52 protein-coding genes and 1 riboswitch (2 of these 53 only partly in view) are annotated in these 57,671 nt (G+C 38.0%); of the genes, 28 read left to right on the top strand and 24 right to left on the bottom strand.

The window, feature by feature from the left end; translation table 11 throughout:
- The 3 genes from FTV32_RS02195 to FTV32_RS02205 form a co-directional block, all read left to right on the top strand.
- On the top strand, positions 1-1,780 hold the 3' portion of the coding sequence (locus tag FTV32_RS02195) for a hypothetical protein (protein WP_180027770.1). The gene continues 263 nt to the left of window position 1, outside the view; 1,780 of the gene's 2,043 nt are visible here — the last part of the coding sequence; its start codon lies off the left edge, out of view; the stop codon is at positions 1,778-1,780.
- Between the two features lie 113 nt (positions 1,781-1,893).
- A complete protein-coding gene (locus FTV32_RS02200; protein ID WP_180027771.1) occupies positions 1,894-3,609 on the top strand; it encodes an AAA family ATPase in 1,716 nt (571 codons plus the stop codon).
- A gap of 52 nt (positions 3,610-3,661) precedes the next feature.
- Complete coding sequence (locus FTV32_RS02205; RefSeq protein WP_180027772.1) at positions 3,662-4,030, top strand: 5-carboxymethyl-2-hydroxymuconate Delta-isomerase; 369 nt, start codon at positions 3,662-3,664, stop codon at positions 4,028-4,030.
- Positions 4,031-4,064: 34 nt separating this feature from the next.
- On the opposite strand, the gene thiM is transcribed toward FTV32_RS02205, so the two are convergent.
- The 3 genes from thiM to FTV32_RS02220 form a co-directional block, all read right to left on the bottom strand.
- Positions 4,065-4,937 (bottom strand): hydroxyethylthiazole kinase, encoded by an 873-nt coding sequence (gene thiM, locus FTV32_RS02210; protein WP_180027773.1) that lies wholly within the window; start codon positions 4,935-4,937, stop codon positions 4,065-4,067.
- Positions 4,938-4,946: 9 nt separating this feature from the next.
- Positions 4,947-6,107, bottom strand: a complete 1,161-nt coding sequence (locus FTV32_RS02215) for a hypothetical protein (RefSeq protein WP_180027774.1) — start codon at positions 6,105-6,107, stop codon at positions 4,947-4,949.
- A 199-nt stretch (positions 6,108-6,306) separates the two neighbouring features.
- On the bottom strand, positions 6,307-6,570 hold the full coding sequence (locus tag FTV32_RS02220; RefSeq protein WP_035263756.1) for a hypothetical protein: 264 nt from the start codon (positions 6,568-6,570) through the stop codon (positions 6,307-6,309).
- 303 nt (positions 6,571-6,873) lie between these two features.
- Here FTV32_RS02220 and pepN point away from each other — a divergent pair, with 303 nt between their 5' ends.
- Positions 6,874-9,483, top strand: coding sequence for an aminopeptidase N (gene pepN, locus FTV32_RS02225; protein ID WP_180027775.1), 2,610 nt, complete (start codon positions 6,874-6,876; stop codon positions 9,481-9,483).
- A gap of 51 nt (positions 9,484-9,534) precedes the next feature.
- On the opposite strand, the gene putA is transcribed toward pepN, so the two are convergent.
- Positions 9,535-13,284 carry a trifunctional transcriptional regulator/proline dehydrogenase/L-glutamate gamma-semialdehyde dehydrogenase gene (gene putA, locus FTV32_RS02230; RefSeq protein WP_180027776.1) on the bottom strand — a complete coding sequence of 1,250 codons (3,750 nt, stop codon included), beginning with the start codon at positions 13,282-13,284 and terminating at the stop codon, positions 9,535-9,537.
- Between the two features lie 125 nt (positions 13,285-13,409).
- Here putA and FTV32_RS02235 point away from each other — a divergent pair, with 125 nt between their 5' ends.
- A complete protein-coding gene (locus FTV32_RS02235; RefSeq protein ID WP_035263751.1) occupies positions 13,410-13,901 on the top strand; it encodes an Lrp/AsnC ligand binding domain-containing protein in 492 nt (163 codons plus the stop codon).
- Positions 13,902-13,946: 45 nt separating this feature from the next.
- On the opposite strand, the gene putP is transcribed toward FTV32_RS02235, so the two are convergent.
- Positions 13,947-15,461, bottom strand: coding sequence for a sodium/proline symporter PutP (gene putP, locus FTV32_RS02240; protein ID WP_180027777.1), 1,515 nt, complete (start codon positions 15,459-15,461; stop codon positions 13,947-13,949).
- Between the two features lie 369 nt (positions 15,462-15,830).
- Here putP and FTV32_RS02245 point away from each other — a divergent pair, with 369 nt between their 5' ends.
- The 3 genes from FTV32_RS02245 (at position 15,831) to FTV32_RS02255 (ending at position 18,337) form a co-directional block, all read left to right on the top strand.
- Positions 15,831-17,288 carry an aspartate ammonia-lyase gene (locus tag FTV32_RS02245; RefSeq protein WP_180027778.1) on the top strand — a complete coding sequence of 486 codons (1,458 nt, stop codon included), beginning with the start codon at positions 15,831-15,833 and terminating at the stop codon, positions 17,286-17,288.
- A 128-nt stretch (positions 17,289-17,416) separates the two neighbouring features.
- Positions 17,417-17,620 (top strand): hypothetical protein, encoded by a 204-nt coding sequence (locus FTV32_RS02250; RefSeq protein ID WP_171076723.1) that lies wholly within the window; start codon positions 17,417-17,419, stop codon positions 17,618-17,620.
- A 54-nt stretch (positions 17,621-17,674) separates the two neighbouring features.
- Positions 17,675-18,337: a hypothetical protein gene (locus tag FTV32_RS02255; RefSeq protein WP_180027779.1), complete on the top strand. Its 663-nt coding sequence runs from the start codon at positions 17,675-17,677 to the stop codon at positions 18,335-18,337.
- A 9-nt stretch (positions 18,338-18,346) separates the two neighbouring features.
- Here FTV32_RS02255 and FTV32_RS02260 read toward each other — a convergent pair whose 3' ends face one another.
- From FTV32_RS02260 to FTV32_RS02270, 3 genes are all read right to left on the bottom strand, one after another.
- A complete protein-coding gene (locus FTV32_RS02260; RefSeq protein ID WP_180027780.1) occupies positions 18,347-19,069 on the bottom strand; it encodes a Sir2 family NAD-dependent protein deacetylase in 723 nt (240 codons plus the stop codon).
- Between the two features lie 75 nt (positions 19,070-19,144).
- A complete protein-coding gene (locus FTV32_RS02265) occupies positions 19,145-20,053 on the bottom strand; it encodes an alpha/beta fold hydrolase (protein WP_180027781.1) in 909 nt (302 codons plus the stop codon).
- Positions 20,054-20,064: 11 nt separating this feature from the next.
- Positions 20,065-20,607, bottom strand: coding sequence for a PadR family transcriptional regulator (locus FTV32_RS02270; RefSeq protein ID WP_035263741.1), 543 nt, complete (start codon positions 20,605-20,607; stop codon positions 20,065-20,067).
- Between the two features lie 138 nt (positions 20,608-20,745).
- Between FTV32_RS02270 and FTV32_RS02275 the strand changes: the two genes are divergently transcribed.
- The 3 genes from FTV32_RS02275 (at position 20,746) to FTV32_RS02285 (ending at position 24,476) form a co-directional block, all read left to right on the top strand.
- Positions 20,746-22,770 (top strand): NADPH-dependent 2,4-dienoyl-CoA reductase, encoded by a 2,025-nt coding sequence (locus FTV32_RS02275; protein ID WP_180027782.1) that lies wholly within the window; start codon positions 20,746-20,748, stop codon positions 22,768-22,770.
- A 146-nt stretch (positions 22,771-22,916) separates the two neighbouring features.
- Positions 22,917-23,324: a nuclear transport factor 2 family protein gene (locus tag FTV32_RS02280; RefSeq protein ID WP_180027783.1), complete on the top strand. Its 408-nt coding sequence runs from the start codon at positions 22,917-22,919 to the stop codon at positions 23,322-23,324.
- A gap of 51 nt (positions 23,325-23,375) precedes the next feature.
- Positions 23,376-24,476, top strand: coding sequence for a YheT family hydrolase (locus FTV32_RS02285; RefSeq protein ID WP_180027784.1), 1,101 nt, complete (start codon positions 23,376-23,378; stop codon positions 24,474-24,476).
- Positions 24,477-24,571: 95 nt separating this feature from the next.
- On the opposite strand, the gene FTV32_RS02290 is transcribed toward FTV32_RS02285, so the two are convergent.
- Positions 24,572-24,970, bottom strand: coding sequence for an internalin (locus tag FTV32_RS02290; protein ID WP_180027785.1), 399 nt, complete (start codon positions 24,968-24,970; stop codon positions 24,572-24,574).
- A gap of 227 nt (positions 24,971-25,197) precedes the next feature.
- Between FTV32_RS02290 and FTV32_RS02295 the strand changes: the two genes are divergently transcribed.
- From FTV32_RS02295 to eno, 3 genes are read left to right on the top strand one after another with little or no spacing between them, the layout of a single operon-like run.
- On the top strand, positions 25,198-26,838 hold the full coding sequence (locus tag FTV32_RS02295) for a CTP synthase (RefSeq protein WP_180027786.1): 1,641 nt from the start codon (positions 25,198-25,200) through the stop codon (positions 26,836-26,838).
- Between the two features lie 32 nt (positions 26,839-26,870).
- Positions 26,871-27,728 carry a 3-deoxy-8-phosphooctulonate synthase gene (gene kdsA, locus FTV32_RS02300; RefSeq protein ID WP_035263729.1) on the top strand — a complete coding sequence of 286 codons (858 nt, stop codon included), beginning with the start codon at positions 26,871-26,873 and terminating at the stop codon, positions 27,726-27,728.
- A gap of 46 nt (positions 27,729-27,774) precedes the next feature.
- On the top strand, positions 27,775-29,064 hold the full coding sequence (gene eno / locus FTV32_RS02305; RefSeq protein WP_180027787.1) for a phosphopyruvate hydratase: 1,290 nt from the start codon (positions 27,775-27,777) through the stop codon (positions 29,062-29,064).
- 62 nt (positions 29,065-29,126) lie between these two features.
- Here eno and FTV32_RS02310 read toward each other — a convergent pair whose 3' ends face one another.
- Positions 29,127-29,684, bottom strand: coding sequence for a hypothetical protein (locus tag FTV32_RS02310; RefSeq protein WP_180027788.1), 558 nt, complete (start codon positions 29,682-29,684; stop codon positions 29,127-29,129).
- A 254-nt stretch (positions 29,685-29,938) separates the two neighbouring features.
- On the opposite strand from FTV32_RS02310, the gene ftsB reads away from it, so the two are divergent.
- From ftsB to FTV32_RS02330, 4 genes are all read left to right on the top strand, one after another.
- Entirely contained in the window at positions 29,939-30,328 is a 390-nt protein-coding gene (gene ftsB / locus FTV32_RS02315) for a cell division protein FtsB (RefSeq protein WP_035263725.1), read from the top strand.
- Complete coding sequence (gene ispD, locus FTV32_RS02320) at positions 30,294-31,019, top strand: 2-C-methyl-D-erythritol 4-phosphate cytidylyltransferase (protein WP_180027789.1); 726 nt, start codon at positions 30,294-30,296, stop codon at positions 31,017-31,019. Before ftsB ends, ispD begins: the two co-directional genes overlap by 35 nt.
- An 82-nt stretch (positions 31,020-31,101) precedes the next feature.
- The gene (gene rodA / locus FTV32_RS02325) at positions 31,102-32,238 is read left to right on the top strand and encodes a rod shape-determining protein RodA (protein WP_092766373.1); all 1,137 of its coding nucleotides are present in this window, start codon (positions 31,102-31,104) and stop codon (positions 32,236-32,238) included.
- A gap of 391 nt (positions 32,239-32,629) precedes the next feature.
- Positions 32,630-32,718: riboswitch (glycine riboswitch) on the top strand.
- A 139-nt stretch (positions 32,719-32,857) separates the two neighbouring features.
- Positions 32,858-34,102, top strand: a complete 1,245-nt coding sequence (locus tag FTV32_RS02330) for a D-amino acid dehydrogenase (protein ID WP_180027790.1) — start codon at positions 32,858-32,860, stop codon at positions 34,100-34,102.
- Between the two features lie 42 nt (positions 34,103-34,144).
- Here FTV32_RS02330 and nfsB read toward each other — a convergent pair whose 3' ends face one another.
- From nfsB to FTV32_RS02350, 4 genes are all read right to left on the bottom strand, one after another.
- The gene (nfsB, locus tag FTV32_RS02335) at positions 34,145-34,798 is read right to left on the bottom strand and encodes an oxygen-insensitive NAD(P)H nitroreductase (RefSeq protein ID WP_035263717.1); all 654 of its coding nucleotides are present in this window, start codon (positions 34,796-34,798) and stop codon (positions 34,145-34,147) included.
- A gap of 113 nt (positions 34,799-34,911) precedes the next feature.
- Positions 34,912-35,331, bottom strand: a complete 420-nt coding sequence (locus FTV32_RS02340; protein ID WP_035263715.1) for a hypothetical protein — start codon at positions 35,329-35,331, stop codon at positions 34,912-34,914.
- Positions 35,332-35,466: 135 nt separating this feature from the next.
- The gene (locus tag FTV32_RS02345) at positions 35,467-36,198 is read right to left on the bottom strand and encodes a UDP-2,3-diacylglucosamine diphosphatase (protein ID WP_180027791.1); all 732 of its coding nucleotides are present in this window, start codon (positions 36,196-36,198) and stop codon (positions 35,467-35,469) included.
- A gap of 117 nt (positions 36,199-36,315) precedes the next feature.
- Positions 36,316-36,825, bottom strand: a complete 510-nt coding sequence (locus tag FTV32_RS02350; RefSeq protein WP_035263711.1) for a peptidylprolyl isomerase — start codon at positions 36,823-36,825, stop codon at positions 36,316-36,318.
- 165 nt (positions 36,826-36,990) lie between these two features.
- On the opposite strand from FTV32_RS02350, the gene FTV32_RS02355 reads away from it, so the two are divergent.
- A complete protein-coding gene (locus tag FTV32_RS02355) occupies positions 36,991-38,712 on the top strand; it encodes a glutamine--tRNA ligase/YqeY domain fusion protein (protein WP_035263709.1) in 1,722 nt (573 codons plus the stop codon).
- Positions 38,713-38,930: 218 nt separating this feature from the next.
- Here the strand turns inward: FTV32_RS02355 and FTV32_RS02360 are convergent, their stop codons facing one another.
- The 5 genes from FTV32_RS02360 to FTV32_RS02380 form a co-directional block, all read right to left on the bottom strand.
- Positions 38,931-39,518 carry a lecithin retinol acyltransferase family protein gene (locus tag FTV32_RS02360; RefSeq protein WP_051586486.1) on the bottom strand — a complete coding sequence of 196 codons (588 nt, stop codon included), beginning with the start codon at positions 39,516-39,518 and terminating at the stop codon, positions 38,931-38,933.
- 147 nt (positions 39,519-39,665) lie between these two features.
- Positions 39,666-39,902: a hypothetical protein gene (locus FTV32_RS02365; protein ID WP_035263707.1), complete on the bottom strand. Its 237-nt coding sequence runs from the start codon at positions 39,900-39,902 to the stop codon at positions 39,666-39,668.
- A gap of 114 nt (positions 39,903-40,016) precedes the next feature.
- On the bottom strand, positions 40,017-40,250 hold the full coding sequence (locus FTV32_RS02370) for a hypothetical protein (protein ID WP_035263705.1): 234 nt from the start codon (positions 40,248-40,250) through the stop codon (positions 40,017-40,019).
- A gap of 242 nt (positions 40,251-40,492) precedes the next feature.
- Positions 40,493-41,578 carry a tRNA (uridine(54)-C5)-methyltransferase TrmA gene (gene trmA, locus FTV32_RS02375; protein WP_180027792.1) on the bottom strand — a complete coding sequence of 362 codons (1,086 nt, stop codon included), beginning with the start codon at positions 41,576-41,578 and terminating at the stop codon, positions 40,493-40,495.
- 85 nt (positions 41,579-41,663) lie between these two features.
- On the bottom strand, positions 41,664-42,563 hold the full coding sequence (locus FTV32_RS02380; protein ID WP_180027793.1) for a LysR substrate-binding domain-containing protein: 900 nt from the start codon (positions 42,561-42,563) through the stop codon (positions 41,664-41,666).
- A gap of 186 nt (positions 42,564-42,749) precedes the next feature.
- On the opposite strand from FTV32_RS02380, the gene FTV32_RS02385 reads away from it, so the two are divergent.
- Positions 42,750-43,073 (top strand): hypothetical protein, encoded by a 324-nt coding sequence (locus tag FTV32_RS02385; protein ID WP_180027794.1) that lies wholly within the window; start codon positions 42,750-42,752, stop codon positions 43,071-43,073.
- A gap of 241 nt (positions 43,074-43,314) precedes the next feature.
- On the opposite strand, the gene FTV32_RS02390 is transcribed toward FTV32_RS02385, so the two are convergent.
- From FTV32_RS02390 to ilvA, 3 genes are all read right to left on the bottom strand, one after another.
- The gene (locus FTV32_RS02390) at positions 43,315-44,664 is read right to left on the bottom strand and encodes a TrkH family potassium uptake protein (protein ID WP_180027881.1); all 1,350 of its coding nucleotides are present in this window, start codon (positions 44,662-44,664) and stop codon (positions 43,315-43,317) included.
- Entirely contained in the window at positions 44,664-45,320 is a 657-nt protein-coding gene (locus FTV32_RS02395) for a TrkA family potassium uptake protein (protein WP_035263698.1), read from the bottom strand. The genes FTV32_RS02390 and FTV32_RS02395 overlap by 1 nt, the downstream gene beginning before the upstream one ends.
- A gap of 570 nt (positions 45,321-45,890) precedes the next feature.
- Positions 45,891-47,429 (bottom strand): threonine ammonia-lyase, biosynthetic, encoded by a 1,539-nt coding sequence (gene ilvA, locus FTV32_RS02400; RefSeq protein ID WP_180027795.1) that lies wholly within the window; start codon positions 47,427-47,429, stop codon positions 45,891-45,893.
- 104 nt (positions 47,430-47,533) lie between these two features.
- Between ilvA and rpiA the strand changes: the two genes are divergently transcribed.
- The 8 genes from rpiA (at position 47,534) to FTV32_RS02440 (ending at position 56,163) form a co-directional block, all read left to right on the top strand.
- A complete protein-coding gene (gene rpiA / locus FTV32_RS02405) occupies positions 47,534-48,205 on the top strand; it encodes a ribose-5-phosphate isomerase RpiA (protein WP_035263693.1) in 672 nt (223 codons plus the stop codon).
- Positions 48,206-48,318: 113 nt separating this feature from the next.
- Positions 48,319-49,002, top strand: a complete 684-nt coding sequence (locus FTV32_RS02410) for a M48 family metallopeptidase (RefSeq protein ID WP_180027796.1) — start codon at positions 48,319-48,321, stop codon at positions 49,000-49,002.
- Positions 49,003-49,648: 646 nt separating this feature from the next.
- The gene (gene argC / locus FTV32_RS02415) at positions 49,649-50,698 is read left to right on the top strand and encodes an N-acetyl-gamma-glutamyl-phosphate reductase (RefSeq protein WP_180027797.1); all 1,050 of its coding nucleotides are present in this window, start codon (positions 49,649-49,651) and stop codon (positions 50,696-50,698) included.
- Positions 50,699-50,774: 76 nt separating this feature from the next.
- Complete coding sequence (locus tag FTV32_RS02420; RefSeq protein WP_035263690.1) at positions 50,775-51,524, top strand: DUF6776 family protein; 750 nt, start codon at positions 50,775-50,777, stop codon at positions 51,522-51,524.
- Between the two features lie 16 nt (positions 51,525-51,540).
- Positions 51,541-51,954 (top strand): ATP-dependent Clp protease adapter ClpS, encoded by a 414-nt coding sequence (gene clpS / locus FTV32_RS02425; RefSeq protein ID WP_035263688.1) that lies wholly within the window; start codon positions 51,541-51,543, stop codon positions 51,952-51,954.
- 9 nt (positions 51,955-51,963) lie between these two features.
- The gene (gene clpA / locus FTV32_RS02430; RefSeq protein ID WP_180027798.1) at positions 51,964-54,240 is read left to right on the top strand and encodes an ATP-dependent Clp protease ATP-binding subunit ClpA; all 2,277 of its coding nucleotides are present in this window, start codon (positions 51,964-51,966) and stop codon (positions 54,238-54,240) included.
- A 61-nt stretch (positions 54,241-54,301) separates the two neighbouring features.
- On the top strand, positions 54,302-54,655 hold the full coding sequence (locus FTV32_RS02435; protein ID WP_092766358.1) for a YnfA family protein: 354 nt from the start codon (positions 54,302-54,304) through the stop codon (positions 54,653-54,655).
- Between the two features lie 215 nt (positions 54,656-54,870).
- Positions 54,871-56,163 carry an MFS transporter gene (locus FTV32_RS02440; RefSeq protein WP_092766357.1) on the top strand — a complete coding sequence of 431 codons (1,293 nt, stop codon included), beginning with the start codon at positions 54,871-54,873 and terminating at the stop codon, positions 56,161-56,163.
- A gap of 49 nt (positions 56,164-56,212) precedes the next feature.
- Here the strand turns inward: FTV32_RS02440 and argF are convergent, their stop codons facing one another.
- Positions 56,213-57,133 carry an ornithine carbamoyltransferase gene (argF, locus tag FTV32_RS02445; protein ID WP_179998101.1) on the bottom strand — a complete coding sequence of 307 codons (921 nt, stop codon included), beginning with the start codon at positions 57,131-57,133 and terminating at the stop codon, positions 56,213-56,215.
- Positions 57,134-57,250: 117 nt separating this feature from the next.
- On the bottom strand, positions 57,251-57,671 hold the 3' portion of the coding sequence (locus FTV32_RS02450; RefSeq protein ID WP_180027799.1) for a TetR/AcrR family transcriptional regulator. It continues 233 nt past the right edge of the window; only the last 421 of its 654 coding nucleotides appear in the window; its start codon lies off the right edge, out of view; the stop codon is at positions 57,251-57,253.

The following is a 57,671-nucleotide window of genomic DNA, read 5'->3' on the forward strand; positions in this document are numbered from 1 at the left end:
GGATTTCATGTTCAATGATTTTAGTTTCATCTTTAATCATAAGGCTTCACATCATTCTTTATATTTAAAAACGAAAGTGCAGTTGTTTCGTCAAATGCTGGTTGAAGAAGTCTTTAAATGGGTCGATGGAGAAAATCGTGTTGAACAGTGCCTCTATAATTTGACTGATCAGCAAGCGATGCAGTTAGATCGAATCATGATGCAAAGTGAGTATTATGATGAACCTCATTTGCTGAATTTCAGCCGATTTGGTGCTGAAATACCTTTGGAAGTTGAACTGAATTTTAAACATCTGTGTTTGGTCAATTCAGTCATGGGAGATAATTTTCTTGCAGTGCAAAAATTGATCCCAGTTTACGATCGGTTAAGCACTTCAGCAGAATTAATGTTGTCAAAACGGTTATATCGTATGGCACAAATTTCTTTCGAAGAACAATTTAGCTTATCTCAATTGGTAGACTTAGAGCCTGATTTCAATTTACTCAAACAGCATAACGAGCAAACACCGCATTTATTAGGTTTTACACGTTGGATCAAACGAGGGTATTGGCAGTATCAAGATATTTTCAATAAACAAAATTTTGTAAATAAAGATGTGCAGTATTGGGTAGAAGATATAGCGCAACAGTCACAACTGTTTATACACAAAAGAGCAGTAAATTGGTTATTTAAACAAGATTATCTTGTCATCGACTGGGTAAGTGAAAATTTAAAAGATCCCAATATTCGATTGGCCGTCACCGCTTTAAGTTTTGTGGATTGCTCTAAAGTACATCCGCATGTAATACAACTCTCGATTCAATATTTTGAACAGGTTATCGGTCGTTTATTTATTTCTGAGTGTTTACGTATTTCACAGCAACAAGCATGGTTTGAACTATCTGCTGAGCATCATTCATATGCATTGAATGAGGCACAAAATGCTCAAGATTTTAAAAAATCACAGCCACTCACGGCTTCTATTTTATATCTTAAGGAATGGTTGGACTTGTTATGGTCATTGGATCAGCAAGGATTGAGTTCAGTGAAATATGTCTTTAAACGTATTTCTCAAGTGATGCAGTCTTATATGTTGTTTTTAAATGACTTAGTTAAAGATCTGCCTGATGAAATCATCAAATTTATTGAGCCTTCAACACAACATCAAACACATTTTCATTTTTTAATGCAGCAGTATCATATCAATCTAGATGAGTTTAGGCAGCGCTTTAAGCATCCAAATTCTCAATATAACCGCAGCAATAGTATTTTTGACTCTTATATCGCAGATTATCTCATTGATTTTTTTCAACAAGATCGAACCATTGCGAAAAACATGATTTGGCCCGCATGGTATCAGCAAGCAATACGTTGGCATCAACATTTACATTATGTGGATACATTGACGACTTTGAAATTGCGACATGCTGAGAGTCATTGGAAACGAGTATCACCGCAAGCAGTTATGTATACAGAGAATTGGAAATTTGTGGAGTTGAATGAGTTAGAGCAAATTATTCAAGAATCTGTAAATTATAAACATTGTTTGGCTTTATCTTATACCCAAAGAATTATTGATGGTGAATATGTGGCGTTCCATATGTCAAATTTGCATGATCCCTCACAGCATTTGACACTCGGTTGTTTTTTTAAATTCGATCAGCTTCATTTTGACCAACTGCGTTTGCCCAATAATGAAGTTGCTGATCTAAAGGTTGTGAGGGAAGCCAAAGAGTTTGTACATCAAGTCAATGAAATGTTGATTTGGAATTTTGGAGATCCTGAACAAATCAACAACTGATGCGCCTTAAATTGACGTATTCACGCGTTACCATGATCATAAGACTGATTTTTGGCTTAACTTTTTGATGAAATGTCGTTAGGCTATGAGCGTTTAAATTAGGTTAAGCACATATGAAACAAGAAACTGCACTGAAGTTAATGAAAGCAGGAGAAAATGTCTTTTTGACAGGTTCTGCGGGTGCAGGAAAAACGTATACGCTTAATCAATATATTAATTATCTTAAGGCACGAAAAGTTTCAGTCGCCATTACCGCATCTACAGGCATTGCAGCCACACACATGAATGGGATGACCATTCATACGTGGGCGGGGATCGGGATCAAAGATTTTTTATCAGATGATGATCTAAAACGCATGAAAGAGCGTAAATATCTCAAAGAGCATTTAGAAAATGCGCAGGTATTGATCATTGATGAAATTTCGATGCTACATGCGAAGCAGCTTAATTTAGTTAATCAAGTGCTCAAGTTTTTTAAAGAGTCTGATGAAGCATTTGGTGGCATACAGGTGATTGCCGCTGGAGATTTCTTCCAGTTACCACCAGTCGGACGCAATGACGAAAAAAATCGAGATAAATTCTGTTTTATGTCCCAGGCTTGGGTAGAAGCGAAATTTCGTGTTTGTTATTTAACTGAACAACATCGACAAGATGACTCAGCCTTGAATGATATTTTGAATGCAATTCGTGCACAAAATATTCAAGCCGAGCATATTCAAGCTTTACAACAAACGCGTGAGCAAGATATTGGTGAAACATTTACACGTTTGTATACCCATAATATGGATGTTGATGCCATTAATTACCGTCATTTAAATGAGATTGATGGGGATGGTCATCAATTTTGTGCACAAATGGATGGTAATGAAAAATTAATCGAGACATTAAAATCTTCCGTACGTGCACCAGAAGAATTGACCTTAAAGAAACATGCCAAAGTCATGTTTGTAAAAAACAATTTTGATGTGGGTTATATCAATGGCAGCCTTGGTGAAATCATTGGCTTTGAAGAAGTAGATGATCACGGGGTATTACCTAAAGTTAAATTAACAGACGGCACTGTTCTGGTGGTCGAACCTGAAACCTGGTCTGTTGATAATGATGCAGGAAAGACAATCGCGAGTTTTTCTCAAGTTCCTTTGCGGTTAGCTTGGGCGATTACTATTCATAAGTCTCAAGGGATGACTTTATCGGCGGCAGAAATCAATTTGGCGAATACCTTTGAAAAGGGTCAGGGCTATGTCGCCTTATCTCGTTTGAAATCTATTGATGGTCTGAGGTTGCTAGGCTTCAATGAGCAAGCATTAGAATTAGACAGTTTAGCAATTAAAGCCGACCGAAGATTTCAAGAACTCTCTGATGAAGCAGAAGCGCATTTTGGTGATGCTGATTTAGAAGCGCAACATAAGGCATTTATTCGGCACTGTGGTGGCACACTCAATGAGCTTGAGATTAGTCGTAATGAGAAAAAAATTGCCAAAAATGCAGGCAAAGCCAATTATGCCACCGCGACTCTCGATGAAACTCGCGAGCTCTTTGAAAATGGTTATGAAATTCAGGATATTGCGGTTGAGCGTGGTTTAACGCCAGCAACCATTATTAACCACTTAGGCAAACTTCATCGTGAGCAGGGCTTAGATATCTCGGTTGCTCATCCTGGGGATGAAGTCGTTGAACAAGTACGTAAAATCTATAAAAAATTACTTAAAAGACAGAGTCCTGAACATTTCGGTGAAGATGGTGCAATCAAGTTGCGTCCGATCGTGGAAAATACCAATCCGCGTATGGGCTATGACCAAGTGAGATTAGCCTTATTATTCATTGAATAATGAGTTACGCGTTTGAAATTGATTTTTTAACACACAAGCAAAGGGAATTAAGATGCCACAGATGATCGTTGAGTATTCGGATAATATTCAAAATTTAGATGCGAAAGCGTTGCTTTTAGGCTTAAACCACGCTTTATTTGATACAGGTCTAGTGGGGCATCCTTCTGATATCAAATCACGTATTCGTGCTAATAGTGATTTCCTGATTGGTTTTGGCGAAGAGCCTCAAGCCTATATTCATGTTCGTTTAGGGATCATGACGGGGCGTAATGAAGAGCAAAAGAATCTTATTTCAGATCGCTTAAATGAGTATCTTCATAGCTTTAATGGTTATCATGCTCAAGGCTTAACGGTTCAATTGATCATTGAGTTGGCGGAAATGCCAAAAGAGCATTATCGTAAAGGTAGAGTTCAGAAGTAAGACAAAAAAGGCTGAAGTGATCTTCAGCCTTTTGTTATGCAGCAAAAGTAAGTATTTCGATATCTGCACTATTTTGAATTTTTTCAGCCGAATAGCTATAGAGTTCATCGATGAAAGCGACATTAAAACTTCCGACAGTTTGAGCCTGCGTATAAGCAAGTTTACCTGCGATGGCAAAGTGTACATGAGCAGCAATACAGGCAATGGTTGGGTTTGTCACACCAGCATAAGCTGCAATTAATGCACCTAAGGCGCATCCTGTAGCGGTAACTTTTGGCTGTAAATACGAACCTCCATTAATTTTAACCATACATCTATATGACTTAGAAAGAATAAAATCAGATTCGCCCGAAATTGCGATACATTCAGAGAAATCTAATAAAGTTTTTGCCTGTTCTACTACGGCAGCGCTATCGAGGGTACTGTCTACACCCTTAGATTGATTTTGTTGTCCAGCTAAGCTCCCAATTTCTGAAGCATTACCTCGGATAATGGTGGGTTTAAACCGCAATAAATCATTTGTAATTTCAGTACGCCATGGCAAAACAGCACTATAGCCAACAGGATCTAATACCCAAGGTATATTTTTTTTGTGAGCAGTTTCTGTGGCAATTTTCATTGCGGCAACTTGTTCTGTATGAGGTGTCCCTAAATTGATACTTAAAGCTTGACTAATACCCACGAAACTTTCAGCTTCAAAAGGATTATCAATCATGGCAGGTGAAGCACCAGCAGCTAACAGTACATTTGCGACATAGTTGGCAGCAACCTGATTGGTCATACAATGCACTAAAGGTTGAGTGGTTTTTAACAGATGCCATGCTTCAATGACCTGTTTAAGAATCTCTTGGGTTTGAACCTCAATATCTTTTGGAGCATTTGCTATCAAGTTTTCTGGATGATTCATAGTCGTTCGCTAGCGTGTAAAATAGTGGTCTTGGTGATTACAATTACGACAAATTAAACTGACATAGTCATCTGCGTCATAATCCACAGTAAGTTCATTCGAGCCACAATTCATACAACGTTTTTGTGAGTAGAAATTTAAACGTGGCTCGATTTTACTCCACGATCGCCAAACAGGTTGAAAAAAGATTGATTCATCATAGCCTAGAAAATGAAAAAATAAGATTTCGCTCATTTTACTTAAAGGTAAGTTAGGTAGCCTTGGCAGTGTTGAGGTTTCCCATTTTTCAGCTAAAGAACGTTCACGATATTGCTGTAAGGTCTTTTTTAAAAGGTTGGTATTGATAAAATTTTCATTACGGGCTTGGAGTGCTTTCTGATGGTGCAAATACTCAAGCGCAGTTTGAACTAAATAATAGATTTGACCCACAGCAAGAGAGTCTAATAATCTAAAACAAAAGGTTTGAAAACTCTGATTTCCAGCAATTTGAACGCCCCAAGTACGACAGTAGTATTGCGCAAATTGAATAATTTCTTGGTACAACAGAGTATAGAGTGCACTTTTGACTTCATCACTATTTTTAAATGGTACACCTTGGCTCAGATTTTCATAAAAGAGCTGACGTAACGCTTGGGTAATACTAAACAAGCTCGGCTCAGAATAGCCGTCAAGACGGACATTAATATAGTATTGACTGAGTTCACTCGAAAAGTCACGTGGGACAAGAATATTGTCTTTCAAAAGTTGTTTCATCAAATGATTTTGAAATAAATAACTTGGGGTAATGGTGTGATATTTAATATTTTCCCAATCGATGAATTCTTGATGTTGGGTATGCTCATGAACTTGTTGATCTAATATTGAGAGTAAAAACAACTTGTGCATAAAGCTCAGTTGATGCAAATCGAGTTCTTGTATGTCTTTATTCTTCGATGCAATTTTACGTTGTTCTTGAATGCGAGTTTCCTGCATCATTTTCTTTCGTTTTGCTGTGCAACGCTCACAATGACAGTTGCGGTTTTCATCTTGAAAGACTTGATGATGGCAGTGAGAGCATTGATGGAATAGGATTTCTTTATCAAATTCTTCTGCTTCAATAAAGTACATACTGGCCTGACAAAGTGGACAGAAACTACTTTCATCAGCATTTTTTTGGAGAATTTGCAACATGGCAGCACTTTAATTTCAAGATGAAAGAATTATACACACGATTGTTCAACATCGCTTGATTGAGTCAGTATTGAAAACAAATCTGACTGGTGTTGCGATCAATAAAATAAGCAGGTGAATGCCTGCTTATGTGAAATATATGAATAGATCGAACCGGAAAATTATTTCCTCAAGTGTTAGATCGACCTAGATGTAGGATTTAATAGGTTAAAGGGCAAGGGAGCTCTGAATCGGAAAAATGTTGCATTTTAGCTTGGATAAGTACCTGAGATTTCTTTTGAGATAATCTCTTGATTCCGAGTGCATCATAGTTTTTCAATACAGCTGTGACTTCTGATGTTTCAATAGGCATTCCCTCGCTGGTTAAAAATGCTGCAATCACGCGATGATCAATTTTAGCAGCATCCATCATCTGCATGGTTTTGATGTTTTCTACTCTGACTATATGGTCCCTGATGAGCATGATTCACCTCATTTATGATTTATAAGTTTTTTGATGATTACCGCTCTTAAACTGAAGCAATAATTATGCTTGAAAATTAAGAAGTGAATTTTTGTTACATTTCTATCGTACTTAGACAAGATATTTGAAACGGGTAATAAAGAAGCAAACTGTTGTTACTACAAATAAATTAAATTGAAAAAAAATGAATAGACCCATATTAAATAGAGCGTCAAACACAGACAATTCGTCAATTTTGACCTATGATCAATTGACTTCACATAAAAGCATAATCGCTGTAAAGAACAGCTTATAGGACGAGTTATGAATATCGCGGCAAATCCAGTGATCGAAGCAGATCAAACGATTTTTTTGAAAGATTATCAGAAGCCAGCATTTGTCGTGGATTCGATTGAATTAAATATCCAAGTCTATGACGATCATACGATGGTGACAGGCACACTAAAAATGCAACGTCAGACTGAAGGTGATTTGGTTTTGCTTGGTCGTGATCTTGAGTTGAAGTCAATTACACTGAATGGTCAAGAGTTAAATTCTTCGCAATATTATCTAGATGATGAACAATTGGTGATTAAAGCTGTACCTGATGATGCATGCATCGTTACAGTCGTTAAAATTCATCCTGAATCAAACACACAACTTGAAGGTTTATACCAAGCAGCATCTGATCTGTTTGTTACACAGAACGAACCAGAAGGCTTTCGTAAAATTACGTTCTATCCAGACCGTCCAGATGTGCTGTCTGTTTTCACAACACGTGTCGAAGCGGATAAGAAATTTCCAGTCCTACTGGCGAATGGTAATTTAATTGAAGCGGGTGAAGTGGGCGAAGGACGTCATTATACCATTTGGCAAGATCCAACCAAGAAACCAGCCTATCTCTTTGCATGTGTCATTGGAGACTTAGCGGTATTAAAAGATCGTTACGTCACGTCTGAAGGTCGTGACGTAGCTCTAGAAATTTATGCTGAAGAAAAAGATATTCCGAAGTGCCATATTGCCATGGAAGCACTTAAACATTCTATGCGTTGGGATGAAGAACACTATGGATTACCTTATGATTTAGACAATTATATGATTGTCGCGACCAGTGCATTCAATATGGGTGCAATGGAAAACAAAGGGCTTAATATTTTTAACACATCATGTGTTTTAGCTGATGAAGAATACACGACTGATGCTGCGATTATGCGTGTTCAATCTGTTATCGCTCATGAATATTTCCATAACTGGACGGGTAATCGTATTACTTGCCGAGACTGGTTCCAACTTTGTCTGAAAGAAGGTTTAACCGTTTTCCGTGATCAATCTTTTTCTGAGGATTTGCAGTCTGCTGCTGTTCAACGAATTGATGATGTAGCAGTGCTTAAAGCGCACCAATTCCCTGAGGATTCAGGACCATTGTCTCATCCTCCACGTCCAGATCATTTCGTAGAAATTAATAACTTCTATACAGCGACTGTGTATGAAAAAGGTGCAGAAATTAACCGCATGATGGCGACTTTATTAGGTAAAGAAAAATTCCGTAAAGGAACGGATGAGTATTTCCGTCGCCATGATGGTCAAGCTGTGACTGTGGAAGATTGGGTTGCTGCATTATCAGCAGGTTCTGGTGTGGATTTATCAGGATTTTTAACTTGGTATAACCAACCGGGTACACCTAAGCTTGAAGCCAAAGGTGAGTATGATGCTGAGCAGAAAACTTATCGTTTAAACTTTAAGCAAAGTTTAAAACCACATCCAAAATATCCAAACTTAAAAGCGGTTCCAATTCCTGTCGCTTTGGCTTTGTTTGATGAACACACTGGTGAGCAACTTCAACTTGAATGCTCAGCTTTAGTTGAAGATCAAGTCAAAGATGGTGTTTACTTATTCACGACTGATGAAGCAACGATCGAGTTTAAAAACGTGGCGAAGGTGCCTGTAATTTCACTATTACGAAATTTCTCTGCACCCGTGAATTTAGAGTTTAATTATACTGATGAACAGCTTGCGTTCTTATTACAGTACGAAACCAATGGCTTTAATCAGTGGCAAGCGACGCAAACATTGCTTGAGCGCATCTTATTAAATGACCAACCTGCTGACATATATATTGAAGCGATGTTAAAAACGCTACCTAGAGTAATTCAGCAAGATCCGCTGTTAGCTTCACGTTTATTTGATGTTCCGAGTGAAGGTTATTTGGGTAGTCGTATTGACCACGATTATCAACCGACAGCGATCTATGAAAAGCGTAATGCTCTATTAGATACTTTGTCTCGCCGTTTAGGTGATTTTGCTAAAGAGACTTATTTATCATTAGATCCAGCAATACAGTCAGATTTTTCCCAAGCTATGGGTACACGTGCTTTAAAGAACATCATGCTTTCATTTATTGCGCGTCAAGGAGATGAGGCTGCATTTGATTTAGCTGAGCAACAGTATCGTCAAACACGTAATATGTCTGAACGTTTAGGTGCTTTAAAAGTGTTGGTGTGGAATGATGCACCGCAAGCTGTTGAGATTTTAGAAGATTTCTATACGCGTTTTAAAGATGAGGCTCTATCAATGGATCAGTGGTTTATGATCCAAGCAGCTCATCCGAAAGCGACAGCAGAAACGATTCAAAAACTGACATCACATGCTGATTACGATCTTAAAGTACCTAATCGAATCCGTGCTGTAACTGGTGGTTTAAATTCAAACCCTGTCAATACTTGGAGTTTTGGGGTAGATCATATTATTCAGTTGGCTCAATATTTGGATGAAAAGAATCCGATTGTAGGCTCACGTTTGTTACAACTTTTATCACGTTGGTACACGTTAGCCCATCCTCAACAAGCCGAAGTCAAAGCGAAACTCGAAGCATTGAAACCTATCGTGAAATCTAAAAATGTATCTGAAACTTTAAATAGTATGCTTGCTGTTTAAATCACAAATAAAAAACCAGTGCAATGCACTGGTTTTTTTGACTCAACAGAATCAAGCTTGCATGGTCATAAGACTCGCATTACCACCTGCAGCTGCGGTATTAATACTAATTGCACGTTCAATAAAGAAGCGTTCTAAAGGAATGTCATAATTACCAGGCTCTAGATGTGTTATTCCGATGATCGGACCTTGTCGCTGAGCCACTTTATCTTGCAATTTTAACAGTTGATTTTTGGTGCCATGATGTAGAATTGCATCAAAACTACCTGTCTCAATATCAGCAATAATGGCGATACGTTGAGCGACCTCTTTAGGCATAGACTGTAAGTATTTTAAAACAAACGTATTCTCACCTAGAACAGTTGGCTGAGAGCCAACCGCGAGAATGGCATGAAGTTGATGAATCTGATCTATTTCTTGATCTGCCAAGCTTAAAACACGATGTCTCGGTAACACAACATATTGATTACTTTCACCTGTTGGTCCTTGTAATTCATAGCTATGTCCGACACAACTTGGTTGCAACGCCTTCATTTGATAATGCGGAAATGACTTATTGACCCAATCTTTATATTGATTCAATAAATTTTGATGTTCAGTCAATTCAACGCCTTGGCTCGTTGCATAAGGTTGTGCAATTTTTTTATGTGTACATTCATGCATTAATCGATAAATGTACATCGGTCCACCAGCTTTTGGACCTGTACCAGATAAACCTTCTCCACCGAAGGGTTGTACACCCACAACAGCACCTACAATGTTGCGGTTAATATAGAGATTTCCAACTTCTGCTTTTGAAATTACGGTTTGTATGGTTTCATCGATCCGTGTGTGTAAGCCCATAGTCAAACCATAGCCTTTGGCATTGATTTGATCAATAAGTAGATCAAGTTCGCCATATTTATAAGTAATGACATGCAGTACTGGACCAAAAACTTCACGTTCAAGATCATCTAAATGTGGTAACTCAATCAAAGTCGGCTTAACAAATGTGCCTTGCTTGAGATGAGAGTCATCTTCATCCCACATGAGTTGTTGAACGGGATAACCCAAAGATTTCATTTTATTGATATGTTGATCAATGGTTTGTTTTGCTTCGCGATCAATAACAGGACCGATATCAGTTTTTAATAAACTTGGAATACCGACACGCAATTGCTTCATCGCACCTTTAAGCATTTTGATCACGGTATGCGCATTATCTTCTTGAACACATAAAATTCGCAGTGCTGAACAACGTTGACCTGCACTATCAAATGCTGAGCTGACAACATCTAATACCACCTGTTCAGTCAGGGCAGAAGAATCTACGATCATGGCATTTTGACCGCCAGTCTCTGCAATGAGAGGTATTGATTGACCAAATTGATTCAGTCGTTTTGAAACGGTTTTCTGCAAAATTTTCGCAACCTCAGTTGACCCTGTAAACATAATACCTTGAATACGATGATCACTACTGAGTTGTGCACCCACTGTTTCACCACGTCCGGGCAAGAGCTGTAAGACAGATTGTGGTACGCCAGATTCCCAAAGGATCTGAACTGCAATTGAGGCAATTAAAGGGGTCTGCTCCGCTGGTTTGGCGATTACAGTATTCCCAGTCACAAGTGCCGCCGCGATTTGACCTGTAAAAATTGCCAATGGGAAGTTCCAAGGACTAATACACAATACTGTACCTAAGGGTTGAATAACGGCTTTGTTATCTAGATCTTTCACTTGTGCTGCGTAGTAGCGTAAGAAATCTACTGCTTCGCGTACTTCAGCAATCGCATTGGCAAATGTTTTACCGCTTTCACGACTGAGCAGAACCATTAGCTCTTCAAGTCGAGACTCCATCACATTGGATGCTGTAATTAAATATTCTGCACGTTGATCTTTTTCTAAATTTTGCCAACCCTGCTGTGCTTCAGTCGCATTAACTAACGCCATTTCCACTTGCATGGCATGAGTTTCCGTCACTTCACCGACAATATCTTGATGGTTTGCAGGATTGAGAATTGCCATTGACTCTGTATCGTGTACGTATTCATCTAATCTCAGACCCATTGGGGTGGCTTTAATTTGAACTTTAGACCATTGTTGATAAGTATGATTCAAATGTTCAAGGTCTTGGTCATTTGCAAGATCAATTCCAAGAGAGTTAGGGCGATGATCAGCATATAAATGTTTCGGATATGGAATAGCAGGGTGCTTTAATCCAACTTTGCCTTCGATTCGACTTGTGACATCAATGGTTTGATGTGGATTTTCAATCAAGTCATCAATTTTGAGTGTTTTATCAGCAATACGATTTACAAAAGACGTGTTTGCACCATTTTCAAGCAATCGTCTAACCAAATAAGCCAAAAGGGTTTCGTGATTTCCGACAGGTGCATAAATTCGGCAAGGTATGCCAAGTTTATCATCTGCTTTAGAACCGACGACTTGTTCATAAAGTGGTTCGCCCATGCCATGTAAACATTGGAATTCGTATTGTCCCTTATAATATTGTTCAGGATTTGCTAAATGATAAATAGTGGCTAAGGTTTGTGCATTATGTGTCGCGAATTGCGGATAAATAAAGTCTGGTTTGGCTAAAAGTTTGCGAGCACATGCAATATAAGATAAATCTGTGTGCACTTTTCGAGTAAAGACAGGATAATCGGTCATGCCTTCAACTTGTGCTTTCTTAATTTCACTGTCCCAATAGGCGCCTTTGACTAAACGAATCATTAAACGTTTTTGACTACGCTTAGCTAAATCAATGATGTAATCGACCACGTAAAAACATCTTTTTTGATAAGCTTGAATCACAAATCCAATGCCTTTCCAGCCATTCAATTTTGGTTCGAAACATAAGCGTTCAAGAAGTTCCAATGAAATTTCCAGCCGATCAGTTTCTTCAGCATCGATATTTAGACCAATATCATATTGTTTCGCTAGAACCGCTAGATTAAAGACTTTGTGATAAAGCTCATCGTGTACACGGTCAATTTGCGAGCGTTGATAACGTGAATGAAGTGCTGAAAGTTTGATTGAGATACCGGGGCCTTCGTAAACATCTTTGTCAGACGATGCCTTACCAATCGCATGAATCGCATTTGTATAATCTTGATAATAGCGCTCCGCATCATGATCTGTAAGTGCTGCTTCACCTAACATATCATATGAGTAACGGAAGCCTTGTTCTTCTAATCGTTCGGCATTATTTAACGCCTCATCAATGGTTTCACCTGTAACAAACTGTTCACCCATCATACGCATAGCAACATCAACGGCTTTGCGAATAATGCCACGGCCACTTCGTGCCAAGATGCCTGTGAGTAGACCAGATAAACTATTTGCTTTAGGTGTTTCCATTAATTTACCGGTCAACATTAAGCCCCATGCTGCCGCGTTTACAAACATTAGGCTGCTTTGACCTAAATGATCTTTCCAATTGCCTTGGTTGATTTTGTCTTTGATCAATAAGTCACGTGTTGCTTTATCAGGGATACGTAACAGCGCTTCAGCTAAACACATGAGCGCAATACCTTCTTGTGAAGATAATGAAAATTCTTGTAATAAACCCTGTACAATGCCTGCTTTGCCCGCTGACCCTTTACGTTCACGTAATGAATGCGCTAAATTGAAGGCTAATTGATAAATTTTGTCTGAAATTTCTTGATCAATCTTGGTCTGTTCGAGAAGTGTTTCGACACATTCAGATTCATCACGGCGCCATGCACGATTTATTTCTAATTCTAGATCTGATTTATCTTTAAATTCAGTAATGTCTTGAATGTCTATTGGGCGAGAAAGGGGTGAGCTAAGTTGTTCCATGAGATATACGCCAGCGTCCTGTGACAATGAAATAGATTTATCTTTAAGGTTTATTTAATTTATAATTACAGAAAATATGGTGCATAACTCACTATAATTAGAGTTAAATTTAGAGAATAATTCGCATGCAGACTCAAATGATGACGTTGGATCGTACAGATTTAAAAATTTTAGATATCTTGCAAAAAGATGGGCGTCTATCAAATATAAAACTTGCTGAAATGGTCAATCTTTCTCCCACAGCAGCGCTTGCTCGAGTACAAAAACTAACCAAAGATGGATATATTACAGGTTATGAAGCCAAGTTAAATCCAGATCTGCTGAATCGAAGTTTTGTGGTATTTGTCGAAATTTTATTAGATAAAACAACTCCAAATGTATTAGAAGAATTTTCTGATGCAGTGAGAAGTTACCCTGAAATTGTTGAATGTCACATGATCAGCGGTGGGTTTGATTTTGTAGTTAAAATTCGTTGCGCCAACATGGAAGAGTTTCGTAAGATCTCTGGACAGGTTTTATGGCAACTGCCTGGCATCAAAGAAACCCGTAGCTATCCAGTGATGGAAGTTATTAAGGAATCTTCGCAAGTGCAACTTAAGCAAACATTTAAAAAGTAAATGTATAAGAAAGGGGCTATAAGCCCCTTAATTTTTTATTTCTCATTACCTTCCATTTTTGATTTCTTGCATTTCAATTTCATATTTCTGTTGAGCTTCATCAAAACGGTCAGTCACATCTTGCGCTGGCGGGCGGCCTAATAAACTCACCACCATAATACTCACCCAAGATAAAATAAAGCCAGGAATGATTTCATAGACGCCAGTATCAGCCATGGTGTTTTTCCATACAATGACGGTAACAGCACCAACAATCATACCTGCCAATGCACCATTGATGGTCATTCGCTTCCAGAAGAGAGAAAGGATAATCAGTGGTCCAAATGCTGCACCAAAGCCAGCCCACGCATAAGCAACTAAACCGAGTACCTTGCTGTTCGGATTCATTGCAAGGAAGATTGCCATAATCGCAACGATTAATACCATCAAACGACCTACCCAAACCAGCTCGGTTTGTGAGGCAGATTTACGAATAAATGCTTTGTATAAGTCTTCTGTAAGCGTGGTAGAGCATACCAATAGTTGGCAGCTTAGGGTACTCATCACTGCAGCAAGAATCGCGGCAAGAATCACTCCTGCAACCCATGGATTAAATAAGATTTTAGTTAATTCCATGAAGACTGTTTCAGGATTTGCATTGACTGCAGCACCGAGTTGAGGAAACGTATCAAAGTAAGCGATTCCGAAATAACCGACAGCGACTGCACCACCAAGACATAGAATCATCCATGTCATTCCAATTCGACGTGCTGCTGGAATAGACTTCACGGAATCTGCTGCCATAAAGCGCACAAGAATATGTGGTTGACCAAAGTAGCCAAGTCCCCATGCCATTGAAGATAAAATTGCTACAGTGCTGAGATCTGAAAGTAAATTATTCGCTAATGGGCGTGCGGATTCCACAATGACACTAACTTGCTGAGCATTTTCACCAATGGCTAAATAGGTCATTACTGGAGCAAGTAAAAGCGCAAAGATCATCAAGCCTGCTTGGAATGTATCTGTCCAACTGATGGCTAAGAAACCGCCAATACAGACATAACTAATCGTTGCCACTGCTCCAATCCATAGGGCTGTGTTGTAATCCCAACCAAATAGGCTTTCAAATAAACGTGCACCTGCGACCATGCCAGAGGCACAATAAATTGCAAAGAAAATCAAAATTACAAAAGCTGAGATGATACGAAGAACTTTTTTCCGATCACCAAAGCGGCTGGTGAAATAGTCGGGGAGAGTCAATGCGTTATGTTGTATTTCGGTATGAACACGTAGACGACCCGCGACCAACAGCCAGTTCAACCAAGCACCGATAATTAAACCAATGGCAATCCAAGCTTCGGATAAACCTGAGAGATAAATTGCACCAGGTAGGCCCATGAGTAACCAGCCACTCATATCTGATGCACCTGCGGATAATGCAGTGACGACACTGCCTAAACTCCGACCACCTAAAATATAATCATCAAAATTATTCGTGGCTTTGTAGGCATAAAGCCCAATGCCAAGCATCGCCACAATATAAAAAATAAATGTGATTAGCGTAGGATTTAATTGGCTCATTGCTATGCCATCCTTTGTCTGTCCTAAATGACCATCTTTCCGAGATGAATTTTTAATCGAATTATTCGAGGAGCTGATTCAAGCACGTTTTGAAAATTACGCTCTGTTACATTTGAGTGAGATTTATAGTTGTTTAGTGAAACTGAATGTAATTTTGGTTACAAAGACTATTTTTTCAAAAAAAGTTTACTTTGAGGTTTAAAACAATTCTATAAATGATTATTTTTAACATAAAGTTACATTTGTCACTTAAACAGCGAAGTTGTAATTTTTTATTGCATAAAGAAGTATTAAATCAATAGTGAAAATAAGCATGAAGCCTATTATCGATATTGCACGATAATGGTGCATTATTGTTGAGTAATAAAAGTGTCTACGGTTCAATTTGATAAAACAAGAATAGAGCATGATCTGCTCGGTGAAAAAGCGGTTCCTTTCGATCGTTACTATGGGATTCATACCCTGCGTGCGATGGAGAATTTTCAGATTTCGCATCAACAAATAGGTGAAAACATACATTTTATTCGTGCATTGGCACAGGTAAAAAAAGCATCAGCACAGACAAATTTAAAATTTTCCAAATTGAGTCAAGATGTCAGCCAAGCGATTCAATGGGCTTGTGATCAACTGATTGAGCAGCCTGAAAGTTGGAAATCATCATTTCCAATTGATATTTATCAGGGTGGGGCTGGAACTTCTATTAATATGAATAGTAATGAAGTGGTGGCTAACCTTGCACTCGAGCATCTCGGCTTGCCTAAAGGTCAATATGATGTAATTCATCCAAACGACCATGTGAATAAATCGCAATCGACCAATGATGTTTATCCAACTGCATTGAGACTAGCAACATATTACAGTTTAGAAGATTTATTGTCTCAAGTTCGCTCATTAATCGCTGCTATTGAGATCAAAGCATCTGAATTTCAACACGTAATTAAAATGGGGCGAACTCAACTCCAAGATGCTGTACCCATGACACTCGGACAAGAGTTTCGTGCATTTGCGACGCTATTAAAAGAAGACTATCGCCTCATCCAAAAGATGCGTCATTTACTGCTAGAAATAAATTTGGGTGCGACTGCGATTGGAACGGGTGTGAACACACCTCATGGATATGCACTAGAAGTGGTTCAAACGCTTTCTCAAATTACTGGATTGAAATTACAAGGTGCTGAAGACTATGTTGAAGCCACCAGTGATTGTGGCGTATTTATTATTCTATCAAGTACTTTAAAGCGTTTAGCCGTCAAGCTCTCAAAAATTTGTAATGACCTGCGCTTATTAAGTTCAGGGCCTCGTACGGGATTAGCTGAAATTAGATTACCTGAATTACAAGCTGGCTCATCCATTATGCCTGCGAAAATCAATCCAGTTATTCCTGAAGTAGTGAATCAAATTGCTTTTAAAGTCATTGGTAATGATTTGACAGTGACCATGGCAGCTGAAGCGGGGCAATTACAATTAAATGTCATGGAACCTGTAATTGCACTGACCATGAATGAATCAACCAATTTATTAATTCAAGCAATGCAAACACTGGAAAACAAGTGTATTCAAGGTATTACTGCAAATGAACAGTCTTGTTACGATGCAGTGATGCGAAGTGTTGGTATCGTCACATTATTAGATCCGATCTTAGGTCATGCCAAATGTGATGAAATTGGGAAGGTTTGTCTTGCAGAAAATAAAACCATTCAGCAAGTTGTCATTGAGCAGAATCTTTTGACGCAAGAGCAGTTAAATCAAATTTTCTCTTTTGAAAATTTAGTGTCTGAGATCGCTGGTCATGTTGTCGATGATATGAACATGGACAAAGTAAGCTAATAGAGTAGGTAGAATCTGAAAGTCAATTGAATATGAATTGATGGCATATTTCATTCAATGAGGTATGCCATTTTCATTGAAACTTTTAAGTATAATTTCTTAATTGAATGTTTATAATAATTAAAATTTTGAGCCATCAATACAAACATTATAATTTAGAGAAAATGAATGAAAAGAATAGTAATAAGCACGCTGCTGTGTTCGATGATGCTGGCATCCTGTTCAAAAAAATAGAGGAACACTCTGCTGAAGCAGTTCAAGAAAACACTGCTGATACGCAAGTTGATATGCAAGAAGCGGCTGAACCAAATACTTTGCCCGTCCAGGAGTAAAAACCTGAGGTCATATTAAATCAAGAGGTTAATTCGGTTGATCTTACTCGTCGTATGGTTCGAGAGGCGCAAGTTAACTTTACCGTTAAAGATGTGGTGAAAAGCAGTTTAGAGATTGAAAAAATAACCCTTCAAGCAGGCGGATTTATTGAAAGAAAAGATATTGATTTCAATGTGGTTGATCTTAAACGTCAGAATATTTCAGAAGGTAAAGTAAAAGTATTTGAAAAAGTTGAACCTATATCTTTTATGGTGCTACGTGTACCGAGTGAGCGTGCCCCACATGTTGTTAATCAACTTTTACCTTTAATGTTTTTTCTGAATCAGCAACGCTATAGTGCACAACGTTTTGAATTGAAGCTTCTTCAAGAAAAAATGAATCAAGCACAGACTATTTCAAGTCAAGCACGACCAGCTCATTTGAATGAAATCACACGGCTCACTCAACTCGAAGTTCAAGACCGTGTTAAATTCAGTACGATCAGTTTACAACTGAATCAACCAACACTGGTCCGAGAAAGGGTTGATATTGATGCAGTGGCGCGATTAAATGGTGATCACTTTATTCAGCGTGCTTGGAATAGCATCAAATATGGCTGGCAATTTGTGCTCGATCTTTTGGTGTTTTTATTAATGATTTGGCCTTTTTATTTGATTGTCTTAATTGGCTTCTTGTTATATCGATGGTTAAAACCTTATTTTGATAAACTCAAATAAGCCCATGCCTCAATTTGGCTGAACTGAAGAAAGAAGTTTAGCCAAATCTTGCATTCCTTCGGTTGCTGATTTTGAGATACATGTATAGTGTTGTGGCACACGGCCGAGATCGGCTTTAGGGTCGATATAATACGCATCACAGCTTGGTGAAATACTGTGTACTAAGCTTGCAACAGGATAAACAGCTAAGCTTGTTCCAATCACAACAAAGATTTCAGCTTGCTGGCAAATCACTTCTGCTTCTTCAAAAGCGGGAACGGATTCACCAAACCATACGACATGTGGACGAAGCGGATATCCAGCGTCACAGAAGTCAAGAGAAATATCCAGTTCAGTACCTTCAATTGTGTAAAATTTGTCTGTGAATTGAGCATCTGGCCCTGAGGTTTTGGCCAGTCTTATATTTCCATGAAGATGTAGTACTTTTTTGCTTCCAGCGCGTTCATGTAAGTCATCAATATTCTGCGTGATCACATGTACATCATAATGTTGTTTAAGTGCTGCAATCGCAAGATGTGCTGCATTAGGTTCAGATGCTAAAATTTTTTTTCGCCGTTCATTGTAAAAGCGCTGTACTAAAACAGGATTGTTACGCCAAGCTTCGGGCGTTGCGACATCCTCTATGCGATGGTTTTCCCAAAGTCCATCGCTATCTCGAAATGTATTGATACCACTTTCAGCACTCATACCAGCACCCGAAAAAATCACAAGCTTTGTTTTAGACTGATTCATCCAATCTCCATCCTATTGATTTTATGCCCACGTATGACGTCTGGATCAACTTAATATTCAAATATTCATTAGAGCTTATATAGTTTGATTCAGAAATTTAGAAATTTCTTGTGCGAATTTAATGGGTTCATTGATCAAAGGCGTATGCCCTGAGCGCTCAAACAGTACGATACGATGATTTTTAACCGATTCAGCAATGAGCTTTTGCCCTTGCGCTGGATAGAGTGCGGATTTAGCGCCGATAAAAAAAGTTGCTGGACATTCTAACTTTGAGATCGCAGCTCTGTAATCTTCTTTATGGTTTAGATAGTTGTCAATGTACCAACGCATATAGTCGAGACGTTGCATAGGGAGGATTAACTTTTGAATTTTCGGTTGATTGAGTGTTGTTTTAAAAATTTTAGCGCTCAATTGATGATTATCTTGTAAAGATAAAAATTTAACCCAAAGCTCGACTAATTCGCGGCTTAAGTGAGTAGGTAATTCACTCAGGTTTTGATAATTTTCATGTTGATGTAAAAAAGAAGAAAGTTCGATGAGTAGCTTTTTGAACTCTGGATAGCGATCGCCCAATAGCCCGAAACTCCAAGTTTCATCAGAAGGTATTTTAGGGGTTTGATCAATATGCAAGTATGCTTGGATTTGATCAGCAAATTGACCATATTGCATACCATGCATGGCAGTAGTTGCCCCCATAGAATAAGCAATCACTCTATATTGTTGTCTAGGGCGTTGACTGATCAATGCCTGAATATCGTTCCAGTGACTTGAAATAGCATCAGTATCTGGAATTTTACAATGCTTAGACCCACCAAAACCCCGCCAGTCAGGAATAATGAATTTATATTTCTTTAAATTAAATGCAAAAAAAGGAATCCATTGCCAACTTTGCATTCCTAAACCAGATAGCACCAAAACAGGTTCACCTTGACCAATTTCACGAACATATAATTTTTCGTCATCTTGCATGGTATAAAATGGCATAGATATATCCTTTATTTTGTATTCATTATTTTCAATTGTGGAATTACACGTTCTAACCAACTGATCCAACCTTGCTCTAATTCAATGCCTAATTGAAGAATCATTTTGTGAATATAGAGTGTACGGTCATCATTATCTTTATTAGCAAAATCTTTATCATAAATCGCTTGATATATTTTTAACTTATTTTTATGAATCTCTAAATGAGATTCCAATTCTTTCAACACATTATTACCACCTAGTTGTGCTTCAGCTCTTAAACGCACCATCAATTCTTCTCTGAGTTGGGCAGGCTCACTATGCTGTACCATCCAATTGGCAAGTTCAGTTCGACCTAGAGCATCAACTTTATATTTTTTCTTTCTCGAGTTGGGATCACCTTCATCAATAGTCGAAATCCAACCTTTTTTTTGCATAGCATTGAGTTCACGATAGATTTGTTGATGAGTTGCATTCCAAAAGAATCCCATAGAACGGTCAAAGCGACGCGCAAGTTCAATACCTGTACTTGGTTTTTCAATGAGACTGGTCAACAAAACATGTGCTAAAGACATAAATCATATATCGTAAAATCTTGAATCAACTTTATTATGCAACATGTTGCATAAAAAGCAAAATTAGAATATATATTTATGCAACAAGTTGCATGAAGCACACAATAATAGCAAGCAAACGCGAGCCATGAGGTCAGAATGTCAAATTATCCAAACTTACTTGCACCACTAGATTTAGGTTTTACCACTTTAAAAAATCGTGTATTGATGGGTTCAATGCACGTAGGTTTAGAAGAGGTTGAAGGTGGCTATGAACGTATGGCCGCATTTTATGCTGAGCGTGCTCAAGGACAGGTCGGTCTTATCGTGACGGGGGGAATTTCACCCAACGATGCTGGTGTGACTTTTGCTGGAGGGTCAAAATTAGACTCGATTGCTGAAGCTGAGAAACATAAAATCATTACGCAAGCGGTACATGATGCTGGTGGTAAGATTGCAATGCAGATTTTGCATACTGGTCGATATTCATATCAGCCTGAAAATGTTGCACCATCAGCAATTCAGGCACCAATTAATCCAGTTAAACCTCATGCTTTAAGCTCGGCTGAAGTTCATCAAACCATTGATGATTTTGCCAACTGTGCAAAGCTGGCTCAATATGCAGGTTATGATGGTGTTGAGATTATGGGGTCTGAAGGTTACCTCATCAATGAGTTTATCGCAGCACGTACCAATCACCGTGATGACGAATGGGGTGGGAGTTATGAAAACCGCATTCGTTTGCCGATTGAAATTGTAAAACGTACCCGTGCAGAGGTGGGTGAAAACTTTATTATCATTTATAGACTTTCGATGCTCGACTTGGTTGAGGGCGGTTCAACGCTTGAGGAGGTCATCCATCTTGCAAAAGAAATTGAGAAAGCCGGCGCGACTATCATTAATACAGGTATTGGTTGGCATGAAGCGCGTATACCCACGATTGCAACGAAAGTACCTCGAGCAGCATTTACATGGGTGACAGAAAAGCTAAAAGGTGAAGTTAATATTCCATTGATTACCTCAAATCGTATCAATACCCCTGAAATGGCTGAACACGTGTTAGCTTCAGGTCATGCAGATATGATTTCTATGGCTCGCCCAATGCTTGCAGATGCAGAATTTGTACTAAAAGCTGAACAGGGTAGAAGTGACGAAATCAACACGTGTATTGGCTGTAACCAAGCGTGTTTGGATCATATTTTTTCACTCAGAATTGCGTCATGCTTGGTTAATCCACGTGCATGCCATGAAACTGAACTCATTTTTAAAGAAACCCATACGCCTAAAAAAATTGCTGTCATTGGTGCAGGTCCTGCAGGATTGAGTTTTGCTACTTATGCAGCTGACCGTGGTCATCAGGTCACCATTTTTGAAGCAGCCGATCAAATTGGGGGGCAATTTAATATTGCAAAAACGATTCCAGGAAAGGAGGAGTTTTATGAGACATTGCGTTACTTTAAGCGAAAAATTGAGTTGCAGCCTTTAATTCAATTGAAACTTAACCATACTGCAACTTTTGAAGAGCTCAATACAGATCAGTTTGATGAAATTGTAGTCGCTACAGGTGTGACACCTCGACATTTAGATATTGAAGGAATTGATCATCCAAAAGTGTTGTCTTATATCGAAGTTTTAAGAGAGAAAAAACCAGTCGGACAGCGTGTTGCGATTATTGGTGCTGGTGGTATTGGTTTTGATACTGCTGAGTATCTAACCCATGAGGGGGAAAGTGGAAGCTTGAATCCTCAAAAATTTTATGATGAATGGGGAATTGATACATCATATTCTAATGTAGGAGGTTTAAAACCTGCTCAAGTAGAACAGCCATCACGTGAAATCTACTTATTACAACGTAAAGCCACTTCAGTTGGTGCAGGCTTGGGTAAAACGACGGGTTGGGTTCATCGTACTGGATTAAAAAATCGCGAAGTAAAAATGATTCCAGGTGCAACGTATAACAAGATTGATGACCAAGGTTTACATATCACAATCAATGAACAAACTACCGTATTAGACGTGGATCATGTGGTGATTTGTGCAGGTCAAGAATCATATACGGCCATATTTGATCAACTTGAGCAGGCAGGTAAAAAAGTTCATTTAATTGGTGGGGCGAAAGAAGCTGGTGAGCTAGATGCAAAACGTGCGATTCGTCAAGGCGCTGAATTGGCTGCCATGATTTAAGCCATAAAATTTCTCTCTTGTATTACAGATGAAAGTGCAAGAAGAGGATTTGGAGAGGTTACTTAATTAAATGAGACCTCTCCTTGACGCAGTATTCTCCCTTTTCTTCTAAAAGGTTGAACTGATACAACAAAAAGGACATAAAAATGACACTCGAAACCACACAAAAATCCATTCAACGTTGGCACCACATGCTTAAAACGCGTGATTTAAGTCTATTGAATGAGCTTTTGTCTGAAGAAGTCGTATTTAAATCACCCGTCGCATTTAAGCCTTATCCAGGCAAACAAGTTGTTACTTTTATTTTGACCAATGTGGTTGAGATCTTTGAAAATTTTCGTTATCACCGTGAGTTCTATACAGCAGATGGGCTCAGTGTTGTGCTTGAATTTTCCGCAAATGTGGGTGAAAAAACATTAAAAGGCATTGATATGATCCAGTTTAATGAGCAAGGTCAAATTATTGACTTTGAGGTGATGATTCGGCCTAAAAGTGGTTTAGAAGCTTTGGCGTTGCAAATGGGCCAACGTATGGCTCAATTTCTACCAAAATAAATTAGGCATGTTTTTGGCTTATGAATTGGAGTAAGTAAATTCGGAGTCTGTATGAATCTTAATCAGCGTTTCAAGTGGGTGCAGGAATTCACTCAAACCCAATTTGATTATTTTACTGGTGCAGCTATACCTTCAATCTATTTTAATCCGCAAGGTGAGTTAGCGCATGTGATTTCAAACTTGAAACGTTTGCATTATAAATATAGACCAACGCCGTGGCTCTCGAATACGCATGCTCACTTGGTGTATTTTGATAAAATTCGAAAGAAAACCGTAAAATTAGAATATGACTTCATTGAACAGTTAACAATGTCTGATGGGGGAACGACGGGTATTGCTTGGTATGGTATGCATCTGCCTGCGGAAACACCTACTATTTTAGTGCTACATACCATTACTGGAAGCCCAGCCAGTATGAGAGAATTGGTCAGAGACTTACATCAAGTAACTGGTTGGCGTATCGCATTGTGTTTAAGACGAGGGCATGCAGGTCTACCACTTTCAGTTCCTAAAATTAATCTTTTTGGAAACACGCAAGATCTAAGAGAGCAGATTGAACATATTCAACAGCGCTTGCCATATTCTAAATTTTATGCAGTTGGGTCTTCAGCAGGAACTGGATTATTGGTCAGATATTTAGGGGAGGAAGAAAGTTCCACACCAATTCAAGCGGCTTTCGCACTTTGTCCTGGATACAATACGGAAACTGGTTTTTCAAATGTTCATCCTTTTTATAGCCGTTTGATGGCAAAAAAGTTAAATGCACATTTTTTAAAACCATATGAGCAACATTGGCGAAATTTAGAAAGTTTTAAGCAACTGAGTGTTGCTAAAGATTTATTTGATTTTGAAAAAACATATTATCAGTTCGCTGGATTTGAAAATTATGACGCATATTGTAAAGCGACAAATCCCATCTATGTCTTTGAGAAGATTAGAGTGCCGTTGATGATTTTAAATTCGGAAGACGATCCAGTATGCCATATCCGCAATTTAGAGCCTTATAAAGAAGTGATTCAACATATGCCGAACATGGCAGTAGTGACCACAAAAAAAGGAAGCCATTGCTGTTTCTATGAAGGTAATAAAAATCCAGAATCTTGGGCACACAAATTAATTGCAGAATTTTTGTTAGAATTAGAGAAAGCCTGACAATTTTTGTTGTTTATAAATGAATAACAATTTGACTTTCATTCATGTTGACATAAAAAAACCGAGTCATGTCACTCGGTTTTTTAATTTGAAAATTAGTTTTCTAAAGCAGGGGTAGCAGCAGCAATAGCAGCGGCAACAGCATCATCTTCAGATTGAGAACCACCCGTTGATGCACTTGGAGAAGGTGTAGGGCGTTCTACATTTTCAACAGTTGGTGCTGGCGCAGGATTCGTTTGTGCAGGAGCATCACGGTATTCACGACGAATAGTCGCTGACGTATTGTTTGTCTCCTGATGCTCAATTTCAACTTGAGTTGGTGGCTCAGGTTCGATTTCAGGTTCAGAAATCTCTATGTTCTCAATTTGTTCTGCCTGTTCAGTTGTTTCAACAGTTTGTTCCTGTTCTTCTTCCTTAGGCGCTTCTTTTTTTACACATGCAGTAACGAGGAGTGCAGATAAGATTGCACCACCGATTAAAAATTTTTTATTCATAGTTGCTCAAAACAAACTAGCTAGATCGACTGACGTAGTATAACAGCAAATTAACAGATGAAAATCACTGAAAGTGTGCGTGAATCTTTATTGGAAATGATGATAGAATAACCAATTGTTTATTGTTCTTTGAATTGATGCGGATTGACTTTGCTTTATAGGTACAGAGTAAAGTAAAATTGCGCAACATTGCAGGCCGATTTAGGCTCGATTGTACGAGAAACCCAATGACCCATTTTATTTTCGTTACTGGTGGTGTTGTTTCATCACTAGGTAAAGGTATTTCAGCTGCTTCAGTTGCTGCACTTTTAGAAGCCCGTGGATTAAAAGTAACCATGGTGAAAATGGATCCATATATTAATGTCGATCCAGGGACGATGAGCCCGTTCCAACATGGTGAAGTTTTTGTCACAGAGGATGGTGCGGAAACTGACTTAGACTTGGGTTATTACGAACGTTTCTTGCGTCGTGCGAAAATGACCAAGCTTAATAACTTTACATCTGGTCGCGTGTACCAAGACGTTTTAAATAAAGAGCGTCGCGGTGATTACCTTGGTGGAACAGTTCAAGTTATTCCACACATTACAGACAATATTAAAGAACGTGTTCTTCGCGCTGGTGAAGGCTATGACGTTGCTATTGTTGAGATTGGCGGTACAGTAGGTGACATTGAATCTCTCCCATTCATGGAATCTGTTCGTCAGTTAATGGTTGAACTTGGTCACAAACGCACAATGCTGATGCATTTAACGTTGTTGCCATATATCAAGTCAGCTGCAGAGTTGAAAACAAAACCAACTCAGCACTCAGTGAAAGAATTACTCTCAATCGGTATTCAACCAGATATTTTGATCTGTCGTACTGAACACGATGTTGATGCTGATACAAAGCGTAAAATTGCGTTGTTCACGAACGTAGAAGCTCGTGCAGTTGTGGTGTGTAAAGATGCACGCACAATTTACGAAATTCCACGTACGTTCTATGAACAAGACGTTGATGATTTAATTTGCGAGCGTTTTGGTTATAACGATTTACCAGAAGCCGATCTTTCAGATTGGGATAATGTCGTAGAAGCACTATTAAACCCTGAGTACACTGTTCGTGTTGCGATGGTGGGTAAATATGTTGAACTTCCAGATGCTTATAAATCTGTAAACGAAGCACTTTTACATGCAGGTATCCAAAACCGCGTTAAAGTTCAAATTGATTATGTCAATGCCGAAGAACTAGAAAGCCAAGATGTAGCAGAAGTGTTGAAAGATGCTGACGCAATCTTAGTTCCTGGTGGTTTTGGTGAGCGCGGTACTGAAGGTAAGATGCAAGCGATTAAATTCGCACGTGAGAATGGAATTCCATTCCTTGGTATTTGCTTAGGTATGCAACTTGCGGTCATTGAATACGCACGTAATGTTGCTGGTATTGCAGATGCAACCTCAACAGAATTTAACCGTTCAACTAAATCGCCTTTAATTGGTTTAATTACGGAATGGTTAGACGAACGTGGTGAAGTACAGCAACGTTCTGTAGATTCTGACCTTGGTGGAACAATGCGTCTTGGCGCTCAAAAATCAGAATTGGTTGAAGGCACTAAAACTGCAGAAGTGTATGGTTCAGTAGAAATTATTGAACGTCATCGCCATCGTTACGAAATGAATAATCGTTATATTCATGCTTTAGAAGAAAAAGGCATGAAAATTTCTGGTTATTCGCCAATCCAACGTTTAGTTGAAACTGTTGAAATTCCTCAACATCCTTGGTTTATTGCTGTACAATTCCACCCGGAATTTACAAGTTCTCCACGTGATGGTCATCCATTATTTGCTGGTTTTATTGATGCTGCTAAAAAACAGTATCAAAAATCGAAATAATGAATGTCTTAGGACATAACTAGGAAGTTTAAATGTCACAATTAAAAGCACAAGAAATTGTACGTTTAGGCGATATACAAATGGCAAATCATTTGCCATTTGTATTATTCGGCGGAATGAATGTACTTGAATCAAAAGATTTAGCTTTTGAAATTGCAGAAACTTATGTTGATATTTGCAAACGTTTGGATATTCCATATGTTTTCAAAGCAAGCTTTGATAAAGCAAATCGTTCGAGCTTAAATTCTTTCCGCGGACCTGGTCTTGAAAAAGGAATTGAGTGGTTGGCTGACATTAAAAAACATTTTAATGTTCCGATCATTACAGATGTTCATGAACCATATCAAGCAGCACCTGTGGCTGAAGTGGCTGACATCATTCAATTACCTGCTTTCCTTAGCCGTCAAACAGATCTTGTTGAGGCGATGGCAAAAACTCAAGCCATTATCAATATCAAAAAAGCGCAATTCTTAGCACCGCATGAAATGCGTCATATCTTGCATAAGTGTTTGGAAGCAGGGAATGACAAGCTGATTTTATGTGAGCGTGGCTCAGCATTTGGTTACAACAACTTAGTTGTCGATATGCTTGGTTTCGACATCATGAAAGAAATGAATGTGCCTGTCTTCTTTGATGTGACACATGCACTTCAAACCCCGGGTGGTCGTGCAGATTCAGCAGGTGGTCGTCGCGCACAAATTACGACATTAGCGCGTGCGGGTATGGCTACAGGTCTAGCAGGTCTTTTTCTGGAAGGACATCCTGATCCAGAAAAAGCAAAATGTGATGGACCTTGCGCTCTTCGAATGTCTCAACTTGAGCCATTCTTAGCTCAGCTTAAAGAATTGGATACCTTGGTTAAAGGTTTCAAAAAATTAGATACACACTGATGCAGCGTTAGACGCATCGTTTTATTAATCAACTGAGGAATTGTTCATGAGCCAAATCGTTGACATTCGTGCACGTGAAATTTTGGACTCTCGTGGTAACCCAACCATCGAAGCAGACGTTATCTTAGCATCTGGCGTAGTTGGCCGTGCATGTGCACCATCTGGTGCTTCAACTGGTTCTCGTGAAGCTTTAGAACTTCGTGATGGCGATAAAGCACGTTACTTAGGTAAAGGTGTTAAAACAGCTGTGAACAACGTAAACACGTTAATCCGTGACGCGTTAGTGGGTAAATCAGTATTCGAACAAAAAGACATCGATAATACGATGATCGCTTTAGACGGAACTGAAAACAAAGAAAAATTAGGTGCGAACGCAACTTTGGCAGTGTCTTTGGCTGCTGCGCGTGCTGCTGCTGACGAAAAGAAAATTCCTCTTTTCCAATACATCGCAGACCTTCGTAACAACAGCATTTTAACAATGCCTGTTCCAATGATGAACATCTTAAACGGTGGTTCACATGCGGACAACAACGTTGATATCCAAGAGTTCATGATTGAGCCAGTTGGCTTCACTTCATTCTCTGAAGCACTTCGCGCAGGCGCAGAAATCTTCCATTCTTTAAAATCAGTTTTAAAGAAACAAGGTTTAAATACTGCTGTTGGTGATGAAGGTGGTTTCGCGCCGAACTTACGTTCAAACGAAGAAGCAATTACAGTTATTCTTGAAGCAATTGAAAAAACTGGCTACAAAGCGGGTTCTGACATTATGCTTGCGCTTGACTGTGCATCTTCAGAATTCTACAAAGATGGTCAGTACATCCTTGCTGGTGAAGGCAATAAAGCATTCACAAACAACCAATTCTCTGACTACCTTGCAGGTCTTGTAAACCAATATCCAATTATCTCTATTGAAGATGGTTTAGATGAATCTGATTGGGAAGGTTGGTCTTACCTAACTTCGATTCTTGGCGACAAGATTCAATTGGTTGGTGATGATTTGTTTGTTACAAATCCTAAAATCCTTCAACGTGGTATCAACGAAAAAGTTGGTAACTCTATCCTGATTAAGTATAACCAAATCGGTACGTTGACTGAAACTTTAGATGCGATCTATCTTGCTAAAGCAAATGGTTACTCTACAGTGATTTCTCACCGTTCTGGCGAAACTGAAGATTCTACAATTGCGGATCTTGCAGTAGGTACTGGTGCTGGTCAAATCAAAACTGGTTCACTTTGCCGTTCTGACCGTGTAGCGAAATACAACCAATTGCTTCGTATCGAAGAATTGACGAATGCTATTTACCGCGGTAAAGCTGAGTTTAAAGGTTTAAATTAATCGTTTAGATTATTTTGAATTTTAAAAAACCACTCTATAAAGAGTGGTTTTTTATTTAATTTCTAAAGTTTATGTTTAAGCCTCAATTGAGAGAGTTTTGCTTCCAAAGATTGATGACTTTCAATACTTAAATCATTTCTTAATAATTTTGCAAAGTCGAAAACTTTCTGTTCAAGGGTTTTGCTAGAGTCTAAAGGGAAATTGTTAAAGAAATGGTTAGATACAGGAGTTTGATAAGTTATGAGTACTTTTTCTAATTCATAAAGTTCTAATCGTATTGATGATGTTGTAATTAAATTAACTTTATTGATACATCCAATCAATCTAATGTACTTGGACAAATGAGTGTCCCACTCAATATCGGGTTGATGATTGTCTGAATCTTGTTTTTTGTGCTTAAGTAATAATGATGAAACTAAAAATTGTGTATATGTGTCTGTAAGATCGATATATTGATCTCGTTTAGATTCAGCAATTTTATCAATTTTAATTTGTTTTACTGTATTCTTTGCTGTGCTTCTCAGGGAGAAAATTACGACAGCAGCACCAATTAATGCACCTAGAACCCCTAAAATACCTTGAATATAGGCTGAACGAATCGTTATCTCAAATTCATTCATTAATTGAAATCCTTTTTTATGAAGCTCTTAAGCAAATTGTTATGTTATCAAGCTATGAAATAAAAAGTGTAAAAATAATGATTCTAGAATATTCAATAACTTTTGATATTTAACAGTACATATTTTTAAAAGAAATCAATCAATGTGAATTTGTTTAACATTTGCATATTTAACACAGTTACACATACTACCTTTCTTTGTTTTAGGGTATATTAGTGCTCTAATTTCATGATGTTAACTAAGCCTCAAAAATAATGTTAGACGTCTTTAAAACTACTTCAAGTAAAGTGATTTTGCTGGTGGCAATAATTTTAATTGCCATCTTTCAATATCGCTTTTGGCTCGGTGAAGGAGGATATTTCCCTCATCAGGCGCTACTTCAGCAAATGAATCAACAAGCTGAAACAAATGAAGAGTTAAAAGAGCGTAATCGTATTCTGGCTGCTGAAGTGTATGATCTAAAAAATGGTGTTGAGGCGATTGAAGAACATGCACGTTTAGATCTTGGCTTAATTAAGCCTCATGAAACTTTTATTCAAATGAGTACAATCAGTACGAATTATAAGCCGATTTACATCGACCCAAATGCTAACGTAGATTTAAGAACCAATGAGTCTAGACAACCTGAATCTGAACAACCGTAAATTATGGGCTATTATTCCGGCAGCAGGTTCTGGTAGTCGATTTTCCAAATCAGCGTTAAAGCAATATCAAATTATCCAGAATAAAACTGTACTTGAGCATACTGTAGAACGTATTGCTCAATTGCCTATTGCTGGCTATGTATTGGCAATCTCAGAGCATGACCAATTTGCTCAAACACTTCAATTTGCTAAATCGGAAATCCTTCATTTCTGCTTAGGTGGTCAGGAGAGGGTTGATTCTGTACTTAACGGTTTAAAGTATTTAACCAATATTGCAGATGAAAATGATCTGGTGTTTGTGCATGATGCTGCTCGACCTTGTGTCAGCTTGAGCAATTTAGAGTCTTTGATTCGCCATGTTATCGAATCTAAGCATAGCGCAATTTTAGCAACGCCTGTGCGTGATACTTTAAAAAGAGTAGATCCGTCGAGTGCTATTGAAAAAACTGTAGATCGAAGTGCATTGTGGCAAGCACAAACTCCACAATTGTCGACCATTAAATTGTTAAAAACTTCCATTGAACACGCTTTAACTCACAGGATCACAATGACGGATGAAGCGAGTGCGCTTGAATATGCTCATCATCCAGTGGATGTGGTGATTGGACGATCTGATAATATTAAAATTACTTATCCTGAAGATTTAGAACTTGCTCGTCTGATTCTTCAGTCACAGTGTGACTCGAAATAATTTAGTTTTATGTTTGGGACTTTGCTTAAATAGCCAAAACATTGTCTTATAATAACGCTACTTAGAATATGCAATTCAGCCAATGATACCTTCACAACAGTACCGTTTTTTGCGTCATGCCTTGAGAGATGGACGAACAATCAAACATGATTCGTCACGTTGGACTAAATTACATTTAGATCCATGGTTACTTGGTTTTTTGATATTAAACGCAGCTTTTGGACTCATGGTTGTTTATAGTGCAACCAATCATGATTCAAGCATGGTGATTCGTCAGGCGACCAGTTTTGGTATCGGTTTTATTTTGCTGTTTATTTGTGCACAAATTCCTCCAAAAGTTTATCAAATTGTCAGTCCTTATCTGTATGCATTTTCGATTGTGCTTCTGCTTTTGGTATTGCTAATTGGTGATGTACGCTTAGGCGCAAAACGCTGGATTTCTATTCCTGGATTAGGGAGTGTGCAGCCCAGTGAATTTATGAAATTTACGATGCCACTCATGATGGCTTGGTTTTTTAGTCTGCGGACTTTACCACCCAAATTTATGCATATTCTCTTTGCTTTATTTCTGATGATGATTCCTTTTGTTTTAGTCGCATTACAGCCCGACTTAAACATTGGATTAATTATTCCCGGAATTTTTGTCATTTTTTTAAGTGGTATTTCTTGGCGTTTAATTGGGGCTGTCGTTGCTGGGTTTGCAGTAGTTGCACCATTATTATGGAATTTCTTTCTACAGGAATATCAGAAAAAGCGAATTTTAACTTTGTTTGATCCTGAATCAGATCCGCTAGGTGCAGGGTGGAATATCATTCAGTCTAAAATTGCGATTGGTTCTGGTGGACTATTTGGTAAAGGTTTTAATGAAGGAACACAGTCTCATTTAGGTTATCTCCCTGAACATCATACAGACTTTATTATGTCTGCTTATGCAGAGGAATTTGGCTTTTTTGGTGTGTTCGTATTATTTGTTATTTTTGCTGCGATCATTATTCGTTGTTTGATTATTTCCATGAACAGCTTCCATAATTTTGGACGTCTTTATGCGGGTGCGGCAGGATTAACTTTCTTTTTCTTTGTGTTTTTGAACAGTGGAATGGTGAGTGGAATACTTCCAGTAACGGGTGATCCATTGCCACTCATGAGTTATGGTGGTACGGCAGTCATTGCAACGCTTGCAGGTATGGGCATTGTAATGTCTATACATACTCATCGCTAAAACATCTGGGGTTGACAGCAAATTTTCAACTCACATTCTGCTTACTCTCACATCTATTGAAACTTTGAGCTTCAATGATTGCTCTAATCAGTCATTACACTTTTATGCTGAAGAAGATGAAAGTGTATATGGAAGATGATCCAAGCTCTCAGAGAGTAACTTTAAAAAATAAATTGTTTCCTCATTTGTTTTTAATGACTAAATTGTTCTCGATGGTAGAAAAATTTGAGCTAAACAATGATCTTTGTTACGTTTCCCTAGCTAAAAACTCCTGTCTTAGCTGTTGTCTTATACTTGGTGATCCTTGCTTATAAAAATATTTTTTAAAATTGATTCTCGTAGATGTATAAAAAAATTAACTATGGCATATTAATTGCTGAATAAGAATTAAACGAATATTGCAGGAGAGAGGTCTTCTGTAGATCCGCCGAAGGAGCAACGACCCCGGAATCTCTCAGGCAAAAGGACTGTAATTATTCTCAATCATCTGGAGAGAAGTCTAATGATGTTTAGACTCACCGAAGGGGATGGAAAAATTCATATGTCATGAAGATTTCCGAAGCTCTCAGGTACCGTGACAGATGGGGCATTGAAAATATAAAATTTTCAAGGAGCTTTTATGTCACATATTATGGTGATTGGTGCTGGCATTACAGGAATAACCACTGCCTACGAATTATTAGAACTTGGTTATCAAGTCACGATTTTGGATAAAAACTTATATCCAGCAATGGAGACTTCATTTGCGAACGGAGGTCAACTTTCTGCATGTAATGCAGAGGTGTGGAATCAGAAAGCAACGGTACTGAAGGGTATCAAATGGATGACCCAAAAAGATGCACCATTATTACTCAACCCATCTTTTGATTTGCATAAATACGCTTGGCTGATTGAATTTATGGGTAATATCAAACATTACGAAGCCAACACACAAGAAACGGTAAGACTGGCATTATTGGCAAGAAAACGGCTGTTTGAAATTGCACAGAAAGAAAATATTCAATTTGATTTGGAAAAGCGTGGAATTTTGCACTTTTATCATAATCAGCAGGATTATGATGTCGCAATAAGAGTGAATGATTTGTTATGCAAAGGTGGATTAGAGCGTCACGCTGTTACAAATGGAGAAATTCACAGTATTGAACCAAGTTTGAAGGGAGAATATTACGGTGGTTTTTATTGTCCTGACGATGCCACAGGAGATATACACAAATACACCACGCATTTAGCCCAAGTGGTGGCGAATAAAGGTGGGAAATTTTTATACGGTGTAGAAGTTGAAGATTTAAATCTGGATCATTCAACAGAACAAGTTTCAGCTAAATATCGCGCTTGTGATCCTAAAAGTAGAGATATACCCGATGGATTTATTCAAGCTGATGCAATGGTCATTTGTGGTGGAGTTGGAAGCTATCATTTAGCACAACAGGCTGGAGATCGTGTCAATGTTTATCCTGTGAAAGGGTACTCGATTACAGTTCAGTTGAATGATGAACATAGCCAACAACATGCACCATGGGTAAGTTTATTGGATGAAAGTGCAAAAATTGTGACGTCGAGATTAGGTCGAGATCGTTTAAGAATTGCTGGTACTGCAGAATTTAATGGCTATAACCGAGACATCCGTATGGATCGCATACAACCTTTGGTTCATTGGGTGAATCGTAATTTTGATATTTCAACTGAGCATTGTGTCCCTTGGGCTGGATTAAGACCGATGATGCCGAATATGATGCCAGTGGTAAGACAAGGGAAGCATCCGAGAGTCTTTTATAATACCGGTCATGGGCATCTGGGTTGGACGCTGTCAGCTGCAACTGCTGCAATGATCTGTTTAGAAATTTCACAGAAAATAGCGGCTTAATGAAAAGCCACAATAGCGTGAAAACTATTGTGGCAAATACATTTATAGTCGAGTGAAAACTTGATCTGCATTCAAACGAGATTTAGGTAATTTGGCATTAAAATCTTTTTCACTTCGATAACCAAGTGCCAATAGCACTGATGGAATCAGGCCTTTTGCGTCAAGATTTAACTCTTCAGCGATAATTTTTTCATCGAATCCTCCAATTGGAGTGGCATCGATACCTTCTAAACCTGCAGCAAATAAGGTTTGCCCAAGTGCAATAAAAGTTTGATTTTCAGACCAGCGCTGGATATCGCCTTTTTCGTTGCGATAATAATCAACATAGCCTAAGCGCGTATCTTTTTGAGCTTGTTTTGCTTGGTCATCTTTAAAACGACCACTGATTTCATCTTGATTTAATAATCGATCTAGATGAGAGTCTGTAATGTCTTTATGCGTACAAAACAGAATTGTGTGTGAAGATTCAAGGACTTTGGGTGCATTATAAACATACTTACCAACCAGTGCTTTAGCAATGCGCTGTTTGGCTTCATCAGTTTCGATGACAAAGAAATGCCACGGTTGAATATTGATAGATGAAGGTGCGAGCCTTAAAGATTCCAATAATTTTTCAAACTTTTCTTGAGGGATCTTTTTTGAAGAATCGTACGCTTTGGTGGTGTAGCGAGATTGGGAGATGTTTAACAAATCCATATTATCCTCCGATTATTCACAATATATTCATCTAAAAATTTTAAATGACTCTGAACTTAAATATTTTCTATAGTTGATGCTAAATGATATGAAAAATCTGACTTGTCTTTAAATCAATAGGCATATTTTAAATCAGTATATTTTTCTAATGACATTGCAATTTGTTGGTTGATAAATGCGCGCACATCTTCTTCAGTCATAGGTTGACCATTCTTGCTGATATTATGTTCGATCGGTGCTTGGTCTGCGGCCTTAATTTTGTAGACAAGGTGGGTGATCAATTCGTAATCGTTATTATGGTTTACGATGTTAGTCACATATTGATATGAATGCTCAAAGTTGAGATCTTGATGGGAAAATATAAATTGTTCAAAGATTGTCAATGCGGCGCCATCAGCAAGATTTTTGAGTTCATCAATAATTGTGGCATCTAGGCGTACATCATAACGTTCAGAGATTGCTTTACCATCGATTAATAATGACACTTTATCATCTTCATGGTGTTGAACAGTAATATTGCTGAAATTAGACATGACAAACTCACGAATTGAATTGAGTCGTTATTATCATATGCAAAAAAACTTAAAGCAAAACATACTGATTAATATTCAAACATTGAGTGAAATTTCAATTTAAAGGTTGATGAGATCATTATGAAAATAGAGGAACTAATAAGACCATGTTTTCAGTGTCAGATCATTGATTGACTGCTTAGAGAATTTCGATTGATTAATTTCCAAAATTTGAGCTTGATCCAAACGCCAGTCGCCTAAAACAATTCTTCTTTTATCTTGAGAGATATGGATTTGAGGGCGATGCGTATGACCATGAATTAGTAAATCAACTTCTTTCAATGCATCGTGGACAGCATCTTGATTTACATCCATGACATCATAAGATTTAAATTCTTTTGATTCGTGGCTTTTTTTTCTAAATCCATTTGCAAGTTGAGTACGAAAAGAAAGTGGGGTATTCCGCAGTATCCAAATGATGAGTGGATTTCTGATTATTTTTTTAAAACGTTGATAGGCGACATCGTCTGTACATAGTGAATCACCATGTTCTATACGAATTTGGACGTCATTTATTTTTAAGTTAGAGACTTCGGACAATAAGATGCCACCAAATTTATTTAAAAAAATTTGATTCAGCGCAAAATCACGATTGCCGACAGAAAATAAAACTTGATTTCCCTGAGCAGTAAATCTTTTTAAGCGTTCAACGATTTCATCGAGCCAAGGAGCTGTATAGTCATCACCAATCCATGCATTAAACCAATCACCTAAAATATAGAGTTGGGTTTGCTGGTCTTGATAATGATCTAATATATCTAAAAACCCTCGAACGAGTCGAGGGTGTTCAGGTGACAGGTGTAAATCTGAAATAAACAGATAGGTCACTTAATATTCCTTATTTGCCTACATCCCCATCAACTTTAGATGGGGAAACAATCCCTTGAACATGATATTAGTTTTAAAGCAGTGCTTGAAAACTTAATAAGTTAAGGGGTAGGTTTTTTATTCAGAGATAATTTTAGCAGATTCGATCACAACGTTTTCTAGTGGAACGTCAGCGTGGTAGCCACGGTTACCAGTGCGAACGCCTTTGATTTCATTAACAACGTCCATACCCTCTACAACTTTACCAAATACTGCATAACCCCAGCCTTGAGCTGTTTTACCCGTATGGTTAAGGAAAGCATTATTTTTCACGTTAATGAAGAATTGTGCAGATGCTGAGTGAGGAGCTTGAGTACGTGCCATGGCAATCGTACCTTCGTCATTGCTTAAACCGTTGTCAGCTTCATTTTCAATAGAATCGCGAGTTGCTTTTTCTTTGAAGTTTTCATCCATGCCACCGCCTTGGATCATGAAACCGTCAATTACACGGTGGAAAATTACGCCATCATAAAAACCATCACGAACGTACTCTAAAAAGTTAGCAACAGTTTTAGGTGCTTTTTCAGAGTTAAGCTCTAGAACAATACGTCCTTTATTGGTGTTTAATTCGACTTGAGGAAAACTCATTCTATAATCTCCTGATCATGGACAAAAAGCCATGGGTTTGTGGTTGAGAGAAGCATAAGCAAACTGTAAACTACAAGGCAAGCAAAAACGTTATTTTCTTTGTTAATAATATGAAGATAGCGTTTTAATTATCCTATTTTATCTTATAGAAGTGATTTATCAACTATGAAGCCGAATGATGTTGTTTCATCCCTGCCAAATACCCCGACGACTAACAATCCATCAGTCGATGCTGCGCAGCAAGAACAACAACCGGGCTTAGACTTTGTACGTCAAGTAATTACAGAAGATCTTGCAGCAGGGCGTACAGATAAAGTCGTGACGCGCTTTCCACCAGAGCCTAATGGTTATTTACACATTGGACATGTTAAAGCGATTTGCCTGAATTTTGGTATTGCAGAAGAATTTTCTGGTTTATGTAATCTTCGTTTTGACGATACAAATCCAGATGCAGAAGAACAAGAATATGTAGATGGTATTGCGAACGATGTTAAATGGCTCGGTTTCGACTGGAATGGTGAACCACGCTACGCATCAAGTTACTTTGATCAATTGTATCAATGGGCGATTCAATTAATTAAACAAGGTGATGCATATGTCGATTTGCAATCTCCTGAAGAAATTAAGCTGAATCGTGGAAATTTTGTAGAACCAGGTAAAAATTCTCCGCAACGTGATGCAACGGTTGAAGAAAACTTAGCACGTTTTGAACAAATGCGTAATGGTGAGCTTGGAGAAGGCCAAGCAGTACTTCGTGCCAAGATTGATATGGCATCACCGAACGTACATATGCGTGATCCAATTCTTTACCGTGTTTTACATTCTGAGCATCATCAAACAGGCGATACGTGGAAAATCTATCCAATGTATGACTATGCTCATCCTTTGTCTGATGCGATTGAAGGCATTACGCACTCGTTATGTACGCTTGAATTCCAAGACCATCGCCCGTTCTATGATTGGGTTGTCGCTAAGGTAAATTCTCCAGCAGTTCCACGCCAGTACGAATCAAGCCGTTTGAATGTTGATTACACCATCACCTCAAAACGTAAATTACGTAAGCTGGTCGAAGGTGGTTACGTCAATGGTTGGAATGATCCACGTATGCCTACAGTCGTGGGAATGCGTCGTCGTGGCTTTACTCCAGAAGGCTTACGTGATTTCTGTAAGCGTGTGGGCGTATCTAAAACTGATGGTATTGTCGATGTTGCAATGCTTGAATTCTGCATTCGACAATCATTAGAAAATACTGCTGCACGTGGTATGGCGGTATTGAATCCTCTTAAAGTGACATTGACCAACCTTCCAGAGGATATGGATTTAACACACGCACGCCATCCAAATGTTGATATGGGTGATCGTGTAATTCCACTGACTTCTGAATTGTATATTGATCGTAAAGATTTTGAGGAAGAGCCGCCTAAAGGGTTTAAACGCTTAATTCCTGGTGGTGAAGTCCGTTTACGTCATGCTTATGTGATTAAATGTGATGAAGTGATTAAGGATGAAAATGGCGAAGTTGTTGAACTGAAATGCTCTATCGATCCGCATACTTTAGGTAAGAATCCAGAAGGTCGTAAAGTCAAAGGTGTTATTCATTGGGTATCTGCAAATAAAGGGATTCCTGCTGAAGTTCGTATTTATGATCGTCTATTTACTGAAGCCGCACCTGATGCGGACGATGATTTCTTAGCGAATTTAAATCCAGATTCTCTAAAAATTGTTCAAGCGGTAATTGAGCCTGCTTTAGCTCAAGCGAAACCAGAAGATCGATTCCAATTCGAACGTGAAGGTTATTTTGTCGCTGATCAATTTGATCATACTGTTGAAAAACCTGTCTTTAACCGTATTTTGGATTTAAAAGATAGTTTTAAGCCTGCAAAATAAAGTTTGGTAATATCAAAAAAAGCCTGATTGATTCAGGCTTTTTTTTATTCAAATTTAGGTTAATAAATAATTTTTGTGATTAAATTCACATGATTAGATAAAGGTGAGTATTTAAGAATAATTTAATAAGTTATAAATAAAAACTAAAATAACATTATATTTCAAATATATATTTGACTATTTGGATTTTCAAGCGCATATTTAATTCAACCGAAAGGTTAATTTGAAACTTTGTTTTCCTCGAAACCCTGCTTAAGCGGGGCTTTTTTTTGCTTTAGTTTCTGATGTTGCTGTAAAGCGATATACACAGGGCCTTTCAGTTTGCGCTGATCATTTAACTTTTTCTTAATATAAAATACCAAAGCAAAACAGGTGGTTGCTAAAGTTAAAAGAAGACTATTTAAGTAGCTCATGAGTGAGCTGATATAACCAATAGTGGTGAGTCTATTCATCATTTTGATGACTTGTGGGCTACTTTCGATGCCCGTGATCGCCCAAGAACATAAGTGTTCACAATTATTAATAATGAGATGATAGTTATTTTCATGCATTCGAGAGCGCATTCGTCTTACGACAGCACGACCTGAATATTTGGGGGTGCTATAATGCCGAATCGTAATTTTTTTGCCATGTGCAAATTTTTGCAGAGATGTAATTTCGATCGGATGTTTTTTAAAGAGATGAGCAAAACCTGAATAATGAATAACACGACCCTTACCCACATAAATACCATGATGTGAATAACCAAAATGCTTAACAATTAAGTGAGCACCAAGAGGGAATGTTTTGACGTGTTTATGCCGCATTTATAAAATATTCCAATAACTTTACAGATGTACATTTATTGAAAGAGAGTCCACAGTATAACCGAATTGGAAATAAATAATGAGGTATAAATACAATATAAGCACTCTAAAAAAGGTGCCTAAATTTTTTATTCAACTCAAATGAAGTTATGAGAAGAAAGCATTTTGTGCTTCACAATTTTTAATTGCATCTTCTTTAGGAAGCTGTTTAATTTGCTCTTCAAACTCGTTTTTTTGACGATCTATGGCAGTTTGAGGAATACCGCTCTCTTTCGCTAATTTTTCAATGTTGCCCCAAACTTCCTCACATGCTGAAGGTAGCTTATTACAACCACTAAGCGATATGAAAGTCGCCCCTAAAATAATGAATAGAATATTTTTCATTGAATCCCCAAATGTATTTTTAATTATCCTATGAGCTTATCTTAATTGAACATTTTTAAATTGAACAGAAAATTTATCATAAAAAAAGCACTGTCTATGCAGTGCTTTTTTTCTTTACTGAAGGGTGATTTTGTTACTCAATAAATCAGTAAGATCTTTTTTTGAATAGCCACGCGAAATAAGAACTTTTTTGATTCCGCGGATTACATCTTCATCTGATGCCTTTTGTAAAGCCTCGATCAACTGATCGTTAGTCTTACATGAACAATCATTTTCAACACAAGCAATTTGATTTTTATGCTCGTTCTGCTGCGAATCTGATGAAAACAGCTTTTGCCAAAAACTCATAGAGCCTTCATTTGCAACCAAAGATAGGTCGAAATATAGTCGATTTAAAATTTAATGCAAGTTTGTAATCGTGATTTAAGGCACATTTTAAAATAAATATTTCGATGATAAACCTAAAGTTTAACGAAATTATGACATTGAAAAATTAAATTTTTCTTTATTTATATGATTTTTAAGTGAAATTCAAAAAGCATAAAAAATGGACAGTGTAAGAACTGTCCATTTAGTAAGAAATAAATTGATTAAATTTTCTCTAAAAGAACGCCTGACTCGACATGGTGGGTATAAGGAAATTGATCGAACAGCGCAAATTTAGTGATTTTATGAGTTTCCGATAACATCTTTAAATTGTCGTGCAAAGTATCTGGATTGCATGAAATATAAATAATACGGTTAAAGCGTTGAAGCAGCTTCAAGGTATCATCATCAATGCCTGCACGAGGTGGATCTACAAATACAGTATCGAAGTCATAACTTTGAATATCAATATTGGCTTCTTGTAAACGTCTAAACTCACGTTCTGCATTGAATGCTAAGGTAAAATCTTCAGCTGAAAGGCGAGCAACTTGAATATTATTAATTTGATTTTGCTCAATATTCCATTGCGCTGCATAAACTGATGATTTAGCCAGTTCTGTTGCTAGAACGCGATTAAACTTTAGCGATAATGGAAGGGTAAAATTACCATTACCGCAATAAAGCTCTAAAAGATCTTTATCACTGGTTTGAGCTGCATTACATGCCCACTCCAGCATTTTTTGACAAACTTGCGCATTTGGTTGCGTGAAGCTACTTTCAATTTGCTTATATTTGAATTTACGGTCAAATACTTGTAATTCTTCAACTACATATTCATCCGTCAATACAATTTTTTGACCACGGCTGCGACCAATAATCTTAATATTGAGTTTTGAAGATAAATTTTTTGCTAGTTGTTCCCAGTCTTGATCAAGCGGACAACGATAAATCAATGAAACCAGCATTTCACCGTTCAACGTAGAAAGAAAATGTACTTCAAACAGACGCTTAGAGAGCACTGCATTTGATTTTAGTTCAGACAGGAGAGCTGGCATTAAATCATTAATAGATTTATCCGCGATTGGAAACTCATCAACACGTACAACTTTCTTTTGAATACCATCTTCCGCGCGTTCAAACATGGCATAAAACATATCATCTTCTGTATGCCAAATACGGAACTCAGCTCGCATACGGAAATGTTTTTCAGGAGATGAAAAAACTTCTAGTTCAGGTGGTTGATATTCAGCAAATTGATTGCGGATACGTTCAATTTTTGCATCAAGTTGTTGTTGATAAATAGAAGTCATAAAAATCTAAAAAAACTAGCACAAAGCAGAGTGAATGGTAGCAAATAATAAGCCAACATTCTTCTAAATCTTTATGCTGTTGTGACTATCTTTTGGTGAGGTGCTCAACTAAGTAGTCGATGAACACTCGTACAGCTGGTAATAAACCACGGCGAGAAGGGTAAACCACATGAAAAATACCGTGTGGTGCATTCCAGTCAGGCAGAACCTTAACTAGACGCCCATCTTTAATATAATCTACAACAATACTGTCTGGGAGTAATGCTACCCCACAATTGTCACTTGCAAGTTGTGCAAGCATAAGTAAATCAGAGCCCATCACGACTGGACTCACTTTGACTTTAGTCGATTTGTTGTTTGAATCATGTAGTACGAGTTGTTGATCAGTATGTTCATCAACCATACTTAATATTCGATGATTTGAGAGTTCTTCAGGTTTTTTGATAGATCCAAACTCATTAAGATAAGCCTGGCTGGCGAAAAGATGTTGTTCAATATTTTCAAATTTTCGAATGACCAAACTTGGGTCATCATCCAAACTTGAGCGAACACGAAGCGCTAAATCAATTCCTTCATTGATGATATCGACACGTCGATTAGTAACCATCAATTGAACTTTGATTTCAGGATACTGCTTAAGGAAATTTGGCAGTATTTTGGTCATTTCATGCTGAGCAATTGATACGGGTAAACTAACACGAATTAAGCCTCTTGGTTGTTCACTTAAATGATCTACCAAATCATGAGCAGATTGGGCAGCATTCATCATTACTTGCGCATGGCGATAAATGTTCATTCCAATATCAGTGACAGCAAAATGACGTGAACTACGTTGAATAAGCCTTACACCGAGATTTTCTTCTAAATTATAAACACGTCGACTCAATTTTGATTTGGGAATGTCAGTTGCTCGCTCGGCAGCGCTAAAACCACCATGTTCGACAACAAGGGCAAAGCAATAAAAATCATCTAAATCTGAAAGCATGGATTCATTCCATATATGCGACGTTTTGTTAAAAAATACATTATTGTTCTGAATAGTCAATTGAGTTGCTGTGTTTTCTCTAAAATCTAAGGTTGTTATATGTAGTAATGAATAAAGAGGGCTATTTAAAAATCTAAAAGCAATGGTTAAACTTATGTTTTATAGCACGTAATACTTAAGGTTGACATGGCTTATACAACAATTGAACTTCAAGATCCTCAAGAAAATGTACAGTGCCCGCATTGTCAACACGCTGTTATCGACTGGAATGAAGAGCAATATATTCAACCTTGTGATCATACATTGTTTATTGCTATGGACTTGGGATTTGAATTTATTTCAGATGAATTTGAAGCAACTATGCCTCGCACAGTAGATGAAATTCATGCAGATGATGAAAACTCGGATGTGTTTACTGAGATTACACGTTCTGATTTAGCTCAGTTTAAAATTTATAAAGTTGCATTGGGTGTCGACAACCTCAATCGTTATATTGGTTTCCAATCATAATTTTTTTAATCACACGCATATGGTAAAAAGACTTGGGGTTACCTTGAGTCTTTTAATTTCTTTGTATTGGGTTATTGATTGCAAAGTTCTAAGTTTGTGTTAATTCATGATAAGTTCAATGCTTTGCATAAAGAAATCATGGCTATCATAAAACGCACTGATGGATATAAACATCTGATCTATTTTTGGATTGGTTCGTGTTTTATCGATCAACTTCACCTTAGATCCAAGTGAATTCTATCTAACCCACTTGGATTTCAGCATTAGGATGACTCAACCTGCTTTTTTTAGGGGTTGCAATTAAATAAGCCAATGTCAAAGGACCGAGACGACCCGCAAACATCAGTATCATGAGCATATATAAACTTGCAGGTTGTAATTCTGAAGTAATACCTCTAGATAATCCGACTGTACAAGCCGCGGAAACAGCTTCAAATAGTAAATCTAGAAAACGTTTATTAGGCTCTAAAATTAACAGCGTAAAGAAACCAATGAAAATGAGCATAGCAGTTATGCTAATGACCGCAAGAGCTTTATAGGTGACAGTTGCAGGAATCGAGTGTTTAAAAACAGTGACTTCGTCAGCTCGTCTCAAAAACGTGATCACACTTAATACTACAATAATAAATGTACCTACTTTAATACCACCAGCAGTACTTAAAGATCCGCCTCCAATAAACATTAATAGCATAGTCACCAAGGTTGCTGGATCACTCATACTGGCCATATCAATACTATTAAATCCAGAGGATCGCGGTACTGTGGCATGAAACCAAGCATTTAATGCTTGGTCTCCAATTGACATTGGGGCGAGGGTCAATGGATTATTTGCTTCTAAACACCAAATCATAATAAAGGCAAATAGATTGAGTCCTGCGATAGTAGAAAGAATGAGTTTGCTGTTTGTTGAGAGTTTTTTCCACTTATGAGCGCGTTTGATATCCATAAGTACCACAAAACCTATTCCACCAATGATATACAACATACTTATGGTCAGCGTTACAGCATATTGACCTGAAAAGCTCATTAAGCTGTTTGGAAAAAGAGAGAAACCACCATTATTAAATGCTGAGATACTGTAAAAGGCTGCATAAAACAGAGCATCACTAAAATCGTAGTATTGAAGCCATGTAAATGTCAGGATGAATGTTCCAATCCCTTCGAAAAATAGAGAATACAATAAGACGGCTTTAACAGTGAAAGAGGCCCTTGCTAAACTGGTTTGACCAATTGTTTCTTGAGCCATCACTTGTTGCTTTAAACCAAGTTTAGTGGAAAGGCTCAATGCAGCCAAAATTGCGAAGGTCATGAATCCTAAGCCACCACATTGGATGAGTAGCATAATGATGAGCTGACCAAAAGTCGTATACGCCTCGCCAATATTGACCACAGAAAGTCCCGTAATTGTCACAGCAGACGTCGCGGTAAATAAGGCTTCTAGCCAAGAGACATTTCCTTCGTGTGCAAAGGGAAGTTTTAGCAGTAATGTTCCAATGATAATAAAACTGAGAAAGCCCAAAGCAAGCAAACTTGGTGGACTCAAATTAATACTTTGCGTTTTTTTATTGATCAATTGATCATAAAATTTCATCATTTCGAAATAAATCTCGATGAGAGTTTACGTAAAAGATTGACAGGACCTTCAACAATTAAAATGTCATTTTTTTGCAGCAATGTACCAGGTGCGATGTCATAAATTACATGTGTGCCACGTTGTAATAGTAATGTTTGTACGCCGTCGCTGTGCTCCATGATATCTTTAAATTCTACACCTTGTAGTTTTTCACCTACTTCCACTTTGACAATGTAACGGTCATCATTCAACGCCATATAGCGTCTAACCATTGGATAGCTTAATGATTGTGCAACGCGAATACCCATGTCTTCTTCTGGATGAATAATTTGACCAATACCGAGATGCGTCAAAATCATATGATGGGCTTTCGATTTTGCTTTTACTAGGATTTTTTCTACGCCTAAATTTTTAAGGTTGAGGACACATAGAATACTGGCCTCAATATCTTCACCAATTGCGACAACGACGGCATCGCAATTCTGTACATTAAGTTCTCGAAGTACATGTTCATCTGTGGCATCGGCGATGACAGCATGACTGATGTTATCAGAGATATTTTCAACGTATTTTTTTTCAGTATCGATTCCAATCACATCATGTTTTAATTGAGTGAGTTCTAATGCAACTGTACCGCCAAAGCTGCCTAAGCCAATTACTGCAAATAGCGCCATTGAATATCCTAAAATTTTAAAGATCAGAAAGTAATGATTTGATTTTAATTTCGCTTTGAGTGAGTTTATCTTGTTGATCTGAGTTGATTCAATTCATTTGTTGAGGATTATTTGTGATCACTATAAAAATAGTAAATCGTGATTGAAATCAATGTCCATGAAAGTGCTAAGTAAATATAAGTTAAATGAATATGATCAATCATAAAGTTAGCATGAACGAAACTTGTTGTGATCACAATTGCCATCATATATATCAAGGTCATGCGATAACGATAAATAGGTGCTAATCCCAACATGATATAGGGGAGTGCTGCATAACCTAAAAAAAATAAAAACTTCGAGGAATTTGCTTAAGGTGGTAACTTCAGGATATAGATATTTCGAAATAAACAGAATTGCGGAAAAGATGATCCACATGAGAAAAGGAATTACTACAAAACTGAACCATATTTGCATGATTTATCTTAATATCTAAAATTTTAAAGTGATCGTTTTTTCTATCTTTCGATTTTAATTGTATATCAATTATTGAATTAAAAAAGCCTGTCAAAATGACAGGCTGTATTGATTTTATTTGAGGAAACGTTGATAACCAAGATTATTGGTAATTTCTTCGTATGGATAACTGATACTTTCTAAGGTCTCAACTAAACCATCAGGGTTTTGTTGTGCATCTTCCGCTTCAAGACCGACCAATACACGACCTTCTGCTGCACCGTGGTTACGGTAATGGAACAAGGTAATGTTATGCGTTGGACCAAGACGTTCCAAGAATGTTAATAATGCACCCGGACGTTCAGGAAATTCAACGCGGAATAAACGTTCATTTTCAATATCAGCATGACCACCGATCAGGTAGCGAATATGTAATTTGGCTACTTCATCATCAGATAAGTCATCAACATCGTACTGAAACTTTAATGTCTCGAATATTTCTTGACGTTCTTTTTCGCCGCTTTTTAAACTAATTCCAACAAATACTTGCGCTGCAGTCGCACTACTTGCACGGTAGTTGAATTCAGTAATATTTCGACCTTGAAGGGCACGACAGAAATTGAGGAATGCACCTTTTTGTTCAGGAATCGTGACAGCAAAAATAGCTTCTTTACGTTCACCTAATTCAGTTCGTTCTGCAATATAACGTAAACGGTCAAAGTTCATATTTGCACCGCATACAATTGAAACGATGTTTTTACCTTCTAAGCCGTGCTCAGCTACATATTTTTTAATACCAGCAAGTGCCATCGCACCTGACGGCTCAACAATACTACGGCATTCATCATAGGTGTCTTTAATTGCTGCGCATATTTCATCAGTATTCACAAGAACAACTTCTGGTTCTACGATTGGACCTGAATTGTCAGATTTTTGCAGACGAATCACTTCAAAAGGTTTTTCACCGATTTGCGCCACAGCTGTACCATCGGCGAATAAACCAACTGAAGGCAGAATCACACGTTCATTTGCTTCTAAAGCAGCTTTTAAACAAGCTGACTCGTCATATTCCACAGGTATAACTTTGACATGCGGTGCAACATCACCAAGATAAGCAGCAACACCTGCAATCAAACCGCCACCACCAACCGCAACAAATACATAATCCACATCTCGCCATTGACGTAAAATTTCATTGGCAATTGTACCTTGACCAGCCATAACGAGTTCATCGTCATAAGGCGGAATAAAAGTCATTCCTTCTTCTTGCGCACGTTGAATTGCGTATTTATTTGCGATGTCAAAAGAATCACCATGAAGTACGACTTCACCACCTAAACGCTTTACAGCTTGGACTTTAATGTCTGGTGTTGTCTTAGGCATCACAATAATCGCGCGAATTCCTAATTTTTTTCCTGAGAGTGCTACACCTTGAGCATGGTTACCAGCAGAAGCGGTAATAACACCTCGTTCTAGTTGAGCTTTAGGAAGTTGGCTGATTCTGTTATAGGCACCGCGGAGTTTGAAAGAGAATACGGGTTGTAGGTCTTCACGTTTAAAACGAATATTATTGTTAAGACGTTCACTAATTCGTGGTGCCGCTTCGAGTGGGGTTTCGATAGCAACGTCGTATACCGTTGCTTGTAAAATTTGTCGAACCAAACGAGACAGCATGTTAATTTTCCATCTAACAGTTTAAAATAGGCGCTTATTGTAACAAACCATAAGGCTTAGCGGTTTAAAATAACTGCAAAAGTCCAAATTAGTTGAGTGAAGTCATGAGTCTATATGCAACCCAAGATGAGAAAAAACAAGCAGCAGCACAAGCAGCTTTAAAACACTTACCGAAAGGGGGCATTTTAGGCGTAGGCACAGGCAGTACTGTTAACTTTTTGATTGATTTACTTCCTGAACTTCAATTAGAAGCTGCAGTTGCAAGTTCGGAAGCGACTGCGCAGCGTTTGAAGAAGCTGGGTATTGAAGTGGTAGATATGAACTCAGTGGGTGGTCTTGATGCATATGTAGATGGTGCAGATGAGATTGATCGTCATATGCACATGATCAAAGGTGGTGGTGCGGCATTGACACGTGAAAAAATCGTGGCATCGATTGCAAAAAAATTCGTCTGTATCGTAGATGATTCTAAATGGGTAGATCAGTTGGGGCGTGATTTTCCACTTCCTGTTGAAGTGATTCCAATGGCACGTTCTGCTGTTGCTCGTAAAATTGTCTCTTTAGGTGGCGACCCAGCGTACCGTGAAGGTGTAGTGACCGACAATGGTAACGTGATTTTAGACGTGCATAACTTAAATATCTTAAATGCACTTGAGCTTGAAAAAACATTGAATGATATCCCTGGTGTGGTATGTAATGGTATCTTTGCTTTGAATAAAGCAGACATTGCGATTGTTGCGACCAACAATGGTATTGAAGAGCGTACAGCGGTTTAATTTTAACTCCTTGACGAGCTAATGTCCCCCAAATCCCTCTTTTAAATAGAAGGGCTTTTCTTCCCCCTTTCTTAAAGGGGGATTGAGGGGGATTTAATAATTAAAGAATAACAATGACTTTATCCGAGCTTCCTGATATTGAAATCAACAAAAGTATTCGATCGAAAAGACTACGTCTACGTATAGATGGAACGTCAATTCGTGTGACTGCGCCATGGTTTTGTACCCATAAACAAATACAACAGTTTGTTCAAGATTCAGAAGCTTGGATTGTTCAAACTTGGCAGGCACAACAAAGTAAAATTCAACAGATTGATCGCGTTTTACCTTTATCTTTACAGTTATTTAATTTAGAAAATCCTATTCAAATTCAATATATTCAGCAGAAACTCAACTATAAGTTTGATTCAGTGATGAATGAGCTGTGTGTGAGTGATCGTCAGCCTGAACAATATTTAAAAGCCTTTGTTATTGATTATGCTAAACAGCATCTGCCTGTATATCTGGCTCAAGTATCTGATCAGTGTGGTTTAGCTTATCATGGCTGTAAGATTCGTCAGCCAAAAACGCGGTGGGGAAGTTGTACAGCACGTCATGACATTATGTTGAATAGTGCTTTGGTGCTTTTTCCTCAGGAAATAACACACTATGTTTGTGTGCATGAATTAGCACATACAAAGCATTTTGATCATAGTGCTCAGTTTTGGGCGGAAGTGGCGAAGTATGATCCAGATTTTAAACTTAACCGAAAAAAATTAAAAATAACGCCGTTGCCATATTGGTGGATGCATAATTAATTATTATGCTGGGATTGCTTTGTCGATATTAAAAAATCAATTGTTTAGCGCTAGTCAATTAGTCTGATCTGGCGACTGGTATTCTAAATTTTGGCTATCATGATTGCTCTGTTTGGTTAGTTTGTCTCTAATATGCTCATAAGACGAATTGGTGTGTGTTTTTTGATTCTAATTTTGTCTGTACCTGCTTTAATGCTTTATAGCATCCTCATGTATATTCTACTGAACCCGAGTAATCCTATTCACTATCATTGGACGAACTATTTATCGCTTTTTGGCGGGGCTATAGCGTGGTTGATATTATTGATCATGGCAACTTTATGGATAAATCAAAAAAGGATTTCTAAATTGCTTTCCGTGAGTGGAGGGTTATGTTCGGTATGGGGAGTAACTCCTTTTGTTGTGAAACAGGATCCGATCGTATTTCTTGCTCTCCCAGGGTTTATATTTGCACTGTATTTATGCTATTTGAGTTGGCAAGAAAATCAATGAAGTCACATGATAGACTTTATTAGATGCTTAACAGAGCCATCTAAATTATTAAACTTACAAAATAACAGCATTCCCATATGAAAGGGTTCAGAAAGTCACAAGTTCCTGTCATACTACTGCCTGTAACGAATACAGTCATTTAGAGGTAGATATCGTGATTTCAGTTGGTATTGTTGGTGGTACAGGATATACAGGCGTTGAACTTTTGCGTCTTTTGCTGCGACACCCAAATGTTCAAGTGAAAGCACTGACTTCTCGTACTGAGGCTGGTCGTCGTGTCGATGATATGTTTCCAAGTTTACGTGGTCATACCGATCTAGAGTTTTCAGATTTAAGCTTAGATTTATTAAAGTCATGCGATGTTGTGTTTTTTGCGACACCACATGGTGTAGCGATGAAACACGCTGAAGAATTAGTAGCAGCGAATACAAAAGTAATCGATTTAGCCGCTGACTTTCGTTTGCAGGATTTAGCGCAATTTGAAAAATGGTACGGTATGGAGCATGATTGTCCAGATCTACTTAAAAATTCAGTGTATGGGCTTTCTGAGCTCAATCGTGAAAAAATTAAACAAGCTCAAGTGATTGGTAATCCTGGTTGTTATCCAACGACAGTTCAAATTGGTTTGGCGCCTGTACTTAGATCTTCAGAAGTATTGGTAAAACCTGAAAGTATTATTATTGATGCAAAATCTGGTGTATCTGGAGCTGGACGCAAAGCAAGTTTAGGCATGATCTATACTGAAAATGCTGATAACTTCAAAGCCTACGGTGTAGCAGGGCATCGCCATCATCCTGAAATTGTTGAAGCGCTTGAAAATATATCAGGACAGAAAGGTGTATTTGACAATATCCTTTTTGTTCCACATTTGGTGCCGATGATTCGTGGCATGTTATCTACAATATATATCGACTTAACAGAAGCAGGTCAGCAAGCCGATTTGCAAACAATTTACGAACAGTTCTACCAAAACGAGCAGTTTGTTGATGTTATGCCGGCAGGAAGTTCACCAGAAACTCGTTCTGTTCGTGGATCAAATGATTTACGTATTGCGTTGTATAAACCACAACCAACAAAGTTAGTCATTTTAGTTGCCCAAGATAACTTGGTGAAAGGTGCAGCAGGACAAGCTGTTCAAAACATGAATTTAATGTTTGGATTTGCGGAAAATGCAGGCCTTAACGTGATTGGTTTATTACCATAAAAAACCTTTTTTGACTTCACACACATTTAACTTTGCAGTTAAATGTGTGTTTTGATTTTATAAATTAGAGATGACGATGCAAAACTCAGAATCAAATAATACGTCACAGCATAAAGATGAAAAAAATATCGGTTTTTTTCAATCGAATAAACCCCTTATGGCGGGTGGAATCATCTTATGTGCAGGCAGTTTACTTCTGGGCTATACGGTTGGTCATCGTCAAGGTCTAACTGTAGTTGGTTATGATGCTGACGCGGAACAATTGGTTGAAGTTGTCGAAAAACAAAAAAAAGAATTATCTGAGCTGAATAAGAAATTAAATACCTCAGTTCAAGAACGTGATGTTGCTGTAACTAACTCAAACGATATGTATGCTGCATTAAATCAAGCCAACGCTGAAAAACTTCAAATTGAAGGTCAGAGTGCGATTTTCCGAGAAGTGCTGAGACAACGTGGTGGATTGAGTTTAACTGTGCAAAATTTAGCTGTTAAGTCGCTTCCAGAAAATGTATATGAATATCAGGTTGATTTAGTTCAAGTCAGTCCGAATAAACGTAAAGCATCTGGTGAAATTGAAATCAGATTAATTCAAGGTACGGAAGTCTTGGTTGTTCCAATTTCAGAAAAATCATTCAATTTCGACCATTATCAGCGATTAACTGGTCGTTGGACCATGCCAAAAGGCTTTACGCCCCAATTTATTGAAATCCGTGTAAAAGGCTCAAGTGCTCAAACCAAGCGCTTTAGTTGGCAACGTGGTGAAGCAATCGAATCAACTGCTGCATTTGCAGCTGAAGTACCGCAAGCTGCGGCAAATTCTCAATAATAGATTATAGAGTGCTATGCGAAGTAATAAACGTCATAAATGTCTCAATGACATTAAATTATCATTTCAACAATCTGGATTGGTGGATTGGCACTTCAATCCACGATTGAGTGATGCACAAAATGATGAAGCCGATGGCGATTTAGCTGTAGCAACAGCACCACCGCAATTTAAGCGACCTCCCTTATACAATGTGGTATTGTTGAATGATGATTACACGCCAATGGATTTTGTAATTGAAATTTTACAACAATACTTTGCATTGAATCTTGACCAAGCTACCGAAGTAATGCTAACAGTACATTATCAAGGGAAAGGTATCGCAGGTGTCTATCCTAGAGACATTGCTGAAACCAAGGCGAATCAAGTCAACAATTATGCGCGCTCTCAAAGTCATCCATTGCTTTGCCAGATCGAGCCACAAGAATAAGGGGATCACATGCTCAGTCGTCAATTAGAAGTATCACTGCGTTTGGCTGTTAGCATGGCTCGTCAAAAGAGACATGAGTTTCTTACAGTTGAACATTTGTTACTCGCACTTTTAGATAATGATTCTGCCGTGAATGCACTAAAAGCCTGCGGTGCAGAAATTGTCAGTTTGCGTAAAGAACTTGAAGAGTATGTAGAGCAACATACGCCTAAATTAGGCGATAATGCTGAGCAAGCGCCTCATCCTACAGAAAGCTTTGATCGTATATTGCAACGTGCAATTTTCCATGTTCAGTCTAGTGGTGGAGATCGGACAGTTGAAGGTGCAGATGTACTGGTTGCAATGTACTCAGAAAGAGATTCATTTGCGGTTTATTTGCTAAAACGCCACCAAATCAATCGTCTTACTTTAACTCAATATCTTTCACACGGTGCGCGTAAGGAAGATGTTCCAGCTGAAGAAGAAACGGATGACTTAGATGGTGAAAACTCAGCCTCAGCAAATGCAGGTCCATTAGAACTTTATACCCTAAATCTCAATGCAGAAGCTTTAAAGGGTAAAACCGATCCTTTGATTGGTCGTGAAAAAGAAATTGAGCGTGCAGCTCAAATTCTATGTCGACGTCGTAAAAACAATCCGCTTTTGGTGGGTGATCCAGGTGTGGGTAAAACATCCATAGCAGAAGGTTTGGCTTGGCTGATTGTTAACCATAAAGCACCAAAGCCACTGCTGAATGCGGAAATCTATAGTTTAGATATCGGTGCACTTGTTGCAGGTACAAAATACCGTGGTGACTTTGAGAAACGATTAAAGCAATTGTTAAATGCCCTAAAGAAGAAGCCCGAAGCAATTTTGTTTATTGATGAAATTCATATGATCATTGGTGCAGGCTCAAGTATGGGTAGCACTATGGATGCATCGAATTTAATCAAACCTGCATTGGCAAATGGTACTTTACGTTGCATTGGCTCAACAACGTTTCAAGAATATCGTCAAGTTTTTGAAAAAGATCATGCATTATCACGCCGTTTCCAAAAAATTGATGTTAATGAGCCATCAATTAATGAAACAATTGATATTCTTCGTGGACTCAAGTCTAAATTTGAAGAATTTCATAAAGTTCAATATGATGATGCAGCTCTTGTTTCTGCGGTTGAGTTATCGGCTAAATTTATCAATGATCGCTTCCTCCCAGATAAAGCGATTGACGTAATAGATGAAGCAGGGGCACAACGACGTTTGAGAGCTGATCAAGATAACACTTTGATTACAGTTGAAAATATTGAAGATATTGTTTCGAAAATTGCACGAATTCCACCTAAAACTGTGTCTAAAGATGATAAATCTGTACTTGAGCACTTAGAGCGTGATCTTAAACGAGTTGTATTTGGTCAAGATGAGGCGATTACCGCATTATCCTCTGCAATTAAATTGTCACGAGCTGGGCTTAAAGCACCAGATAAGCCAGTTGGTAGTTTTGTATTTGCAGGACCTACTGGTGTAGGTAAAACAGAGGTAACAAAACAACTTGCAAAACTACTCGGTGTTGAACTAGTTAGATTTGATATGTCTGAATATATGGAACGCCATGCGGTTTCACGTTTAATTGGTGCACCTCCAGGTTATGTTGGTTTTGATCAAGGTGGCTTACTGACTGACGCAATACATAAAAATCCACATTGTGTATTGTTATTGGATGAGATTGAAAAGGCACATCCTGATGTGTTTAATTTATTGCTGCAAGTCATGGATCATGGTTCATTAACTGATAATAATGGTCGTAAGTCAGACTTCAGAAATGTCATTATTGTGTTAACAACGAATATTGGCGCTGAAAGTATTTCCCGTACAAGTATTGGTTTTACAGAGCAAGATAATAGTCGTGATAATCAGGAAGCAATGAAGAAGGCATTTACACCAGAGTTTAGAAACCGCTTAGATGGGGTTATTCAATTTAAAGCTCTACCTACGACAGTAATCGATTCTGTAGTAGATAAATTCCTTACAGAACTTCAAGCTCAACTTGATGACAAAAAAGTTGTTTTAGAAGTAGATCAGTCTGCACGAGATTGGTTAGGTGAAAATGGTTATGATCGTCTGATGGGTGCTCGTCCAATGCAGCGTTTGATTCAAGAGCATTTGAAAAAGCCGCTTGCTGAAATGATTTTATTTGGTGAGCTGGCTGAAAACGGCGGTAATGTAGCAGTAACAGTTAAAAAAGAAGATGGCAAAGCTGTTGGATTAAAGTTGGAAGTATTTGAAGATTCTGCAGCTGAACCAGCATAGTGTGTTATTAATTGTATTAAAGCCCGTTTATTTAAACGGGCTTTAATTTTTGGGTGAAAGTATGGACATACAAGTTACAAAAGTAATATCTACGACAGCTTTATTTTTTCTAACAGCACTGATGGAAATATTAGGGTGTTACTTTCCATATTTGATCCTAAATCAAGGGCGTTCGCATTGGTTGTGGCTACCCACTTTTGTCGCACTCGCTGCTTTTGTGTGGTTATTGACTTTGCATCCAGCAGCATCAGGCCGAATATATGCTGCATATGGAGGTATTTATATTTGTTCGGCATTGTTGTGGTTAAAGTTTGTGGATCAAATGGATCTTACTAAATGGGATATCATTGGTGGCGGAGTGGTTATTTTCGGGGCGCTGATTATCATTTTACAGCCACAAGGCTTAATTCGGTGAGTTGTTATAGGAGAAAGTCTGTTTAATTAAATTAATAATAAATCGACCTTGAATATTTTTGAGAAAAATTTAGAAGCCTATTTAATAAAATTTACATAAAGGCTTTTTAAATTGGCATGAAATAGGCATATATTTTCCGCCTATAATTTTGAAATGCTTCAGAGTTTCATCATTATTCGACAATAAACAATGTAATTAGAATAAGGATTTTTCATTTGTCTACAACATATTCCAAGCAAGAAAAAACCAGCCGTATCAAAGGAATTATTGGTGCAGCTTCTGGTAATTTAGTTGAATGGTTTGATTTTTATATATATGCAGTATTTGCTGTATATTTTACCCAAGCTTTAACTGCGCCAGATATGGATAGTTCTACCCAAGCCATCTATGTGTGGGGTGTATTTGCAGCAAGCTTTTTTATGCGACCTATCGGTAGTTGGCTTTTTGGTCGAATTGCAGATAAACACGGTCGAAAAAAATCAATGGTCATCTCAATTATATTGATGGCTATAAGTTCTTTCATGTTTGCAGCGTTACCAACGTATGAGCAAGTGGGTATGGCTGCACCGTTTTTATTATTAATGGTTCGATTGCTTCAAGGCTTATCCGTTGGTGGTGAATATGGTGCTGTGGCGACTTATATGAGTGAATTGGGTTTAAAAGGTCAACGTGGCTTTTTTTCATCATTTCAATACGTAACGCTCACGGGTGGTCAACTCCTTGCAAGTTTATTGGGTGTAATATTCTTAGCTTTTATGTCTGAACAGCAGCTTTATGATGGGGGATGGCGAATTCCATTTATTATTGGTGGTGTTGCAGCAATTTTATCTTTATTAGCGAGAAGTAGATTAGAAGAGACTTTATCCAGTGATGAAAGTGATAAAGAAGATTCTGGTACACTTCGTGAGCTTTTTAAAAATCACTGGAAAACTTTCCTTTTGGTAGTTGGTTATACTTCAGCAGGCTCTCTTAGTTTCTATGTGATTACAGTTTACTCAAAAACTTACCTTACCAATATTGGAATAGATCCTAAAACGGTAGGGTTGATGATGACAGCCTGCATTTTTGTACTCATGGTGGCGCAACCATTCTTTGGTGCATTATCAGATCGTATTGGTCGCAGAAATTCTATGCTGTTATTTAGTGGTCTGATGGCTATATTTATCTATCCAGTCATGGCAATTGGGATGAGATATTTCAGCGAAACTCCATTCATTGTCGCGATGCTACTGATTTTCCTGATGCTATTGCTAAGTTTGTATACCTCTATTGGCGGTATTGTAAAAGCTGAAATGTTTCCTCCGCATGTTCGCGCGTTGGGTGTAGGTTTCTCTTATGCGATAGGTAATGCCGTATTTGGTGGTTCTGCACCTTCTGTTGCCTTGCAGTTTAAGGCCGCAGGAATTGAAAATTCATTTTTTATTTACGTGATCATTATTTTAATCGTATGTTTCTTTTGTAGTTGGCAACTTCCAAAAGAACCTAAATATTTAAAAGATGATCATTAAGATTTAGAAAATAAAAAAGCACCCGAGGGTGCTTTTTTAGTGGATGAAATTAATCTTTTTTTAAGCTTTCATTGATGAGGAACTCAACAAGTGCTTTTTGAGCGTGAAGGCGGTTTTCAGCTTCATCCCATACCACAGCATTTTTATGATCGAGCATATTTTCTGAAATTTCTTCACCGCGATGGGCAGGCAAGCAGTGCATAAATAAACAGTCTGGATGAGCAAGATCCATTAGACGTTCATTGACTTGAAAATCAGCAAAAGCTTTTTCGCGAATTTTTTGCTCTTCTTCTTGTCCCATGCTGGCCCAAACATCAGTAACGATAAGGTCAGCATTCACTGCAGCATCTTCAGCAGAGTCTACAACTTCGGCGCAGTGCGCGAATTCAGAGAGAAATTCAAGTTTTGGTTCATAACCTTTTGGTGATGCAATCTTGAGCTTAAAGCCCCACATATGTGCAGCTTCGATATATGAGTTACACATATTATTACCATCACCAATCCATGCAACGGTTTTGCCTTGGATAGCGCCACGGTGTTCTACGAATGTTTGAACATCAGCAAGCAATTGGCAAGGGTGGTGATCATCGGTCAGTGCATTAATAACTGGGACTTTAGAATATTCTGCAAAACGTGTGACAATATCGTGGCCAAAAGTACGAATCATCACAATATCAAGCATGCTTGAAATAACGCGAGCTGAATCTTCAATCGGTTCGCCGCGACCTAATTGCGTATCCCGGGACGAGAGGAAAATTGCGCTACCACCAAATTGGGTCATACCCGCTTCAAAAGAAACACGGGTACGTGTGCTCGATTTTTCAAAAATCATTCCCATTACTTTACCAACAAAGGGTTGGTAGACTTCATGATTATGCTGCATGCGTTTTAATTCTATAGCACGATCAATAATGCGATTTAATTCTGCAGTTGAAAGGTCACGTAAAGTAAGAAAATGTCGTAGAGCCATGGTTACTCCACAATCATTGTTTCGTCAAAATAGTAAGTGAGACGACCAATAATTGTTGGTTGATGAAAAAAACGAGAATCGACTAATATACTATATGTAAAGAGAATTGCAAAAAAACTAGACTTTTTGGTGCCCATCTAGGAAGCGATCGACAGAATAGCTGATGTATTCGATGGTTTCTTGATCGGTTTCAAGTACTGGTATCCCCATTAAAATTTTCCATTCTAAATTTCTTAAGATTCCAAAATATAATTGAGCAGAAAATAAAGGATTTTCACATTTTAACACACCAAGTTTATGCGCATTTTCTAAGGCATTTGCGATCGCTAACTGGATATGTTTAGGACCTTTTTCGTGCAAATAAAAAGCAAGTTCTGGGTTTTTTTGGGATTGCTCAATCACGAGGCGCATAAAGGCAGTGTGATCTTCTTTTTTAATGTGGCGATGAAAGTTGAGTAGTGTATGTATTAGATAAGATCTAAAATCGCCATGATCTGGATCATATGCAACACAGATATCTTTAAAAAAGAGTTCACGT

This window comes from Acinetobacter sp. YH16032, assembly GCF_013417345.1.
GTDB lineage: Bacteria > Pseudomonadota > Gammaproteobacteria > Pseudomonadales > Moraxellaceae > Acinetobacter.

Coding starts and splice junctions, on each gene's coding strand:
- FTV32_RS02260 (WP_180027780.1), bottom strand. CDS start 19,069: ATGAATCAGTCTAAAACAAAGCTTGTGATTTTTTCGGGTGCTGGTATG.
- FTV32_RS02420 (WP_035263690.1), top strand. CDS start 50,775: ATGCAAAACTCAGAATCAAATAATACGTCACAGCATAAAGATGAAAAA.
- thiM (WP_180027773.1), bottom strand. CDS start 4,937: ATGAATCATCCAGAAAACTTGATAGCAAATGCTCCAAAAGATATTGAG.
- FTV32_RS02275 (WP_180027782.1), top strand. CDS start 20,746: ATGTCAAATTATCCAAACTTACTTGCACCACTAGATTTAGGTTTTACC.
- FTV32_RS02235 (WP_035263751.1), top strand. CDS start 13,410: ATGCAGACTCAAATGATGACGTTGGATCGTACAGATTTAAAAATTTTA.
- FTV32_RS02205 (WP_180027772.1), top strand. CDS start 3,662: ATGCCACAGATGATCGTTGAGTATTCGGATAATATTCAAAATTTAGAT.
- putA (WP_180027776.1), bottom strand. CDS start 13,284: ATGGAACAACTTAGCTCACCCCTTTCTCGCCCAATAGACATTCAAGAC.
- FTV32_RS02385 (WP_180027794.1), top strand. CDS start 42,750: ATGGCTTATACAACAATTGAACTTCAAGATCCTCAAGAAAATGTACAG.
- FTV32_RS02310 (WP_180027788.1), bottom strand. CDS start 29,684: ATGAATGAATTTGAGATAACGATTCGTTCAGCCTATATTCAAGGTATT.
- FTV32_RS02290 (WP_180027785.1), bottom strand. CDS start 24,970: ATGAATAAAAAATTTTTAATCGGTGGTGCAATCTTATCTGCACTCCTC.
- FTV32_RS02395 (WP_035263698.1), bottom strand. CDS start 45,320: ATGGCGCTATTTGCAGTAATTGGCTTAGGCAGCTTTGGCGGTACAGTT.
- pepN (WP_180027775.1), top strand. CDS start 6,874: ATGAATATCGCGGCAAATCCAGTGATCGAAGCAGATCAAACGATTTTT.
- FTV32_RS02295 (WP_180027786.1), top strand. CDS start 25,198: ATGACCCATTTTATTTTCGTTACTGGTGGTGTTGTTTCATCACTAGGT.
- putP (WP_180027777.1), bottom strand. CDS start 15,461: ATGAGCCAATTAAATCCTACGCTAATCACATTTATTTTTTATATTGTG.
- FTV32_RS02435 (WP_092766358.1), top strand. CDS start 54,302: ATGGACATACAAGTTACAAAAGTAATATCTACGACAGCTTTATTTTTT.
- eno (WP_180027787.1), top strand. CDS start 27,775: ATGAGCCAAATCGTTGACATTCGTGCACGTGAAATTTTGGACTCTCGT.
- FTV32_RS02340 (WP_035263715.1), bottom strand. CDS start 35,331: ATGTCTAATTTCAGCAATATTACTGTTCAACACCATGAAGATGATAAA.
- FTV32_RS02410 (WP_180027796.1), top strand. CDS start 48,319: ATGACTTTATCCGAGCTTCCTGATATTGAAATCAACAAAAGTATTCGA.
- argF (WP_179998101.1), bottom strand. CDS start 57,133: ATGGCTCTACGACATTTTCTTACTTTACGTGACCTTTCAACTGCAGAA.
- FTV32_RS02265 (WP_180027781.1), bottom strand. CDS start 20,053: ATGCCATTTTATACCATGCAAGATGACGAAAAATTATATGTTCGTGAA.
- rpiA (WP_035263693.1), top strand. CDS start 47,534: ATGAGTCTATATGCAACCCAAGATGAGAAAAAACAAGCAGCAGCACAA.
- FTV32_RS02270 (WP_035263741.1), bottom strand. CDS start 20,607: ATGTCTTTAGCACATGTTTTGTTGACCAGTCTCATTGAAAAACCAAGT.
- FTV32_RS02360 (WP_051586486.1), bottom strand. CDS start 39,518: ATGCGGCATAAACACGTCAAAACATTCCCTCTTGGTGCTCACTTAATT.
- ilvA (WP_180027795.1), bottom strand. CDS start 47,429: ATGCTGTCTCGTTTGGTTCGACAAATTTTACAAGCAACGGTATACGAC.
- clpA (WP_180027798.1), top strand. CDS start 51,964: ATGCTCAGTCGTCAATTAGAAGTATCACTGCGTTTGGCTGTTAGCATG.
- clpS (WP_035263688.1), top strand. CDS start 51,541: ATGCGAAGTAATAAACGTCATAAATGTCTCAATGACATTAAATTATCA.
- rodA (WP_092766373.1), top strand. CDS start 31,102: ATGATACCTTCACAACAGTACCGTTTTTTGCGTCATGCCTTGAGAGAT.
- FTV32_RS02350 (WP_035263711.1), bottom strand. CDS start 36,825: ATGAGTTTTCCTCAAGTCGAATTAAACACCAATAAAGGACGTATTGTT.
- FTV32_RS02280 (WP_180027783.1), top strand. CDS start 22,917: ATGACACTCGAAACCACACAAAAATCCATTCAACGTTGGCACCACATG.
- FTV32_RS02365 (WP_035263707.1), bottom strand. CDS start 39,902: ATGAAAAATATTCTATTCATTATTTTAGGGGCGACTTTCATATCGCTT.
- kdsA (WP_035263729.1), top strand. CDS start 26,871: ATGTCACAATTAAAAGCACAAGAAATTGTACGTTTAGGCGATATACAA.
- trmA (WP_180027792.1), bottom strand. CDS start 41,578: ATGACTTCTATTTATCAACAACAACTTGATGCAAAAATTGAACGTATC.
- ispD (WP_180027789.1), top strand. CDS start 30,294: ATGAGTCTAGACAACCTGAATCTGAACAACCGTAAATTATGGGCTATT.
- FTV32_RS02380 (WP_180027793.1), bottom strand. CDS start 42,563: ATGCTTTCAGATTTAGATGATTTTTATTGCTTTGCCCTTGTTGTCGAA.
- FTV32_RS02200 (WP_180027771.1), top strand. CDS start 1,894: ATGAAACAAGAAACTGCACTGAAGTTAATGAAAGCAGGAGAAAATGTC.
- FTV32_RS02330 (WP_180027790.1), top strand. CDS start 32,858: ATGTCACATATTATGGTGATTGGTGCTGGCATTACAGGAATAACCACT.
- FTV32_RS02255 (WP_180027779.1), top strand. CDS start 17,675: ATGGTTCGAGAGGCGCAAGTTAACTTTACCGTTAAAGATGTGGTGAAA.
- FTV32_RS02215 (WP_180027774.1), bottom strand. CDS start 6,107: ATGTTGCAAATTCTCCAAAAAAATGCTGATGAAAGTAGTTTCTGTCCA.
- nfsB (WP_035263717.1), bottom strand. CDS start 34,798: ATGGATTTGTTAAACATCTCCCAATCTCGCTACACCACCAAAGCGTAC.
- FTV32_RS02370 (WP_035263705.1), bottom strand. CDS start 40,250: ATGAGTTTTTGGCAAAAGCTGTTTTCATCAGATTCGCAGCAGAACGAG.
- FTV32_RS02355 (WP_035263709.1), top strand. CDS start 36,991: ATGAAGCCGAATGATGTTGTTTCATCCCTGCCAAATACCCCGACGACT.
- FTV32_RS02220 (WP_035263756.1), bottom strand. CDS start 6,570: ATGCTCATCAGGGACCATATAGTCAGAGTAGAAAACATCAAAACCATG.
- ftsB (WP_035263725.1), top strand. CDS start 29,939: ATGTTAGACGTCTTTAAAACTACTTCAAGTAAAGTGATTTTGCTGGTG.
- FTV32_RS02285 (WP_180027784.1), top strand. CDS start 23,376: ATGAATCTTAATCAGCGTTTCAAGTGGGTGCAGGAATTCACTCAAACC.
- FTV32_RS02390 (WP_180027881.1), bottom strand. CDS start 44,664: ATGAAATTTTATGATCAATTGATCAATAAAAAAACGCAAAGTATTAAT.